The sequence below is a fragment of the Myxococcales bacterium genome (genome assembly GCA_012517325.1).
Classification (GTDB): domain Bacteria; phylum Lernaellota; class Lernaellaia; order Lernaellales; family Lernaellaceae; genus JAAYVF01.
In genome coordinates this window covers 1-53412 of sequence record JAAYVF010000076.1, presented here as the reverse complement: position 1 = coordinate 53412, position 53412 = coordinate 1, and the positions used below count along the sequence as shown (strand labels likewise).

Genomic DNA, 53412 nt, shown 5'->3' with positions numbered 1-53412 from the left:
TCCTTGGACATCGATACCCCCGGGTGGTGCGGCCGTCGCGGTTGCGGCTCCCGTCGGCCTCCGGCCTCCGTCCGTCGCAACCGCAACACGACCCAACATCACTCTATCAGGTGTCTCGCCTTCAAAGGGGGTCAGTATGGGTGGACTCCTCATCCTCTCCGATGATGGACATATCTTTACTTCCCGTGCAATTACCATCCACACAGGTCGTGCAATAATTGCAATTCACTGGATTGTAAAAACAATAGGGATCGTCAATGCACGCCTGGGCACTTTTATTATGGCAATCCAAAATGGTAGCTTTTATCCCGGTAGCGACCCAACAACCAAAGGTATAAGGACAGACTTGTTCAGATTCACAACTGGAATATGAATTGTCCTCATCCTCGGAACCACATTCGTTGGCCACGGAGGCCATACCAAATCGAATTGTCAAACCAACAATCCCGATAACCAACAGCCAAAAAAGGCGCTTCTTCATCCACTTGTCTCCCGGCTCCTAGTCGGAGCTAAAATATTTCCAACTCGCCCTCAACAGCCACAACCTTTATTGTTATTATCATTATCAGACAACGAATCATCATTCGTGGACGAATCATCATCGAGGTTATCATCATCGCCCTGATCGTCGTCCGAAGGGGATTCGTCATTGTCGTCGTTATCGTTATCATTGTTGTCGTCGTTGTCATCGTCATCGTTGGGATCGCGACATTCGTCGGCGCTTTCCTCGCAAATTTGATCGGCTTCGCAGGGATTGCCGGTGCTGCCGCATGCGTCGGCATCCTCGTCACAGGACTCATCGCCGTCGCAAAACAATCCGTCATCCGGGCAGGGATTTGTGCCGGAAAGGCATTCCCGATTGGCCTCGTCGCAGGTTTCGGCCCCGTTGCAGAAGAGATTGTCATCGGGGCATGGGGCGTTATCGTGTTGACAGGAATCGGACGACTCGTCGCAAGTTTCTTCGCCGTTGCACCATAGGCCGTCATCGGGGCAAGGCACCGTTCCGGACTGGCAATCGTCATTTCCCTCATCGCAGGTTTCCAAGCCGTTGCACCACAACCCATCATCGCAGGGGTCGCCGGCATGGCTGCATTCGTCAGTATTTTCTAGGCAGATTTCGGTTCCATTGCAGTAGACTCCGTCATCGGTACAGGGCGCAGTTCCGCTTTGACAGGAATCGCTTTCCTCAAGACATGTTTCGATTCCATTACACCACAAACCATCGTCGCAAGGGTCGCCTGCGTGTCCGCAGGAGTCATTTTCTTCCAAGCAGATTTCCGCGCCGTTGCAATAAAAACCGTCATCCAAACAAGGCGATCCGGAATGAACCGAGCAGGTGCCATTCGAGCAATGGTCGTCGCCGTTGCACCAAGACCCATCATCGCAAAAGGTTCCATTATCCTCGATGGACCATTCCGTAACGGATTGTTCCGGATCACAATATTGGCAGGAATCTACCGGATTAATGGACCCTTCTGAATAACAGACTCCATTAATATAACAACCAATGCATTCGACAATTTTATCAAGAACTAAAATTGGATCGGCGGCAGCGTGATATAAATTGTTGCTAGAGTCGAAGTTTAATAACAAGTCAAGCGGATTGTTACCAATGGCAATACTATAGTTTTCATCGACAATCCATTCTTCATTGCCGTTTTCATCGAGTTTCATCACAAAGTTTTGGGCGCCACCGTCGCCGCCACTAAAATAAATGTTATGATCTGTGTCGGTGATGAGCGAATAGGGTATTAGTCCAGAATCTTTTAGTTCTTCATAAGTTCGGACCCACTGTTCTTCACCCTGGGCACTCAACTTAATCAGCAAAATTGAAGGAATATCACTTATGTCGTACACATTTCCAGCTAAAATCATACTGCCGTCATCATCAATGCGAAACGCGCTTGCTTTTTCCACCACTCCCGGATCGCCATAGTGATAATTCCACTGAAGCGTGCCGCTTGGATCGTACTTCAGAAGACCGATGTCATAATAGACGTTTTCTACTGTTGAATCCGCATCGCAATAATAGTAATAGAAAAAAAGATTGCCCGATACATCCGCTTGTAAATCTACCGGATATTCAGAAGTATGCAATGCATTATCATAACTTCTTTCCCAAATGTGTTCGCCATTGGTCGCATCGTATTTGATGAGAATCAGATCCCAAGCATTGATAAACGATTGACTTGTATCGGCACGACCGCCAGCCGCATAAACATGCCCCAAGTCGTCTGCCAGACCATTCGTGAATTTGCAATTATCAAGACAATAAGGCTCGTTATAATTCAACGTTTCATCCCAAAGGACTTGGCCTGTATCGTCAATAGTGAAAATAGTTGCTCGCCACATACTAGTTGGTGCATAGGCGATGCCTAACGCGGTAAAGGAAGCGTTTCCCGTTTTTAAAAAATCATACGCGTAGCAATAAACATTTGCGCAATCATAAAGATAACTCCATTGAAAGCCGATTTCCGTTTCATATGATGTGATTCCAATATTTCTGTTTCCTGAACTAATATTTTCACCTTCTCCTAAAAGTATGTATCCGGAAGCGTCTTGGACTAGGTGAAAAAATTGGGATTTATCGCTATCCGGGAAAGAATTTGTTTCGGAATAGAGATTTATCCCGTTATCATTATAGATATTAAGCCAACCAACAAAAGCTCCCTTGCTCTCTTCAAAGGTTCTGCCGGCGATGGCGATATGGTGATTGGTACTATCTAAAACCGCATCAAAGACATAATTCCAACCGATGGTATCTTTAACCTGCCATGCCAGAATTGGATAATTAATCTCGCAACCAATGGTCAAGGGAAAGGTCGGAGCGCCAGGGGTGTCGCCGCTAAGGCTCAGCACCGGAGTGCCGTCAAGGTTGATTGACCAATATGCAGAAAGTTCCTGGCCCGACGCGTCGGTCGCCTGATAGATCTGGAGGGCTAATAAGGCTTTACCGTCTCGTCGAAATTCGACCCGGTCGATCGTCGGATTGAGTGCCGCTTGCAGATTTTCGCCTTGCCAGGGCCAGGTCAAGGATAAAGCCTTGATATTTGGTTGCTCAGCGATTTCGAGGTTCAGCCGTACGCCGCCGGCATCGCCGGAAAGTTCCAGCCGATAATCTGTCGTTTGCAAATGCAGGCAATCTTTGGAGGGCGGATCATCGCAAGCGAATTGTTTCAGTTCGGTTTTGCGGCCTGCCTCGGCAACCAAGCGCGGCAGACCGATGGAAAGGGATTCCCGACGGCCATCGGTCGACAAGTGGATCCGGCCGTTGCGGTATGCCGCGTGCAGCGGCCAGGCTCCGTGGTGAAAAACAAAAGGCGTGGTGGCAGAGTTCGCCAAGTTCGCGAACGCCACCGACGAATCGGATCGACCTTGATCATCGCTGGAAGATGCACAAGAGGTGAGAAGTAGTAAGAAAAACACCAAACTATATTTTCTAAAATGACACATCGAATATCCACCCATATCCAAATTACAAGGTGTCGCAATTCATAATGAATGCGACGATAGCGCCTAACTTAACCGTTACAAGATCCTAATTTTATGGGATAATTTTCTGTGTAGTTTTTTCAGTGGGAAAATATGTACACTAATTTATATCAAAAGATCGTTCGGTATGTCAATTATATTTTATCGGTGGCTCCCTTAATGCGTTAAATATATGATTAATATAAAGAAAACATTTGAACTTGATAATTTATTCAGTTTGTTGGGGGAAGAAATCAACATTGCTTCTTTTCAATTCGGTTGCCTTCCCTGATGGGCGGTTGTAGCATGCGCGGGCGAACGGTCGGGAAGGAGAGCGTCGTGAAGCTGCGGAACGGGTGGCTCGGGCTGGCGTTGTTCGCCATCATTTTGATCAGCGGCGCGTGCGACGACATCAGCGCGAATCCGGCGGCGCGGCAAGCCTCCTTCCAGGCTCTGACCATGGCGGACCGGCCCAATGTGGCCGTCCAAGGGGAAACGTCGGCGTCCGGCGAGGATGCCTGTCCGATCGACCTGGCCGCGATCCGCCTGGCCATCCGCCAAAAGGGCGCGCGCTGGTCGGTGAAAAACAACGCGCTGCTCGGCCGGTCTTGCGCGGAGCTGTCGCAACTGGCCGCCGCTCCCGTGCCGAGCGCCGGCGCCAGCGACACGTATTATTCACCCGCCAAAACCCCCGCGCGGCTGCCCGATTCGTTCGACTGGCGCAATCACGAGGGCAATTTCATCACCGGCATCCGCAATCAGGGCGGCTGCGGCAGTTGCTGGGCGTTCGCGGCGGTGGCCGCGGCGGAAGCGAACCTGGCGATCGTGTTTAACCGCACCAATCCCACCTTCGACTTCGCCGAACAACACGTGCTGTCGTGCTCGGGGGCCGGCACCTGCGCCGGGGGCCCGATCAACCTGACGCTCGACTACCTGCGCGATTACGGCGTGCCGCTCGAAAGCTGTTACCCGTATTTGGGCTTCGACGCGCCCTGCGACAACACGTGCGAGGAATGGGAAAAGGAAGCGGTGCGCGTGGCCTCCTGGGATTGGGTGACGACCACCAACAACCAGGACATCGAGCTGATGAAAACCGCCCTGCTGGAAGGGCCGATTACCAGTTGGTTCGAGGTCTACCAGGATTTCTACGCCTACGAGATCGGCGTGTACGAGCACGTCTGGGGCGATTACGTTGGCGGGCATTTCGTGCTGGTCGTCGGCTGGGACGACAAGGACGGCGCGTGGATCGCCAAGAACAGTTGGGGCGACTGGGGCGACGAGGGCTACTTCGAGATCAAGTGGGGCGAGGTTTCGTTCGGTTCGTGGACCACGAAGGTCGACATGGATCACTGCAAGGGCTTGGACTGCGACGACGGCAATCCCTGCACGATCGATTCCTGCGACCCGCTGACCGGCTGCCTGAACGACGTCGCGCCCGCCACCACCGTCTGCCGGGAAGCGGCCGATCCGTGCGACCAGCCCGAATACTGCCCGGGCACCACGCCGACCTGTCCGCCCGACCAACGCGCGGCGGACGGCGACGCCTGCGACGACGGCTTCTTCTGCAACGGCGGCGACACCTGCCAGGCCGACGAGTGCGCCGTCCATGCCGGCTCGCCCTGCGAGGGCGACCAGACCTGCGACGAGGACGCCGACCAGTGCCTCGGCGGCGATGACGACGATGACGACGACGACGACAACGATAACGACGATAACGACGACAACGACACCGACGACGACGCCGCCGACGACACGGGCGACGATTCGGGCGCCGCGGACGACGACGCCTCGCCGGCCGGCGGCGCGGCGGACGATGACGATGCGGAGTCGGGTCACGGCTGCGGATGAGCCGGCCGTTCCTTTTCCCTTTTCTACTGCTTGCTTTTTGCGCGCTCCCGGTCCATTTATAGCGGCTGATTTGGCCGCGGCCGCCATGAGTCGAAATCCGGTCTTCTTGCCGGGCCGCCGGGAAGAAGCGACAAAACGAGCGTTCGTTTGCACGCTTTTCAAGGGGAAATCGCCGCGCTGCTGACCGCCGCCTGTTGGACGGTGTCAGCGCTGTCGTTCGAGGCGGCGGGGAAGCGGATCGGCTCGCTGGCGGTCAACATCATCCGCCTGGGCATCGCCTTCGCTTTTCTGTCGCTTTACGGCTGGCTGACGCGCGGCCATTTTTTGCCGGTCGACGCCGACGGGCACAACTGGTACTGGCTTTCGCTTTCAGGCCTGGTCGGTTTCACCTTGGGCGACATGGCCTGGTTCCGCTCGCTGGTGCTGCTCGGCGCGCGCCGCACCACGTTGATGATGGCGTTGGCGCCGCCGTTTACCGCAGTGCTCGGCTGGCTGGCGCTGGGCGAGGCGCTGACCCTGCTCGACGGGCTGGGCATGGGCCTGACGCTGCTGGGCGTCATGCTGGTCGTGGGGGAACGACGCTCCGACGAAAACGGCCAGGCGCGCCATCTGCCGGTGATGGGCTGGTTTCTGGGCGTGGTGGCGGCGCTGGGCCAGGCGGGCGGCCTGGTGCTGTCGAAGTTCGGGATGGGCGATTACAGCCCGTTCGCCGCGACGCAGATTCGCGTGATCGCCGGTTTCGCCGGCTTTGCCGTGTTCTTCACCTTGATCCGCTGGTGGCCCAAGGTGTTGGCCGGATTGCGCGATGCGCCGGCGTTGCGCCGGACCACGCTGGGCGCGTTTTTCGGCCCGTTCGTCGGCGTTTCCTTTTCGCTGATGGCGGTGCAACTCACGCAAGCGGGCATCGCCGCCACCATCATGTCGATCACGCCGATCCTGATCATCCCCCCGACCATTCTGCTCTACAAGGAACGGGTCTCGCCGCGGGCCATTTTCGGCGCCTGCCTGGCCATCGCGGGCGTGGCTGTGCTGTTTTTGTTCTAGCGGAAACCGCGAATACAGCCTTCAATTTCAGGGGAGATCGGTTTGATTTCCCCTCATCCCCGACCCTTCTCCCACCTAGGGGAGAAGGGAGGACCAGATATTATTTCCCTCTCCCTTGAATGGGAGAGGGACCAAGGGTGAGGGCTCCAATAAATAGAGATCTGAATATTCGCGCTATCCGCACCGATGAACGCGAGTGCAAAAAGTCAGGGAACAGGATCGGCTTTCGCGTCTATTCGCGGTCCGGCCGTTCGCAGAGCGTCCAAAAGGCTTCGCCGCCCATCCGGCCGCTTTGTCGCGCACGATATTCGCGGTTGACGGTTTGCAGCATGGCGGCCAGTCGCGGCAGGCAGTCGTCGCACGGCGGCCAGTCGCGGCGGTTCAGGACGAACCGAAGCTCGGCCGCGGTGCCGCAATCGGCCGCCGGATCGACGCCGGGCATTTCGCGGAAGAGCAGAAACCGCGCCATGTCCGGGCGCGACAGGTCAGCCAGGCGGACGGAAGTGACCGGCAGGCGTTCGGTCTTCGCTTCGCGCCGGAAGACGTTTTCCAGGCGGTATTGCCACATGCCCGAGCCCAGGCTGAGGGTCGGCAGCGGCGTCGCCGGATCGTTTTGGGCCCGGATCAGCGAACTCACCTCGCCGACGGACCGCGCTTCCCAGGCGACGTGAACGAACCGCCATTGCAGCCAGCCGGCAAGCACGAGCAGGGGCGGAACGAGGCTCAACGCGACGGCCGCCCGGATCGCCGGCGACAGAGCCGATTCGTCGCCGAGGCTCCAAACGAAAAGCAACGCCAGGGGGAACGCGGCGGGCATGATGTATTCGGGAAACTTCGAGGAATACAGGCTGAGCGCGACCGTGGCCAGCAGCACGGTGACCAGCAGCGCGCCGGCGGCGGCATCCGGTCTTTTCCGGCGCCAACCCAACAGCGCCAGGACCAGGAAACCGAGCTGCGGCGCCGCGTAGCGCGGATAAAAAAGCAGGCGCGCGACGGCGCCCTTGTCGATGGTGTGATACAGGCTACCGCGCGCGATCCGGGGGCCTAGGACGAGAAAGACGTCGCCGCGGTGATAAAAAACGGCGCCGGCCACGGCGGCGGCGACGAGGCCGACGACCGCCAGCCGGGTCGCCGCGCGCGCCAAGCCCAGGCTCGGCCGCCACTTTTCCCAGCTGTAAAACAATACCGCGCCGGCCAGGTAGAGCGGCGTGGTCTGTTTGGCCAGCAAGGCCAGCCCGCCCGCCAATCCCAACCACACCGGCGTCCAGGGGCTTTGGTCGCGGCGTAGCAGCAGGTAAAGGAAAAGCCCGACCGTCACGGCCAGCGTCATTTCGGTGGTAATGGAAAACGACCAATAGAAGGTCGTCAAGCCCACCAGGAAACCGGCCAGCCAGGCGCGCCCGGCCGGCAATCTTTGTAGGGTGAGGTGAAACGCCATCGCCAGAAGGGCGAGGAAGCACAAGAGGTTCGGCAGAGCCAGGCCCAAGCGCCCGTCGTCGCCGGTGCCCTTCGCCGCGGCGAAGGCCAGCAGGTAATACAGCGGCGGATAGTCCGGGTTGGCGAATATAATATCGGCAAGCCCCGTCTTCGGCTGGTGCAGCAGCCGCAGCAAAATATTCGCGTGCCAGGGTTCGTCCTTGAAAATGACCGAATCGGCGGGAAAACGCAGCACGAAAGCCAGCCAGGGAACCAGGAAGGTCGCGACCAGCAGGATAAATAAAATGGGTGCGCCCCATCGCTTCATGTGTCCGGCCGCTTTCGTGGTGGAAAATTCGAAAAAAGCTTAACCGATCGATCGCGGGGCGTCAAAGAATCGGGCCGGCCGCCGAAATGCGGGCGCCTCGTCCGCCGCGCTTGCTTGACAATTTTCGGGTCGCGCCGTACGGTTTTTCGCAATCCGACAACCAGCGACGGGCGGGTGACATGACCACGGAAAAAGCCGATCCGAAGCGGCCGCGCGACGCGGGCGAGCCCAAATTCAACGACCTGGTCAACGAATTCCTGACCAATCCGAAATTCGCCGAAACCCTGGGCAGCGCCATCCAGCGGGCCGCCGGCGCCAAACGCAAGGCCGACCAGGGGCTGCGCCTGGCGATGAACCTGGTCAACGTGCCGACCAAGGCCGATTACGACGACCTGGTGCGCAAGGTGGCCAAGCTCGGCGATTCGGTGGCGAAACTGGAAACGCGCCTGGAAACGATTCAAGGCAAACTCGAACGGCTCGCCGCGAAAATGAAAAAGTAGCGGCGCCGCGCCGGGGAGGTCGACGGTGACCCGGAAAATCGCGTTCGTCAACGAAAAGGGCGGCTCCTGCAAAACCACGCTGGCGGTGAACACCGCCGCCTACCTGGCCCGGCAAGGCAAGCACGTGTGCCTGATCGACATGGACCCGCAAGGGCAGGTCGGCAAGGCGCTCGGGCTCGACGTGGCGGCGATCCGGCCGTCGATGTTCGAGCTGCTGACCGATCCGAACGTCGCGGCCCGCGACGCGGTGACGGCGTCGGGGCTCCCGAACCTCGATTTGATCGTCGCCAATAAGTCGCTGGTCGATTTCACGGTGATCGCGGCCGCCGACCCCGACCGGGTGATGCGCCTGCGCAACAAGCTCGAAACCCTCAAGGGCTACGATTTCTTCATCGTCGACAGCCCGCCGTCGCTGGGCCTGCTGACGCTGAACATCATGCTGGCCGTCAAGGAAATCGTGATTCCGGTCAGCCTGACCTACCTGGCGCTCGACGGCTGCAGCGAGATCGTCGAAACCGTCGAAAACGTGCGCCGCACCTACAAAAAGCGCGACCTGGAAGTGACGCTGGTCGTGCCGACCCTCTATCGCCGCACCAATCTGGCCGACGCCATCCTGGCCAAGTTGCGCGACTTTTTCGGCGACCGGGTGTCGCGCGCGCCGATCGGCTACAACGTGGCCATCGACGAGGCGCAGAGCATGGGCCGCACCATCTGGGACTACGCGCCCGCCAGCCGCGGCGCCGAAATGCTCGGTGCGCTGGCCGAGGAAATCGCCGCGCTGAAGTAATGCCGGCCGAGTCGCCTCAATTCCGGCGGATGAATTCCAGCGGTTCTTCTTTTTCGGCGGCCGAGCGGTCGGCGTTCGGCGGCTGGGAGGATTTGATCGGCTCGCCGAAGCGGACCAGGTCGAGGATCCAGAGGCCGTAGAGCATCTGATAGAAGCGCGAGATTTCCATGCCGGCGCGGGTGCGCACCGTGGCCGGGGTGGCGTGGCCGTCGGCGGCGGCGAGCAGCCGGCGGGCCGGCACGGGCACCTCGTCAATGTAGGGCGTGGTGGGGATGACGGGGCGCCAGAGGCGGTCGCGCTTCATGAAAATCATTTCCAGGCGGTCGCGGTCGTAGTACTTCGTGATGCCGGTGAAAATGATGCGCCGGATGGGAATTTCCGTCCGGACGTGCATGGCCGCCGCGCAGTCGCCGGCCTCGTATTGCCAGGCGGAATCGTACCAGCGCCAGGAAAAGAGCGCGGTCAGCTTTTCCATCACCTGTTTTTCGAGATGTTCGTTCAGCTCGTCCCGCCCCAGCCACTCGTGCTCGATCAGCCATTCGCCGAAACGCTTGCCGCCGGCCATCGCCGCCTGGGCGTCGGCCAGAATCTGATGATTGATGCGGCCGCTTTGCAGCAGCAGCCGGCCGAGCGACGAATCGCTGATGTACGAACTCGCCAACCCGGTGAGGCGGTCGCCGGCCAGGCCGATTTGCAACCACTGTTCGCGTTGCCGGATGGCGAGGCAACCGACGCCGCGCCGGCCCGCCAGCACGAGCACCCGGGCGAAAGGCAGTTCGCGGAAGGTGCCTTGTTCGGTCAGCAGGCGGCCCGGGTCGGGATCGTGATGCTCGGGGACGAACGCTTCCTTGACCTCCACGCCGACCCACTGCATCACCGCGTTCCCGAGCCGCTCCTCGTCGATCGGCTTGTACAGCCAGTCCTGCGGCCCCGGGCCGTTGTGGTGCGTCCGGTAGTGCTCGGCTTGGAAATTGGTGGCCAGCATCAGGACCGGAATCCGGGAGGCGAAACGGGTCAGACGCAACTGGCGGATGAACTCCAGGCCGGAACCGTCGGCCAGGATGAAATCGACGATGACCAGCGAGGGCGTGCGGCGATTGATCATTTGCAGGGCTTGCGAGGTGCTGTGCGCCGCCTCGCCGCGCAGGCGCAATTTGCGCAGAAGCTGGATCAGCTCCTCGGACAATTGCGCGTCGCCGGAGACGCACAGGACCTCGACCGATGTGGGCGGAAAATTACGCAAAGATCAATGTACCCCCTGAGCGATCATTATAGCCCCGCGATTCGGTTTTTTCCAAGCTTTTTACCGTCGCCGGCGACGCCGCAAACGGCTATTTCCCGGGCCCGAGTTGGTTCAATAGCTTAGCCATTTCGTTGACATCGGCGTTTTCCAATTGCCGGATCAGCACGATCGAGTCGGTCGCGCCGTCCAATTTGCCCGCCAGCCGCACGGCGGCTTTGACGTCGCGTTCGTCGCCGCGCAGCACCACCGAGCCGGTGCCGGACTCGGGCAGCACGACCAGTCCGCCGGCCGTGTCGCGCGGCTGGTAACGGCCGCCCTCGTAGGTCAGCGTCGAGAAGACGCGGTTCAGGATTTCGGCGAGCCGCGTCGCGTCGGCGTGCTTGACGCGGATGACCTCCAGCGTGTCGCGCTTTTCCGCGCGATCGAGGGTTTCGAGCAGCGTTTTGATTTTTTCCACGTTGGCCGCGGTCGCGACGACGATGAGGCGGCCCTGCGCGGGGAGCGGCACGATTTTGCCCTCGGGACCGACGTCCGGCGCGAGCTTCATGGCGGCTTCGGTGGGGTCGACGTGGTTGAGAGCGAAAGTGGCGGTGATCAATTCCTCGGCCTCCATGCCGGGTTTCGGCTCGTCGGCCAGGATGACCGGGCTGTCCTGCGTCGACAGATCCTGCCGCGGCACGATGCGCACGACCTTGCCGTGCACCACGACGCCCCAGTTGTTCTGCGCCAGCGCCGAGAGGAACATCGCCCACAGTTCGTCGGCGGTCACCTGTTTTTTCGGCACTTCGAGAAAGGCCTGGCCGTTGAATTCCGGGCCGTAGAGAATCGTCCGGCCGGTCGCGTTCGCCACCACGCGGGCGAAGTCGCGCAGGTTGATTTCGGAGGATTGGATGACGTATTGCTTCGCCGCCCAGGCGTTGCCGGCCAGGCAGAGCAGCAGAAACGCGATCCAAAGACGGACTTTCATGAGGAATCTCCCTTGCGACGCCGGCCCGCGGCGTAACCCTGGCCGGCGCATTCAAACTAATGGACACCTCGTCCCGCCGCAAGGTTTTTTTCCAGCCTATTGTCTTTTCCTCGAAAAAGGGACTAGAAAAAAACATGCCTTCGCGCCGCGCTTCATGGTCCGCCTGGCTGCCCCTGGTCGCCGTCGTTCTGGCGGTCTATTTCACCTTGCCCTGGGTTCGCTCGTGGTTTGAATTCGCGTCGCGGGCCGGCTTGGGAAGGGCAATTCAAGGCGGATTGCTCTTGGGCGCGTTGTCGGGCGGCGGCGGGATTCTCGCCTGGTTGTGGCTGCGGCGCCGGGTTCGCGCCGTTCGCGTCTACCTCAGCCTGGCGATCGCGGCGGGATTGCTGGCGGCGATCGCCGTCCTGCTCTCACCGATGCCCATCGAGCGGATCCACCTGGCCGAGTACCTGGTGATCGGGATGTTGTCCTGGCGGGCGTTGCGCGGGCATTGGACCGACCGGGACCGCCTTTTGACGGCAGCACTTTTAGTATTTAATATCGGACTGGGCGACGAACTGCTGCAGGGCCTGTTGGCGGGTCGCTTTTACGATACGCGCGATGTGCTGGTGAATGCGGCGGCCGGCGGTCTGGGCGCTTGGTCGGCGGCGGTGATCGTCCGAGCGATAACCATGCAAACCAACCCAAAATCAGCGGCATGAAAAACGGGCTTCGGTTTTGGCTCGTGGCGGCGGCGACGGCCTGTTTGGTGACCATTTTTCTGGCCCCCTTGCAGATGATGCCGTTCGGTCGCGATCAGGCCGGCTTCGCCGTCGGCGCGCATCTACAGGAAAAGCAGGGTTTTTCCCTCGATCATTTCTGGAACGTTCGGCCGCCCGGCATGGTTTTCTGGATGTTGGCGGCGCGCGAATTGATCGGGCCGTTGGAGGAAAACGCCCGCCGGCTGGAATGGATCTGGATGATCCTGACCTGCATGATCGCCGCGATCGTCGCCTACGAATGGACGGAACGCAGCCGCCTGGCGGCGGTGCTCGCCGCCCTGTTGTTGGCTTCCCGGTATTTGGCCGGCGGTTTTACGCAAACGATGCAACCGGCCGGCTTGGCGTTGTTGCCTTTGCTGTTGTCGCTGCTGTGCTGGGGGCCGGGCGGCAAACCGCGAAGCCGGCGGCGGCTGCTGGCCGGTGGTTTCCTGCTGAGCCTGGCGACGCTGTTCGCCGCCAAAGCCGTTTGGACGGCGCCGGCCTTGATCGGTTTCGAGTGGTTTTATCGGCGACGCGAATCGCCGGCGGATAACCGGATCGGCGATCTATCGTTTTTCATCGCCGGCCTGGTCGGTTTGCCGATCCTGCTGTTGTTCTGGTGGCTGGGCGGCATCGATTGGTCTTCGATCTGGCAAATCTTCCAGGGCCGTCTCAACGAATACGCCACCACCCCCAATTTTTTCCCGTTGGACGTGCTGACGGTTCTCGCCCTGGGATTTTTATTCATCCGCGCCGCGCCGCCGCGTCCGGCGTGCGGCCAATTGGCCGTGCTGTTGTTGGTGCTGGGCGCGGCGACCGCCTTGTCCTCGGCGGGGACCGATCGCCTTTTGGCCTTCGGCCCGCTGGCCGTCGGCGCGGCTGTGACGGTGGCGGAAGGCGCGGCGTTGATCAACCGCCGGTGGCCGACGCGAATCCTGCCGTGGCTGGTCGGCGCCTTGCTTTCGCTGATTTTTTTGTTCGGCGGGCCGTGGCTGAACGCCAGCCGCCAGTGGCATTATTTTCTGCGTTACCTGGGCGGCGACAGCGTTTTTTACCTGGCCGATTTTTTCAACGATCCGGAAACTTCGTTTTCCTATGCCGTGACCCGCGAGGCCGCCGGTGAGATTTCGCGGTTGACCCGGCCGGATTGGCGACTGTTCGTGTGGGGTTCCGAACCCGGCTTGTACCATTACAGCGGGCTGACGCCGGCGGGCAATTGCCTGGCCCTGGCCCCGGTGCTCGACGGCGGCACGGCGCGGCGGCGCACCCTCGAGTTGTTTCAAGACCACCCGCCGGAAGTGGTGGCGGTGCGGGAAAACGATCCGCTGACTCCGCATCTGCACGGCTTCCGCAACAGCCGCGACACGCTGGTTTCGTTTCCGGCGATCCATCGTGCGCTGATCGAACAGTACCGGATCGCCGGCCGCGTTTTCGATTTCACGCTTTATCTGCGGCGCGACCTCGAACCGCCGGCCCGCTAGTCGCTTCCGGCGCGATTCGAGCGGCGTTATTTACTGTTGGACAAAGAAAAATCCGACCGATCTCGACTCCCTTTCAATTAGACGTTAAGATAGAAGCAGTCGGGTGGGGATTGGACAGTAGTTTGGCCGAGCAGGTATTACCGAAAGTCAGTTGTCGGGTCACGGCCGCGATCCTGCGTTTCGCCGAAACGCAGGGGTTGATCGCAGCCGGGCTTTGCGAAAATCTGCCGTTGACCGCCGCCCAACTGACGGACAACCGCGGGTGGGTGGACCACAATATCGCCCAGGCGCTCTGGGTGCGCCTGGCGGCCGCTACCGGCAATCCGGAAATCGCAGCCGAAGTCGGTTTGTTCGCCGTGCGCGAAAACACGCTGGGCGCCGTCGGCACCATTCTCCGGCTCTTCGGCACGACCAGCCGCGTGTTGCAACGCACCGAGCACCTGACCGATTACTTCGCCGATTTCATGAAACTCACGCCGTTGCGCATCGGCACATCCTCGGCCCTGCTGGAATTGCGCACGTCCCTCAACGTTCATCCCACCTATCACAACCTGAATTTCGTCAAAGGCATCCTGGTCGGCATCCCGCTGTTGTGGGATTTGCCCATGGCCAAGGTGGAAATCACCCGCTTCGAAGCCAATATCGCCGAGTGTTCGCCGATCGGCAACCGCCAGTACGCGATGGCGCCCGACGGCGAGGTCTTCAGCCATCCGGTCGACGATCCGGCCGCGCGCCGCGCGGAAGGCCGGTTGACGGAGGAAGGCTCTTTCGTTTTGGGCGAGATCACCTACGGCGCCTCGCATACCTTGTATCACATCACCTGGGAGCAGATTCCGACCCATTGGTGGCAGCAGCCGGTGTTTACCCGCAAGGACATGCTGGCCGACACGGTGGCCGCGCTGGAAAAAGACCTGCGGGAAATGGAAAGCATGTACGCGCAGATGCAAGAGCTGCACGTGCCGTTGCAGGAAAAGGTCGACTTGCGGACCGCCGAGCTGGAAAAGGCCAACCAGGAATTGGGCGAACTGGCCGCCAAGCTCGAACGGCAAAGCCGGCTGAAGAGCGAATTCATCGCCGATCTGTCGCACGAACTGCGGACCATCAGTTCGTCGGTCGCCGGCTTCGCCGATCTGCTGTCGTCGGAAATCTACGGGGCGCTCAACGAGCGGCAGAAAAACGCGGCCGAACGGATTTCCTCGAACACCCGCGTGTTGCTGCACATCATCGACGACCTGCTCGACCTGTCGAAATTGCAGGCGGGCAAGTTGAAGGTTTTCTACGAACCCGTGACGGTTCGCGACGCCGTGACCGAAACCCTGGAGACCATCCGCCAGCTCGCCGAAAGCAAAGGCCTCAAGCTGCACACGCAACTCGATCCGGAAACGCCGGCCCGCTTCATCTGCGACAAGACCAAGCTCAAGAACATCTTGATCAACCTGCTGACCAACGCGGTGAAATTCACCTCGCGCGGCCACGTCGTCGTGCGGGTGTCGTCGCCCAATCCCTCGGTCATCGCTTTCTCCATCGAGGATACCGGTCCGGGCATCGACCCGATGGAATTGCCGATGCTCTTCCAGGAATTCGGCCAGATCGGCCGAACCAATACCACCGCCGGCTACCCGGGCCTGGGTCTGCGGGTCGTGAAAAAGCTGGTCGACCTGCTCCGCGGCACGATCGAGGTGGGCAGCCAGCCGAAAATCGGGTCGGTTTTCACCGTGACCCTTCCCGTGAAGCCGGCCGGCGTGGTCGAAGAGCCGGAAGCGGAGCCGGAAAGCCTGGACGCGCAACGGAACAAGAAAACGGTCGTGGTCGCCGATTCCAATCCGGAGGAAGCGCGCTTTTTACAATTGTCGTTGGAATCCGAGGGGTTGCACGCTATCGCCTGCAGCGACGGGCGCGAGGTACTCAAGGAAATCACCGACAACCAGGCCGACCTGTTGCTGCTCGACCCGCTATTGCCGCATTTGGACGGCTGGAAAGTTCTGCACGATCTGCGGGCCAATCCGGCGACGGAAAAATTGCCGGTGATTCTGGTATCCGAAAATATTCAGGAAGAATTGACCGCCCTTTATCACGTATCCAGCCGATTTGCCAAACCCTACGAAAAGAAACGTTTAATTGAGGAGGTACTTCAGATATTGGCGATTTCGACCGATGTTAAGAAGGCATGATTAACGCGGTCCTCTATAACGTATTTCTTTGCTGGATGGTTTCGGTGGCGGGCTGGATGGTCGCCCGAACCCTGTTCCGGCAACCACAGCGAAATCTGGCGTGGCAAAGTCTGGCCGGCTGCTGGAATTTCGCGGCAATGCTCTGGTTTTTCGCCGGGTTACGCAACTTCTTTTATTTTCTGTATCTGCTGACCAAACAGGTTTTTCTGCTGGGCCTCGATCGCCTGATGTTCTTCGCCGATGAAATTTGCCTCGCCTGCCAGTTGCTCGCCGGGATCATTTTCGTCACCGAGGTCATTTGGCAGAATCGGCGCCGCACCTGGGTTCTGGCCGGTTTTTCCTTTGTTTCGCTGGCCGCGTTTTTGTTGTTGCTGTTCACCGAAGGAATCGTGGAAACCGTGGCGACGACCTGGGGAACGGAGCACGAGCTGCCGCGCAACGCGTTTTTCGCCTTCCTGCCGGGTTATGTTCTATCGCTTCTTTTGTTCGGATATGGGATACTTTTAATGATCTGGCGGCGGTGGCATCAGCCGGATAAATTCGATCGCGCGGCCCTGGTGGCGATCGTTGCCATGCTGCTTTACGCGCTGGCCGGCATCGTCGATGTCCGCGGCACCTGGAGCGGCTGGCAGTTGTTGCTCATCCGGCTGGTTTATCCGATCAGCGCCTTGCTGACGCTCCTGGTGGCCCTGCCGCAGGAGACTTCGATTCGCATCGTGGCGCACGGGAGAAAAGCGTGATTTCCCGACTGAGCATTTTCGCCAAGATTTTCATCGCTTTCAGCGGCCTGGCCCTGATTCCGCTCGTGATCGTCATGGCGTTGCTCACCTCGAATTACGAACAGATGACGCAGCAATTGATCGGCCAGGCCGGCGCGAACGTCTCGCCGGAAATGGCGGTGCACATCTCCCAGCGGGTTGCCCAGGTCACCCATGACGCCTACCTGATGTTGGCGTTCGTCTTTTTGATTTCCGCGATTCTGGTGCTGTTCACCGCGGTGTTCCTGTCGCAATCGTTTTCCAAACCGGTGCGCCTGCTCTCCGCCGCGACCCGCCACCTGGCGCGCGGCGATTTCAGCATGCGGCTGGAAACGGACCGGCAGGACGAGTTCGGCGCGCTGGTCGAATCGTTCAACCGCATGGCCGACCAACTCGAGGACGCGCACCGGCGGCTGGAAACGACCAATGCCGATCTGGAAGGGCGCGTGCTGTTGCGGACCGCCGAGCTGGAAATGGCCAACCTGCAACTCCGCGCCGCCGCCGACAAAATGGAGGAGACGGTCCGCCTCAAGGGCGATTTCCTGGCCAACCTGAGCCACGAACTGCTGACGCCATTGCAAGCGGTGCTGGGGTACGCGGAATTGCTTTACGACCGCATTTACGGGCCGCTGGACGGCCGCCAGCACGAAGCCGTCGGTCGGATCCGCCACAACGCGCAAATGCTGCAGCGGCTGATCAGCGACATCATCGACCTGGCCAAGGTCGAGACCGGCCGGATGACCCTGACCATCGAGCAATTCAGTCCTGGCGAATTGGTCGAAAGCATCGTCCAGACCCTGCGGCCGCTGTTTCTGACCAAGCGGCTCGAGTTGAAATGCGAATGCGCGGCCGATTTGCCGGCCACGCTGTCGAGCGACCGCGGCAAGGTTCAGCACGTGCTGTACAACCTGCTTTCGAATTCGCTCAAATTCACCAACGCCGGCGAGGTCTCGCTGCGTGTGGCGGGCCGCGACGACGGCCGGCGGGTGACGATCGAGGTGCGCGACACCGGCATCGGCATCGCTCCCGACAAGCTGGCGACGATTTTCGAAAGCTTTCGCCAGGTCGACAGCTCCTCGACGCGGCCGGCGGGCGGCGCGGGCATCGGCCTGGCGCTGACCAAACAACTGGTCGATCTGCTGGGCGGCGACATCGAGGTGGAAAGCGAATTGGCGAAGGGCAGCCTCTTTCGCGTCGTCATTCCCGCCAAGCTTTCGTTGAGCCGCGACCCGGAAGCGCGGACCACGGCCATCGGCGCCAAGACGATCGTCTCGATCGACGACGACGAAACGATGCTCGACCTGCTGACCGAGACGCTCGAACCGGCCGGCTTCCGCGTCATCCGCTGCACCGACGGCGACGCCGGCGTCGCCCTGGCGAAGCAGATCCACCCGTACGCGGTGACGCTGGACATTCGGCTGCCGGAGCGCGACGGCTGGTCGATTCTGCAAGAGCTGAAAAACAACCCCGAAACGCGCGGCATCCCGGTCATCATTCTTTCGGTGATCGAGGACCGCGCGCAGGGCGACCAATTCGGCGTGGACGGTTACCTGACCAAGCCGTTCAGCCGCGACGAACTGATCGAACACCTGAGAGCCGTGCGGCGAGAGAGCGTGAAATACCATTGACAGCGTCGAGGGGAGGGCAGGTGGATGGGCGTGAAGAAGATCCTGGTGATCGATGATGTCGAGGAAAACACCGATATCATCAAGACCAAGCTGAGTTTTGCCGGCTATGAGGTGTCGGTTGCGACCGACGGCGAAACCGGCATCGAACAGGCTCGCCGGATCGTTCCCGACCTGATTCTGTGCGATATCATGCTGCCGCGCATGGACGGCTGGGACGTGCTTTCGACCCTGCACCTGGACGAACGAACCGCCCGGATCCCCATTATTTTCATGACCGCCTACACGACGATCCAATTCGCCGGCGAGAAACGCCGCGCCCTCGAAAAAGGCGCGGTCGATTTTCTCAAAAAACCGTTCGACCTGTCCGAAATGCTCGAGAAAGTCCGGCGCCAGATCGGCGACGCGTCGGCGTGACGGTCCGGCTGGTTTGACACGCCGCCCGTTCGGGCGGTATTTCGCATAAATAACAGTTCGGTCGGCGGATGGGAGAACCATGAAACGGTTGTTGATCACCGGTGGCTGCGGGTTTATCGGCACGAATTTCGTCCGCTGGGCGTTGGCCAATCAGCCCGATTGGGAAATCGTCAACCTCGACGCGCTGACCTACGCCGGCAACCTGGCCAACCTGGCCGACCTGGAGGGCCGGTCGCGCTACCGTTTCATCAAGGGCGACATCACCCGGGCCGCCGACGTCGACCGGGCCATGGCGGGCTGCCAGGTCGTGGTGCACATGGCGGCCGAAAGCCACGTCGACCGTTCCATCACGGGCCCGGCCGTGTTCGTCCAGACCAACGTCGTCGGGACGCAGGTGCTGCTGGACGCCGCGCGCCGGCAGGGGGTCGAGCGGTTCGTACAGGTCAGCACCGACGAGGTCTACGGCGACCTGGGCCCGACCGGCCGCTTCACCGAAACCAGCCCGCTCAAGCCGTCCAGCCCTTATTCGGCGAGCAAGACGGCGGCCGACCTGCTGGCCCTGGCCTACCACCGCACCTACGGGATGCCGGTGCTCGTCACCCGCTGCTCGAACAACTACGGCCCCTACCAGTTTCCCGAAAAGCTGATTCCGCTCTTCGTGACCAACGCCATGGCCGACAAGCCGCTGCCGCTCTACGGCGACGGCTTGAACGTGCGCGACTGGATCCACGTCGAGGACCACGTGCGCGCCGTGTGGGTAGTGGCGACCAACGGCCGGCCCGGCGAGGTTTACAACATCGGCGGCAACCACGAGCTGGCCAACGTGACCATCACCCAGCTGGTGCTGGAACTGCTGGGCAAGCCCGAATCGCTGATCACCCACGTTACCGACCGTCCGGGACACGACCGCCGCTACGCGATCGACCCGGCGAAAATCGGCCGCGAGCTGGGTTGGCGGCCCACGATCGAATTCCGCGACGGCCTCGCCGAAACCATCCGCTGGTACCGCGACCACGAATCCTGGTGGCAGGAGATCAAAAGCGGCGCCTACCGCGACTACTACCAAAAGATGTACGGCGCGCGGCTGGACGAAGCGGGCAAATAATGCGGCGTGTTTGACAAACCGGCTCGCGCGCGACAACCTGGAATCAACGCTCAAAATAAAGCGACGGGGTGATCCAATGCGCTTATCCATCGGCCTGGCGATTCTCGGGTCGTTGCTGCTGCTGGCCACGGCCGCGGCGGTCGCCGCCGAGCCGACCGTCGAGGAAATCATCGCCAAAAGCGACGACCTGATGCGCGGCGACACCAGTTTTTCCGAATTGACGATGAAGATCGTTACGCCGCACTTCGAGCGCGAGGTGCGGATGAAGGCCTGGACGCAAGGGCGCGACAAGGCGTTCATCCAGGTGTTGGCCCCGGCGAAGGACGCCGGCGTCACCTTTCTGAAACTGGGCCGCGAGATGTGGAACTACCTGCCCAACGTCGAGCGCACGGTGAAGATTCCGCCCTCGATGATGTCGCAAAGCTGGATGGGCTCGGATTTCAGCAACAACGACCTGGCGCGCTCGGATACGATGATCGTCGATTACACCCATCGCATCGCCGGCGAGGAAAACGTCGGCGGCGACCTTTGCTGGAAGATCGAATCGACCGCCAAACCCGACGCTCCGGTGGTGCACGACCGCATCGTGAGCTGGGTGGCGAAGGGCACCTACGTGGTGCGCCGGGCGCAGTATTTCGACGAGGACAACCGGGTGGCCCGCGAAATGACCGTCGACCAGATCGTCGCTGTCGGCGGGCGGAAAATCGGCAGCCACATGGTCATGACCAACGCCAAGAAGCCCGGCAATAAGACCGAAATGTGGTTTGCCAAGATGCAGTTCGACCTGAAAATTCCGCCCGACACCTTCACCCAGCGCAACCTGACCCGCGGGGTGCGCTGACGTGCGCCTGCTGCTGGCCATGGCCTGGCGCAACCTGGGCCGCAACCGGCGGCGCACCGCCATCAATCTGTGTGCGATCGCCTTCGCCACGATGACGATGATCTTCATGACCGGCATGCAGGCCGGTTCCTACGACCAGATGATCGACAGCTCCGTCCGCATGCAGACCGGGCACCTGCAGGTGCAGGCCGCCGGCTACCTCGAGAACGAGGACATCAACCTGACCGTTGACGCCCCCGAGCGCGTTTACGCGGCGCTCGACGCCCAGCCGGGCGTGGTCGGCGCGGTGGCCCGGATCACCACGGGCATGCTGGTGGCCAAGGGCGATTCGTCCTTCGTGGCGGTTGTCATCGGCACCGACGCCGCGCGCGAACGGCAGGTCTCGACCTGGCCCCGGCTGGTGCGGCAGGGCGAGTTCATCACGGACGCCGACCGCGACGGCGTGCTGATCGGCGAAAAGCTGGCGACGAACCTGGCGGCCGGCCTCGGCGACGAGCTGGTCCTGCTCGGTCAGGCGATCGACGGCTCCATCGCCGCCGCGAAGGTGCGGGTGCGCGGCGTCATCCGCACCGGCCTGCCGGAACTGGACCGCATGGCGGTGATCATGAATCTGGCGCCGCTGCAAAGCATGATGGCGATGGAGGGGCGGGTCAGCGTCGTGGCGGTGCTGCTCGACAGCCACCGGCGGGTGGAGCCGCTCAAAGCGGCCCTCGCACCGCGAATCGCCGCGCTTTCGCCGGACCTGCGGGTGCTGGATTGGAAACAGGTGGCGCCGGGGCTGGATCAGGGCATCCAACTCGACAGCGTATCCGGCAAGGTCATGGTGTTTCTGCTGCTTTTGGTCGTGGCGTTCGGCATTCTCAACACCTTTTTGATGAGCGCCTTCGAACGCTTCCGCGAATTCGGCGTGATGATGGCCATCGGGGTGAAGCCGCGCGCCTGCGGCCTGCTGCTGCTGCTCGAAAGCCAGTTGCTGACGGCGGCGGGGTTTCTGATCGGCCTGCTGATCGGCGGGGCGCTGACGCTCTACTTCGCCCGGGCCGGCATCCCGATCAAGGGCGCCGAGGAGTACATGGCGCAGTACGGCCTGTCCAGTTCGATGTACCCGGTGCTGACGGCCGGGATCGTGGGATTCGTCTTGTTGCAGGTCTGGCTGGTGACCACCGCGGTCGCCGGTTATCCGGCGTGGAAAATCACGCGCTTCCGGCCGCTGGAAGCGCTGCGGCACTTGTAGAAAGGCGACGATGCTCTGGCGGACGGCCTGGCGCAATCTGTGGCGGAACAAACGGCGGACGCTCATCCTCGTGGCCGCGATCGTCGTCGGCCTGCTGGGCGTGCTGTTCTACATTTCGTTCGTCAACGCCTGGTGGACGCAGACGGTCGACAACGCGGTTTCGATCACCACCGGCTACGTGCAGATCCAGGCGCCGGGCTACTATCAGAATCCGCAGGTGAAGACGAACCTGCCGCAGGACGATCGGCTGGAACGCGAATTGTGGCGGCTGCCGGGCGTTGCCGCCGTCGCCGCCCGCCTGAAATCCTACGTGCTGGTCGCCAACGCCGAGAAATCCGAAATGGCGATGCTGATCGGCACCGAGCCGGACGGCGAAAAGGACGTGTCGATGATTCCGCGCTCCGTCCGCGAGGGCCAATGGCTGCGCGCGGGCGAGTCGGGCAAGATCGTCATCGGCGCCGAACTGGCCCGCCGCTTCAAGACCAAGCTCGGCCGGCGGCTGGTGGTGCGCGGCACCGCGCCGTCGGGCGAGGTGGTCGACGCGGTGTTTCGCGTGGCCGGCATTTTCGACACCGGCCTGGCGGATTTCGACCGCGCCACGTGCTACGTCACGCTGGCCGACGCGCAGCGCTATTTCAACCTCGAGGGGCGGGTCACCGAATACGTGCTCGCCGCCGTGGACCCCGACGGCAGCGTGAAGGTGAAAACCGCCGCGCAAGCGGTGACGCCGGCGGCCGGGTACGTGGTGACCACCTGGATGGATCAGCAGCCGCTGGTCGTCGCCCTGATCGAGATGTCCCGCTCGCTGATGTGGATTTTCAACCTCTTCTTTTTCACGGCGATGGCTTTCGGGGTGGCCAACACCATGCTCATGTCGGTGTTCGAGCGCACCCGCGAAATCGGCATGATGCTGGCGCTCGGCGTCCGGCGCCGGACCGTCGTGGGCGTGATCGTGCTCGAGGCGCTGTTCCTGGCGCTGCTCGGCTGCGGGCTGGGCAACGGCATCGGCCTGTTGGTGGTCGGCTATTACGAACAGCACGGCATCGACCTGACGTCCTTCGTCGAAGGCATGAGTTACATGGGCATGCGCGGGGTGCTCAATCCGTCGCTCACCGCGAGCGATCTGTTCATCGCCAGCCTGGCCACGTTGTCGGTCGCGGTGCTGGTGGCGCTTTACCCGGCCTGGAAAGCCAGCCGTTTGCGGCCGACCCAGGCGCTGCGGCAAGTTTAGCGAGGTGTGACGATGGCGATTGTCGAATGCCGGGAACTGACCAAAACCTACCTGGTCGGCAAGGTCCAGGTGCCCGCCCTGCGCGGCGTGGATCTGCTCATCGAGGCCGGCGATTTCGCCGCCATCGCCGGGCCGTCGGGCTCGGGCAAGACCACGCTGCTCAACGTCGTCGGCGCGCTCGACGTGCCAACCTCCGGCCGGGTGACGGTCATCGGGAAGGATTTGGCGGGGCTGAACGCCGGGGCGCTGTCGGAACTGCGCCGGCGGCACATCGGGTTCATCTTCCAATCCTACAATCTGATTCCGGTGTTGTCGGCGGTGGAGAACGTCGAGTTCATCCTGATGGTGCAAGGCGTCGCCAGGCGGGAACGCCGCCGCCGCGCGTTGGAAATTCTGGCCAAGGTGGGCTTGGGCGAACTGGCGGACCGGCGCCCCAACGAATTGTCCGGCGGCCAGCAGCAGCGCGTCGCGGTCGCGCGGGCGATCGTCAGCCGGCCCGAGTTGATCCTGGCCGACGAACCGACCGCCAACCTCGACAGCAAAACGGCCGACGAACTGATCGACCTGATGTGGCGCCTCAACCGAGACGAGGGCATGACCTTCGTGTTTTCCAGCCACGATCGCCAGGTACTCGAACGCAGCCGGCGCCTGTTGATTCTGCACGACGGCCGGATCGTCGAGGACAAGCGGCAAAATGATTAAACGCGGACTGGGCCTGTTTCTGCTGGCGGTGCTCTGGCCCGTGGCGGCGACGGCCTTTTCCGACCTGCCGGCGGGACCGCTGACCTGGCGGCTGGGCGGCTATTTCAAATCGTTCGCCGCCATGACCCAGGGCGCCGGCGCCTACGAGGCCGCCGGCCTGACCGAACGCGAGACTTTCTGGAACGACGCCTCGCGTTTTCGCGCGCGGTCGTCGCTCTTTTTGGGCGAGACGCTGGAACTGGGCGTGAATTACGAACTCTTCGGCCTGGTCGGCGACGATCAGCGGTTGCGCCGCCGGGGCGAGGAAAAATACGGCGGCAATCCGTTCGGCGAACAAATACTCGCGCAATTGTTTCCGGTGGTGACGACGCCCGAACTGCTGGGGCTCGAACACTCGATCGACGAAACCGACGACTACCGGCTGAGCCATCGCCTCGATCGGCTTTACCTGAAATTGCACGCCGGGCCGTGGGATTTCACCCTGGGCCGCGCCGCGCTGACCTGGGGCCCCGGCCGGATTTGGAATCCGACCGACTACCTGGCCTCGTTCTCGCCGACCGAAATCGACAAGGAAGAAAAAATCGGGGTCGACCTGGCGCACGCGCGCGTCGCGGTGACCGACGCCGTGACGGTCGAGGCTTTCGCGGCGCCGGTGCGGCAAGGCGACGATCGCGTCGACGGCGAACACAGCGCGGCGGCCGGGCGGGTCGCCTGGCGGCTGCTCGCAGCCGAGTGGGCGTTTTCGGGCGGCTGGCTGTACGACCGCGCCAAGGCGGGCTTCGAGGTCGATGGCCAGCTTTTCGATGCCGGCTGGCGCGGCGCGATCACCCGCACGACGGTGGCAGGCGTTCCCGGCAAGGTCTATTACCAGGCGATCGCCAATGCCGATTACGCTTGGGGTGTGGCCTGGAATCCGTATCTCGCGGGCGAATACTTTTACAACGGATTCGGGCGCGACGATCCCGACGAATACGCCGATTTGGCGACAGAGCCGGCCTTTCAACGCGCCGCCGCGCGCGGCGAACTGTACAACGTCGGCCGGCATTACCTCGGGGTGATTTTCACCGTGCAGCCGCACGCCCTGGTGACCGTGGGCAATACCGCCATCGTCAACCTGACCGACGGCAGCGGGTACGAAGGGCCGGTCGTCACCTGGTCGGTTCTGCGCGACCTCGATTGGCTGTTCGGCGCGCAATTGACCTTCGGCCGCGTTCCGAGCGAATACGGCGGCCAAATAAATCCCTTCGGCGGCGAGGAGCTGACCGTGCCCGAGTCGTACTACAGCTACCTGAAGTACTATTTCTAAACCAAGAGACTCATCCGCAGATTACGCAGATTGAAAGACAAGAAGAAGGAAATCGGGATTTTTTGGTTTCTCTCCATCCTTTTTCCGGATGAACTAATTTATTCTTCTTATTCGCGTTCATTCGCGTTTATTCGTGGTTCCAATCCTGTTCTTTCTTTATCAAACGGCGTTGGGGTGCCACGGTCTTCGATCCTTCAGGATCGATGGCCGTGCTCTTCGCGAATCCGGGTTCAAGACCGTGGCACCCAGGCGGATTGAAAGACAAGAAGAAGAAGAGAACCGGAATTTACTGGATTCTATCTGTGCAATCTGTGTCGTCGGTGGATCATTCCCCTGAAATGATTCCCGATACGATATGACGGGTCCGGTGAGGAAATGGTAGCGAGTGAAGCCTAGTGCACGACGCCCTTGTCCTCGTCTTCTTCCTTGGTGCAGCGGCGGTCGACGAGGTAATTGGACCCTTCCATCTGCTTGACCTTCTTTTTGACTTCGTTGGCGGCCGTGGAGTACTGGCCGTAGTGGGTGAAGTTATGGTTGGTCGACAGGACGGCGGCGATGCTGATGCTGATGAGCGGGAAGCGGCGCGGCGTGCCCTGGCGGTCCACCGATTCGATGTAGCCGCGCGCCCGGTCCTCGTCGTCGTAGAACATCGAGGCCAGCATGTCGAAATTGGTGATGATTTGCTGGCAGACCGCGTCGAGGTGGGTCGGGTTGACGATCAGCACGAAGTCGTCGCCACCGATGTGGCCGACGAAACTTTGCGCCTCGGGGAAGATGCGCACCGTGTTGACCAGCACGCGCGCCGACATGCGGATGACCTCGTCGCCCCGCGTGAAACCGTAGCGGTCGTTGAAGGGCTTAAAGCTGTCGATGTCCAGGTGCGCGAAGGCGAACGGTTTGTTGTCCTCGATGTGCCGCTGCACCGCCTGGACGATGGAAAAATTGCCCGGCAGTCGCGACAGCGGGTTGGCGTCGAGGTAGCGGCCGGCCTTGTCGATCGCCAGGTGGAGGCGCAGTTGCAGTTCGCTCAGGTCCACCGGCAGAAAGGTGAAATCGTCGAGCGGCAGGGACTCGAACGAGGTTTCCGGCCCGATTTGGGAGGGATCGCAAAGCCCGAGGACGTGGATGTGCGCGAAGACGGTGTCGTTCTTCAACATGCGCAGGAAGGGTTTCCAGCGCTCGCTTTCGATCGCCATGATGATCAGATCGGGGGTGTCGTTGTAGATTTGCGAGAGGGCGCGATTGGTGTCGAGCATCAGGTAGCCGAGGTGGTCCTCGGCGTTGATCATGTTGACGATCTGCTGCCCGCGCTCCTCGTCGGTGTCCAGCACCATGATTCGTTTGCGCATTCTTGTCGACACCACGGATCCTTTTCGGTCAAACGCCCAGCGCGACCAGCTCCGCTTCCAAAACGTCGGTCACTTCCGCGAGAAATTGATGCGTGACGGCCAGATTTTTCGTGACGGCCTCGGGCATCGGCTCGACCAAGGCGAGGGGTTCGGTGCCGTAACCGAGCGCCTTGACCAGGTTGTCGGCCAGGAACAGCACCGCCGTCGGCACGGGCGCGTTCGGCGCCTGATCAGGGTTGTGGTGAAACGCCATCGGAGTGCTGAGTCGTTGCGGCAAATGCCATTTTTCGCAGAGCCACGAGGCGACGTCGGCGTGGTTGAACCCGAGCATGGTCTGCTCGGCCATCACGATGGGCCGGTTGCGTTTTTCGGCGGCGTGCTTCACCTGGCCGTAGATGTCCGGTTCCATCAGCAGGAAGACGACCTTGCCGATATCGTGCAACAGGCCGGCCATGGAGATTTCCTCGGCGTTTTCGATTTTCAGCCGGTTGCAGATGAGGCCGCAGGCCTTGGAGACGCCGAGCGAGTGGCGCCACAGGGGCTGCCACTTGTCGAACATGATGTCGAAAACGCTGGCGGAAAGGATCAAGCCTTTGACGACGTCGTAACCCAGCAACACCAGCGCGTGGGTAATCGTTGAAATCCGGCCCGGAAAACCGTAGAAGGCGCTGTTGACCAGCTTGAGGATTTTCACCGAAAGCAATTGGTCCTTGCTGATCAGATCACCGATCTGGTTCATCGAGATTTTCGGATCCTTCACCAGTTCGTTGAACTTATCGAGAATCCCGGGAAACGCCGGCAGATTTTGCAGCGCATTGACTTTGGCGCGAAATACTTTTTCGTCGATCATCATTTTTATTTGACTCGCTGATCCACACGTTGTTGCAAGATGGTTTTCAGGTCGGCCCAAAGCTCCGACGGTCCTGCAACCGCAAATCGCTTTTCGATGGTTTCTTTCATCTTGGCCGCTTGTTGCTTGTCCACGCTGTCGTCTGTTTCAACCCACAGGAAGGTGATCCCCATGTTTTCGAATCGCAACAAGAGCCGTTCGTTGACTTCCGAACCGGGCCCGGCCAGGTTCATGCCTTTTTCGTTGACTACCGCCTGCGCCAGAACCATTCCCGGTTCGGCTTCTTTCAAACTGATCTTACGCAAGCCCCAACTCCTTGTCCCACATCCACGCCACAATGGCAGGTCAGACTCGACGGCAGAGTCGATTATTCGCCCGGATTTCTTTTTTCACCGTTCATATTGGTGAAAAAGCAATCGTTTGGCAATGCCGAATACCGTCGACCCTGCTACTTTTGCCACAAATGGCCGAGAAAAGCCACTCGTATTTTTCCCGCGGTCCTGCCCTGGCGAAAACCGGCATCTTTTCATGGTAATAACCATTTTTTTGACCGCGAGCCGCGAATAATCGGCGGCGCGGCGGAACGCGGCGCTTGCAGGCGACCGGCCGTTCTGGTAGACAGAAGCGAAAATTTCCGTGTTTTCGACGGCTGTTGAACCGAGTCGGACCGCGACGGGTCGAACTACCGGTCGCGATACAAGGATAAATACCGAGATGGCGCATCGTGTATTGGGCATCGATATCGGCCAAACGGAAATCAAGGCCGTATTGGTAGAGGCTTCGTGGCGCACCTACGCCGTGCTCGGCGCCTACCTGGAGCCCGTGCCGTCCGCCGAGGAAGTGGCCCATCGCCTGCCGCCCGCCGCGCCCGAACCAGCACCCGCGACCGAGAAGGCAACGGAACCGCCGGCCGAAACGGCGCCGGAAAACGAGCCCGTCGCGCCGGCCGGGGAGGAAACGCCGCCACCCTGGGTATTTGCCCTGGCCGATCTGCTGAAAAAACACCAACTGGAATTCAACGAAGTCACTTGTTCGCTGCCCGGAACGCGGGCGACGACGCGTATTTTGACCCTGCCCTTCGAGAATCGCCGCCGGATCGAGCAGATTCTACCTTTCGAACTGGAAAACCAGGTGCCCTTCGACCTGGATGAAATGCATTTGTCGTTCGAAGTGCTCGGCAAGGATCCGGACGGCGGTTTTCGCGTCCTCGTGGCGCTGACTCCCAAGCCGGAAGTCGCAATGTTTTTGCGGCATGTCTCCCAGGCCGGCGTCGATCCGCGGCTCCTCGACCTGTCGCCTTACGGGCTGTTTGCCGCGGCGCGCCAGGCGTTGCCGCAGGAAATGGGCGCCTATGCGGTGCTCGATCTGGGGTCGAATCACGCCGACGTGGTCATCATGAACGAGGGACAACTCGCCGACCTGCGCTCGATCCCGGTGGGCGGCGAGGTGTTCGACCGGGCGGTCGCCGAAACCTTACGCCTCGATCCGGTGCGCGCCGAAGCGGTCAAGCGCGAAAAAGCCAGCCTGAACGCCAACGATGTCCTGGGCCAGGCCTTGCGCGGCGCCGCCGTTCCGTTTTTCATCCGCCTGCGGCAGACCCTGCAGGGCATTCGCTCCGAAAAGGGAATCGTCGTGACGCGCCTGTATCTGACGGGGCGCGGCGGTTTTCTCGACGGTCTGGCCGCGGCGCTGGCCGAGGAACTCGCCGTCGAGGTCGATTGGTTGGCGCCGTTTCCGGCCGAAACGCCGGCCTTCGCCGGTCCGCCCGATCGGCTGCAACAAGCCCGCTTCGGCCGGGCGCTCGCCCTGGCCTCACGCGGTTACGATCCCTTGCGGAAAGTGGCGCTCAACCTGCGCCACGGGCCGTTCATTTACCGCCGCCAGCAGTTGGCCATCAAATCGTCGCTGCGCTCCATCGCGATCATCGGCGGCATCATCGTCTTGCTGCTCGCCTACAACATCATCGCCGGCCACATGCAGAAGCGGCGCCAGCTCCAACAGGTGCAGGATCAAATCGTCCAGCTTTACATGAAGGCGTTTCCCGGCGGCGCGCCGCCGTTGCAGCCGCTCGATCAGTTCCGCAGCCAGATCGGCAAGACGATGGCCAAGTACCACGCGGTCGGCTTTTTCGGCGACGACAACCTGCGGGCGATCGAAATTCTGAAGGGGCTGAGCGAATTGATTCCGCCGAACATCGTGGTGGACATCAAGAAATTCGACCTGACCACCGAAAGCCTCAAGCTCGAGGGCGAAGTGGGTTCGTTCCCCGACGTGGACGCGCTGGAAGAAGCGTTGAAAAAGTTGCCGGCCTTCAAACAGGTGAAAAAGGAATCGAGCACGACCGTTTCGGAAAAAGTGAAATTCCGGTTCCTGATCACCTTGCAGGAGAAAAAACCCAAAACCACCGGCGGCGCCCCGGCGCCGCAGGGAACCCCCAAGCCCCCGGCGGCCCCGGCGGGTGAAGCGAAGCCGTCATGAACCTGAATCTCGACGATCGGCAAAAACGCATTCTGATGATTTCCGGCGCCGGCGTAGCCGTCCTGCTGCTGTTGTGGACGATCGTCCTGCCGAAACTCGGCATCGGGGGGCTGGATTCCAAAATCGCCGCCAAGCAGCGTGACCTGCGCGAAATGATGCGCCTCTATCAAGATTTTGAAAAAGTGAAAAAAGACGTCAACGCGATCGAGGGCGGCATCAACCGCAACAAAAACCTGTCGCTGCTTTCCGAACTATCGACCATCGCCGAAAAAATCAACATCAAGCAGGGCATCGAATCGATGGTCTCCAAGGCCAAGCCGAAGAGCGAGTTCTACAAGGAAGAATCGGTCGAGATGCGCCTGCAGAAGATCAAGCTCGACGAACTGGCCAACCTGCTTTACGACATCGAGTATTCGAGCAAGGTTTTGCGGGTCCGCAAACTGCACATCGAGGCCCGCTTCGACGACCCGACCCTGTTGAACGCGGTGCTGGAAGTTTCGACCTTCAAAAACCTCGACGAATAACGCGCCTCACCTTCGGTTGCCAGACGGCGAATTTTTCATAGAATCAGCAAGACGTTTGTTTCACCGGGTCTTTAAACCTCGGATCACTTTCACCGCCAACTGCGAGCGAACAAATGAAAAGACCTTTTTCCCGTTTGGTTTTCGGATCGATCTGGCTGTTGACCATGCTTTTTCTCGCCGGCTGCGCCGGCGACGACGACGACGATGATTCCGGCGCCGGCGAAACCGACGACGACGCTTCTCCCGTCGATGACGACGATGACGATAACGATGACGACAACGATGACGACAACGACGACGACAACGACAATGACAATGACGACGACAACGACGACGACACCACACCCAATCCATACGAAGGCATGGCACCGTCAGGCATCGCGATCGACGAAATGCTGGCGATCGCCAGCCACATGAGTTACGACGTGGAGGACGATTACGCGCGCAACTTCGAAATCGCGCGGGACGTCGAGGCCGGGGTGAGCTACTCGCGGCGCGGCTTCTACTGGAACCATATCGAACCGAGCGACAACGTCTGGGATTTCGCCGGCTACGACGTCATGGTCGGTCTGCTGACCGAGGCCGGCATCGAACCGACGGCGTTCCTGACTCATTCCGTCGGCTGGGCGGCGCCCGGCGGCAGCCCGAACGAGATCGATCCGGCGGTCTGGGCCGATTTCGCCGCGACCACGGCGGCCCGTTACGCGGATCAAATCGAGCGTTGGGAAATCTGGAACGAGGCCAATACCTCGATGTTCTGGGATCCGCCCAGCCCCGAGCACTACGGCGATTTGTTGAAAGCCTCCTACACGGCGATTCACGCCAACGACGAATCGGCGACCGTCATCTTCACTGGCCTCTCGGGTTTCGATCCGAATCTGCTCGATCCGCGCGGCATCTGGAACTTCATCGCCCGGGTGGCCGAGGCGCATCCGGACATCTGCGATTACATGGACGCCCTGGCGATCCATCCTTATACGTTCCTGCAACAACCGGGCCCCGAACTGACGGTCGATCTCACCATCTACCATTATCCGAATCTGCGCGACAGCATCGCCGAGGCCCGCGGCCTGCTGGAGGACATCGGCTGCGGCGATTTGCCGATTCATCTGACCGAGGTCGGCTGGCCGGACTTTTTCATCGGCGAGGACCGGCAGGCCGCCTACCTGGCGCGCGGCGTGATGCTGGCCCGGTCGGCCGGCGCCGCAAGCTATTACTGGTATACCTTCTTCAATGAAAACGATGCCGCGGACATCGATCTTCCCACCGAGGATTGGTTCGGCCTGTATACCAACCCCGAATTGGGCGAACCGCAGGTCAAACCCTCGTTCGAAGCGCTGATGGGGGTTCATCTGATGCTCGGCGGCTCACGCTACGCCGGCGACCTGGGCGCGGCCTTGGCCTGGGGCGACGACAACTATGCCCTGGCGTTTGCCGACGATGGCGGCAACTGGACGCTCGGCATCTGGCATGCCGCTCCGAAACTCGACGAAGAAGCGACGGTCACCGTGCCGTTGCCGCCCGGCGCGACCGGCACCTGGATCTTGTACGACCAGAACGGCGAAACGGTTACGCAGGGCGATGCGGCCGACGGCGCGGTTGAAGCGACGCTGAACGGCCGGGTGCAATACCTGCGCGTCGCCGTATCGCCGGGCCGGTAACGGATCGCCCTCGGGATAAAAAATTTGATCTGATAGTTTCTTCGACGCCTGGATTTCTCCCGGGCGCGGTAGTATAGTTAATCCATCATGCAGGAAAATGAGTACCGCGACAATTTCGTGGATGCGGTGCGCCTGTCGCGCCTCCCCGGGGTGGGCGCTCATCATTTTGCGGAGTTGATTCGATTGCACGGCAGCCCGCGCGCGGCCTTGCACGCCTGGAGCCAGGTCACGCCGCACGACAGCCTCAAAGCCCCGCTGGCCGGCGCGGTCGGCGGGTTGGAACGGTACTTCGCCGAAGGCGGCCGGGGCGTCTATCTGGGGGCCGAGGACTATCCCGCCTTGCTCGACCGGATCTCCGAGCCGCCGCCCTATCTGTTTCGCCGCGGTCCATTATGGCCACTCGATAGTTTCAGCGTGGCGATCATCGGCGCGCGCGAGGCCGGCGAAGCGGCCTTGTCCTTCGCGCACGACCTGGCCAACGCCCTGGCCAGCATCGGGGTGACGATCGTCAGCGGCGGCGCGCTGGGCGTGGATGCCGCGGCGCACGAGGGTTCGCTGTCGGCCGGCAGCCGGACGGTGCTGGTTTCGGCGACCGGGATCGACCGAGTTTACCCGGCGAGCAACCAGGATTTGTTCGACCGCGTGGCCGAGCGCGGCTGCATCCTGACCGAACTGTTGCCCGGCACGCCGCCACGCAAGGATTTTTTCCCGACCCGCAACCGGATCGTCGTCGGCCTGGCGCGCTTGTTGGTCGTGGTGGAAGGCCGGCTGCAAAGCGGCAGCGCCAGTTCGTACCACCACATGCGCCGTCTCGGCCGGCTGGTCTTCGCCTGGACGGGCGCGAGCGGCGCGGGCGCCGAATTGCCGGCCTTGATCCTGTCGCAAGGCGGTTTGCCGTTATCCGCGCCGGATCCCCTGCCGATTCTGCACTACCTGCTACGGCCGGTGGATTCGCCGGCCTAGGTTGCGTCAATCGCGGCAAATCGCTACCTTTCCGGTTAGAGGACCGCATGAACAAGCCGTTGCGCTGGATTTGCATCTTTGTCTGGTTGGGTTTGCTGGCTCTTTTCGCCTATCGCCAGATCACCGCGCAATCCCTGCCGCCCGGGCTGGCCGTCGCCGCCGCCGCCGCTTCCGAAGACGAAGACCGGCAGGAGTGGTATGGCATCTACATCAATCAACCCAACGGCGAACGATACAAAATCGGCTACGCCATGACCCGGCGCAGCGAGATCGCCACCGGCTTCCGCACCGACGCCGACACCTACATGCGCCTGGCCATTCAGGGCACCGAACAGGTGATGCGCACCGAGAGCAAAATCCTGACCGACGCCGAATACCGCCTGCAGTACGTCGATTTCGTCATGCGGTCCGACAAAATGAAGTTCAAGGTGACCGGCCAGGTGCGCGGCAACGAGATCCAACTCGAAATCGAGGCCGCCGGCGCGACCCAGAAGCAAACCATGGCGCTGCCCGAGGTGCCGGTGATGCCCGACGACATCGTTTCCCTGCTGTCGAAGCAGGGCGGGCTCAAGGTCGGCAACACCGTGGAACTGCCGTTCTTCGATCCGATGACCCGCCGCTACGACAAGGCCCGGGTGCGCGTCACCCAGCGCCTGGAGCCCGCGGCCGCCGACGGCCGGAAGATCGTCGCCTACCGCGTCGAAACGGAAATGGCGGGCACCACCGCCGTGGCCATCGTCGACGAAGCCGGCAACACCCTCGAACAGACCATGGCCAACATCACCATGCTGCGTGAAACCCGGCAGGCGGCGCTGACCGAAAACTGGCGCGACAAACCGGCCGACCTGCCCGAGATCGCCCGCGTGCCCGTCGACCGGCCGATCCCCAAGCCGCGCGAGGCGCGGCGGCTGACGGTGCGGTTGGCGGGCGCTTCCCTGGACGATCTGCCGCTCGGCGACAGCCGGCAGACCTTTGCCGACGGGGTGCTGACCGTCCACGTGCCCGAGCCGCCGGCCAAGGGAACGTTTAAACCGCCCCTGCATACCGACGATCCGGAAATGCGGGCGCTGCTGGAGCCCGAGCCGCTAATCGAAAGCGACGATCCGGCGATCGTCGCGCAGGCCCGCCAGATCGTGCCGGTTGCGATCGACGCGCTCACGACGGCGCGGGTGCTGGCTTCCTGGGTTCACGACAACCTGGAAAAGAAGCCGCTGATTTCCATCACCAGCGCCAAGGAAGTGCTGCAGATCCGGCGCGGCGACTGCAACGAGCACGCCTCGCTGTACACGGCGTTGGCGCGGTCGCTCGGCCTGCCGGCGCGGATCGACATCGGCCTGGTTTACGTGAACGGCGCTTTTTACTACCACGCCTGGAACAGCGTTTACGTCGGCGAATGGGTGAGCGTGGACGCGACCTTCGGCCAATTCCCCGCCGACGCGACGCACCTGCGCATCGTTTCGGGCGGGCTCGACAAGCAGGTCGATATTCTGCGCGTGATGGGCAACCTGAAGATCGAGGTGCTGGAGACGCCATGATCCGGACCGAGGGTTTGACGAAAAATTACGGCAAGCTGGTGGCGGTGGACCGCCTGGACCTGGACGTGCGGCCGGGGGAGGTTTTCGGCTTTCTGGGGCCGAACGGGGCCGGCAAGACCACAACGATCAAAATGCTGGTCGGGATGTTGCAGCCGACGGGCGGCAAGATTTTCATCGACGGCATCGACGCGCTGACCGATCCGATCGCGGCCAAGGCGGTCACCGGTTATATTCCGGATCGGCCGTATTTGTACGAAAAGCTGACCGCGCGGGAGTTTCTGCGCTTCGTCGGCGGGCTTTACGCCGTACCCACGGCGGAAATCGACCGCTTCGGCGGCGAGTTGCTGCGAATGTTCGAGCTCGAAAAGTGGGCCGACGAACTGATCGAGAATTTTTCGCACGGTATGAAGCAGCGGCTGATCATGTCGGCGGCGCTGCTGCACCGGCCGAAGGTGCTGATCGTCGACGAGCCGATGGTCGGCCTCGATCCGAAGGGCGCCCGCCTGGTCAAGCGCATTTTCCGCCAACTGGCCGCCGACGGCCACACGCTGTTCATGTCCACCCACACCCTCGAGGTGGCCGAGGAGGTGTGCGACCGCATCGCGATCATCAACCAGGGTCGGATCATCGCCCTGGGCACCATGGCCGAGCTGCGCGCCACCAACCGGAACGAAGGCGGCCGGCTGGAGTCGATTTTCCTCGAATTGACCGGCGGCGAGGACCTCGCCGACCTGGTCGGCGTCTTGCGCGAGTGATTTATTCTTGATATGTATAAGTAAAATATATTGAGGAAATGAATGGCTGAGACACGAAGTTTACGCGATCCAATCCACGGTTTTATAAAATTAACAGAAAATGATGCAAAAATCATTGATACTCCATTATTCCAACGGCTACGAAGAATCAAACAGCTAGCATTAGCCTATTTAGTTTATCCAGGCGCACTACATTCAAGATTTGAACATTCTTTAGGGGTATTTGAAGTTGCAGGTCGAATGGCGTTAAAATTGGGCTTATCGCAAGATGAAATACGCCTGGTAAAGGAAGCAGCATTACTACATGATTTAGGCCATGGCCCCTTTTCCCATGTTTCGGAAACAATTCTTGAACTGTATGGAGAAGGTAATGAAGGAAATGTCGAAAAAATAGAAAAAGAGAAAATCCATGAAAAACTGACACACCAAATTATCCAGACTCATCCTGACTTGGACCGTCCCCTTTCCAGAGATCAACGAATGGATATTGTAAAAATATTAAGCGAAAATGATCGCTCTCCTATTCTTAAATCGATAATTACAGGTCCATTGGATGCTGATAAACAGGATTATCTTTTGCGAGACAGTTATTATTGTGGCGTAAAGTATGGCATTTTCGACCTTGATCAATTGCAGCGAGAGATGTGCTCAATTCCGGATGTTGCTGGCGAGCATTATTTAATGGTAGATAATGATGGCGTAAACTCATTGGAACAATATATTTTAGCAAAGTATTATTTAACTAATCAGGTCTATCGCCATCGAGTAAGATTGATCACGGATGAAATGATTGTTCGTGCGGTTGTCCTTGGAATAGAAGAAGATAATTTAGACTGGTTATACAATATTTATCATTATGAAAGTACAGATAAATATATGGGTGAGTATCTAAAATGGGACGATAATGAAATTTTCAGTCGCGCCTTGGAGGAAAAAAATAGGTCAACCTTAGTCTATAATATTATGTTAAGAATTCAAAATAGGCACCTTTTTAAAAGGGTTTACCACAAAGTATTAGGAGATGCTTTTAATGCTAAAGAAAAACAGATACTCCAGACAATAATGAGACCAGAAAAAAAAGAAACGCGATCGTTGTTGGAGAGTCAATTATGTCAGAATATTGAGAAGGAATGTCAAAATCTAGGAATCGCTTTTGATGTGACGGATATAAGGTCAGCTGTTAAAAATAGATATGTAATATTAAATGTATTCCAAGTTAAGTCTGTAAAATCCCAATCGACAGAAGATGAATCAGAAATCATGATCCATTTAGCCAACAATAAATATCGCCGTTTTGAGATCGAATCTTCTCTATTTCGTTCTATAAATGAAAAAATGAATGAGTATCATGTTTAAATTTATGCGCCGGTAAATTACTCTACACCCGAAAAGAGAGAACGCTTAATTCAGGCGCTTGAAATGCCGATAAAAGAGACTGTGAACAGCTTTGCAACCAGGGAGAGCGAAAATGAACATTGAAATCACACATTTTCTTCTTCTTGTTTATAAAGCATTTGGCAATAGCATCAATGGTAAAACTGTTTTACAGAAAAGGGTTTACTTCCTTGGTCATAAATTGGGAATAAACCTCGGCTATAAACCGCATTACTATGGGCCTTACTCGCCAATTATTGAAAATACAAATTCGACATTAAAAGCTTTAGGATATATTGAAGAAAAGATATCAGGGGCCGGTTTGGATCCTTCTGGTTTTGAAATGGCGAGACACGATTTTTCTTTAACTACTATGGGGCAAAGTGTTTCCGAGATGCTAGCTAGTCAACGCACTGAAGAATGGACGAGAATTCAGACAGCTGCAAAAGATATTGAAACAAAAAGTAGCGGCTTAAACTATCTAGACCTTTCTATTGCTGCCAAGGCGTATTTTTTATGCTTAAATAAAGGGGAAAGTATTACTTTTGATGAAATTAAAAAAGTTGGAAAGGACTATGGTTGGACAATAAAACAACAGGATCTTGAAAAGGCAGCCAGTTTTTTAAGGAACCTTAATTTAGTTCAGTAGATTAAATTGTTTTTCACTTCCCACTATTCTGATTCAAGTATTCCCATTAAAATGTCGAATATGTATCTACCAAATGAAGCAAAGAAGGTCTCATAATGCCCCCTTGTAAAATCGTCTTTGCCTACGGTCGCGAGGAAAAACCGGTTTTATTCACTTTTGTACCTTTGGCCTCGATGCGCCTGGCGGCCCTTTGCGACCGGCACGGCATGTCGGGGCTGATTCTCGACGCCAAACGGCATCCCGACGACTGGGAAGCGACGCTGCAAAAGGAACTGTCCGACGCCTTCGCCCTGGTCATCATGGGCAAGATCGGCCGCCAACTCGAAGACCTAATCACCGCGACGCAGATCGCCAAGCGGCTGCACCCGGAAATGCCCGTTATTTTCGCCGGTTGGCAGGCCGCCATGGCCGCCGAGGCCAACCTGGGCGAGCCGACGCTCGATTACTGCACCGTCGGCACGGCCGAAACGACCTTGCCGGAATTGCTGACGACCCTCGCGGCCGGCGGCGACGCGGCGAACGTGCCCGGCATCGCCTACAAGCGCGACGGCGAGATCAAACGGACCGCGCCGCGCGAATTCGACCGCAATCTCGACGAGTTCGCCGCCGGCTGGGACAAGGTGGACCTCAACTGGTACATCGAGCGCGACGGCGGCCGCTGCCAGCAAATGATCGCCGGCATCGATCGCGCCATCAACTACACGTCCTCGCGCGGCTGCCACGGCAAGTGCCGCTTCTGCCACATCACGGCGATGTTCGAGCGCGGCTGGTTCGGCTACAGCGCCGAGCGCGTGCTCGAGGACCTGACCTACCTCAAGGAGCGCTACGGCGTCGCCGGCGTCGATTTTCACGATTCGAACTTTTTCACCAACAAGGTGCGGGCGCGGCGGATCGTCGAGGGGATGATCGAACGCCGATTGAATATCGCCTGGAAATGCAGCGTGCGCGTCGACCAGTTGCTGACCTACGAAGACGACCTGATGGCGATGATCCGCGACAGCGGTTGCCGGGAACTGGCGATCGGCGGCGAATCGGGCAGCCAGCGGATCATGGACCTGATCGAGAAGGAGATCGGTCCCGAGGCGGTGCGGGCCTGCTCGGAGCGGGTCATCAAGTACGGCATGAACCCGGTGTACTCGTTCATGGTCGGCTTCCCCGACGAAAAGAACTGGGTCGATACCAAGATGACGCTGCGCTACATGGCCGAACTCAAGGAACTGGCGCCCGACGCCGACAGCTCGTATTTCTATTACACGCCGTTTCCCGACACGCCCCTCTACGATTGGGCGCACAAATTCGGCCTGCCGTACGCCAAGAAACTGAGCGATTTTCTCATTTACAGCCCCTACGATCCGAACATGCCGTGGGTCGACGCGCGGCTTTCCGAACTGCTGAAAATGGCCACCCGCTTTTACTTCAAGTTCGCCATCCCCGACGCGACGATGCGCGAGCGGCTGCGGACCCACAAGCTGCGCCTGCCGCTGCGCCTGCTGTCGAAAATCAGCCATTGGCGCGTCCATCGGCTGCGTTACGAGTTCCCGATCGAATACCGGCTGGCCCGGTTCATGAAGGACACGGTGATCGGCAAGTGGGGCTGGTTCAAAAAGCTGCGCGAGGTGCTGTGATGGGTCTGACGATTCGCGCGGTCACCGACCTGGCCGGCCTGGAAGCCTTGCGGCCCGCGTGGGAAAGCCTGACCGGCCAGGGCGCGGGCGATTCGCTTTTCGGCTCGCACCTCTGGAACCGGATCTGGTGGAAGCATTACCAGTCGCTGGGCGAACTTCGCGTACTGACCGCGCTGGACGGCGAGGCGGTCATCGGCATCTGGCCGCTGTTTTTGACCGAACGCACCTTCGGCGAGGTCGAGGTGGAGATGATCGGCCCGCGCAAGATGCCGCTGCCGGCGAAGGGCACGCGGGTGCGGGTGCTGGCGTACCTGGGCAGCGGGGAAATCTGCTCCGATTTTCTGCAGCCGATCGTCGCGCCCGAGCGGGCGCCGGAGGTGCTGGCGGCGATGACCGCGCACCTGAAGGCCGCGCGCGACTGGGACGTGCTGGACCTGGCGGACATGGCGATCGACAGCCCGGTGCTGCCGGCGCTGGGCGCGGCGCTGGAAAAGCAGTGCGGCCGGGTGCGCCGCCGCCATCGCTATTTCGCGCCGTACGCACCGCTCGCCGCGACCTTCGACGAGTATCTCGAAACCCTCAGCAAAAAGAGCCGTTACAACGCCCGCAAGAAACTGCGCCAGTTGCAGCTCAACCACAAGGTCGAGCACGTGTTTCACGAGGATCCGGCCACCGTGCACGAGGCGATGGAAACGCTGATCCGGCTGCACCTCGCGCGCTGGAACGCCGACGGCCTGCCGGGCGTGTTCGTCAACGAGCGGTTCGTCGGCTTTCATCACGACATGGCCGCGGCGGGGCTGGAACGCGGCTGGCTGCGGCTGGGCATTCTGCGGGTCAACGAGCAGCCGGTGTTCGCCACCTACGGCTACCAGATCGGCGACCGGTTGTACCTGTACCAGCAGGGCAGCGATCCCGATCCGCATTGGGACACGTACAACCTGGGCTACGTCGCGCTCAACTTCGCCGTCGCCGACGCGGTGGAGCGCGGGGCGCGGGTCTACGATTTTCTGCGCGGCGAGGCCGCCTACAAATTGCATTGGGCCCGGGAAAAACGCGAACTCGTAGAGTGGCAGGCCGCGCGCGGCGGATGGCGCGGCCGCTTGTTCATGTGGCATAGCGCCATCAATACCGATGACCAGCTTCGCGCCAAGGTGAAGCGCTTGATTGGCAGGTAACGAAATGCGAATGCGCCGTTTGTTGGGTTTGACGCTGGTGGCGTGCGCCATGCTCGCGACCGAAATCGTGCTGACGCGGGTGTACTCGGTGGTGATGTGGTACCACTTCGCCTTCCTCGCGATCAGCGTCAGTCTATTCGGCATGGGTTTGGGCGCGCTGCTCGCCCACTGGTTCGGATCCCGGCTGGCCGGCCGGGAAGAAGCGGCGCTGTCTTTCGCCGGCGCGGCGTCGGGCGCGGCGGGCGGTTTGCTCATCGCCCTGTTGCTGACGATGAAGCTCGGCGATTTCGAATTCACCAGCGCCAGCCTGCTCAAACTGGCCCTGGTCTACACCGTTTCGGCGCTGCCGTTCGTCGCCGGCGGCCTATTCATTTCGCTGCTGTTGCAGCTCGAGGCCAAGCGGGCCGGCGTGGTGTATTTCTTCGACCTGATCGGCGCGGGCCTCGGCTGCCTGCTGACCGTGCCGCTCCTGAAACTGTTCGGCGGTCCGGCGGCGGTGCTCGTCGCGGGGGCGCTGGCGGCGCTCGGCGGCGTGACGGCCGGCGGGGCCGACAAAAAGTCGCGGTGGACGGTGGGGCTGGCGGTCGCCGGCGGCCTGCTGGCGGTGGCGATCTTTCACCTGACCACCGGGTCGACGCTGCTGGAGCCGCGCTACGTCAAGGGCAACCGCGAGCCCGCCCGCCTGACGGTCGACTGGAACAGCTTCTCGCGCGTCATCGCCTTCGCCCGGCCGGACATCGGCGACATCATGATCGAGATCGACGGCATCGCCCACACGCCGATCACGCCGTTCGACGGCGACACCGCCAAGACCCAGGACGCCGCGGCCTATTTGCAGCGCCTGCCGTACATCATCCGGCCCGGCTCGACGACGCTGATCTTCGGGTCCGGCGGCGGCGAGCACGTGCTGACGGCGCTGGACGCCGGGGCCAAGCGCGTCGTCGCGCTCGAATACAACCCGCTGGTCGTCGATCTGGTGCGCAACCGTTTCGCGAACGTCTCCGGCGGCCTCTACAACCGCCCCGACGTCGACGTGGTGATCGACGAGGGCCGCAGCTACATCCGGCGCACGAACGAAAAATTCGACGTCATCCAGTTCACGCTGATCGACACCTGGGCGGCCACCGCGGCCGGCGCGTTCGCGCTTTCCGAAAACAACGTCTTCACCGTCGAGGCGATGCACGAGTATTTCGACCACCTCGCGCCGGGCGGCATGATCAGCATCAAGCGCTGGAACGACACGCAGGAAATCGTGCTGCGCCTGATGGCGTTGGCGAAAACCGTGTTGCTGCAGCAGGGCGTGAAGTATCCGGAGCGGCACTTCTTCATCGCCCGCGACGAGGCCTTCGCCAACCTGATGATCAAGAAGGACGAGTTCACGCTGCAGGAAATGGGCGACCTGGTCGAGCACTGCGCCAAGCTGAACCTGCCGATCGTCTACAGCCCCTATCATTCGGGCGACGACCCGCGCTTCAAGGAACTGGCGGAGCGGGGCGATTTCGCCGCCTGGTTCGCCGAGCAGAAGCAGGATCTCTCGCCGACCACCGACAACCGGCCGTTCCTGTTCTATACCCTGCGGCTGCGGAACCTGCCGGAGGTCTTCAAGGAGGCTTACAGCGCCAAGATCCACAACCTCGGCCCGCTGGTGCTTTACGCGCTCGGGGCGCTGGTGCTGGGGCTGGTGGCGCTGTTCATCCTGCTGCCGGCCTGGCTGACCCGCGAAAGCAAGGCCAAGCCGCCGTTCCGCTTTGCGCTGTACTTCGCCGCGCTGGGCCTGGCCTACCTGCTGGTCGAGGTGGCGATCATGCAGAAGTTCATTCTCTACCTCGGTCATCCGACCTACGCGCTGACCGTCGTGCTCTTCACAATTCTGCTGGCCTCGGGATTGGGCGCGGGGCTGTCCGAGCGCATCTATCCCGACCGGACCGTGCCGCGCCTGCGGGTGATCGTCGGCGCGCTGGCGCTGTACGTCGCGGTGCTGCTCATCGTCAGCCCGCGGCTGTTCCACGAGACCCTGGCCCTGGCGTTGCCGCTGCGCATCGGCCTGACCGTCCTGTTCCTGCTGCCGCTCGGCCTGCTGATGGGCATGCCGTTCCCGCTGGGCATCCGGCTGGTGGGTTACGATTACCCGCGCGGCGTGACCTGGATGTTCGCGGTCAATTCCGCGGCCAGCGTGCTGGGTTCGGTGGCGGCGATGCTGCTGGCCGTGAACTTCGGTTTCTCCAGCGCCATCATTCTGGGCCTGGCGCTGTATCTGGTCGCGGGCTTCCTGCTGTAACCGGCCGCGACCGGCGAAAGAAAGAGAGCCATGAGCACCTTCGCCCGCATTGCGAAAAACACCGCATCGCTGGCGGCGGGCAATCTGATCACCAAGTTCCTCAGCCTGGCGTTTTTCGTTTACGTGGCCCGTCGTCTGGGCGATCTGGGTTTCGGCCGGTTTTCGACCGCGACGGCGCTGGTCGGCCTGGCGGCGGTGCTGCCCAACTACATCGCGCGGCCGTATCTGATCCGGGAAACCGCCCGGGCGCCCCAGAAGGCCGGGCTCATCCTGGCGCAGGTGTCGCTGACCAATTTCGTGTTTTCGCTGCTGCTCTTCGCGACGTTGCGGGTGATCGCCCCGCACCTGGGCTACCACCCGGACACCGTGGCGGCGATTCTCATTCTGGGTTTCGCGCTGGTGTTCGACACGGCGACCAACAGCTATCACGCCGCGCTGGCCGGCTTCGAGCGCCTCGACCTGTCGGCGCTGCTCAACATCGGCAACACGCTGATCACGGTGACGGTCGGCGGCGCCGTGCTGTGGCTCGGCTACGGCCTGACGCCGCTGGTGCTCAGCTACGCCACGGCCAAGTTTCTGACCTTCGGGCTGGCGCTGGGGATGCTGCGCCGGGTGGGGGCGGCGCCCGCGCCGCGTTTCGACCCCGCGCTGATGCTGACGCTGCTCAAGGGCTCCTGGCCGTTTTTCGTCACCACGCTGTTTGTCATGCTCTACGCGCGCCTCGACATCGTCATGCTTTCGTTCTTCCGGCCGGAAAGCGAAGTCGGCTATTACAACGCCGCCTACAAGGTCATGGAAGGCCTCGGCCTGTTATCGGCGAGCTTCGTCACCGCCATCTACCCGGTGCTTTCGCGGCTGTTTGTCGATCGCCCCGACCGCCTGCGCGAGGTCTATCACCAATCGCTACGCTACCTCGTGGCGTTCGTCCTGCCCGCCGCCACCGGACTGGCGCTGATCGCCGACGACCTGATGCCCCTCCTGTTCGGCGCTTCCTTCGCGCCCGCGGCGACGGCCCTGGCGATCCTGGTCTGGGGGCAGGCGCTCGACGGCATCAATCCCTTGCTGTCGCAGACGCTACGGGCCACCGACCGCGAACGTAGCGTGGCGGTGATCACCGGCATCGGCGCGGCGATCAACCTGGTGGCGAACCTGATCCTGATTCCGCCGTACGGCCTGTACGGCGCGGCGATCGCCACGGTGCTGAGCTTCGGCATCCTGCTGGTCATCAACCTGTGGGCGATTCACGCGGTGGTCGGCGCGGTGCCGTTGCGCGGCCCGCTGCTGCGCACGCTGGCGGCGACGCTGCTGATGGCCGGCAGCCTCTACTACCTGTCGCGGTGGGTGCTGGCCGGATGGCCGGCGGGCGGACGGCTGGCGCTGACGCTGGTCGCCGGCTTCGTGCTGTACCCCGCGTTCGCCTGGATCTGCGGCGTGCTCGACGCGGCGGACCGCCGGTTGTTGCTGACGCCGCTACGGCGCCGGTTCGCGCCGAAAACGCCGGCGGGGCGATAGATGCGCTGGCCGATTCGCGAGGTGTTGCTGGTGCCGGCGGTGGATTGGCGGCACGTCGCCTGGCGGCGGCTCGGCCGGGGGGCGAAATTGCCCGCGCCGGTGCCGCGCCTGGCCTCTTCCCTGAACTACCTGCTCGAACAAATCGTCGCGGCGGCCGATTCGGCGACGGTCGGCTTTTTCGGCGAGACGATCCGCGGCGAACCGGAGTTGATTCGGCAGGTCGTTGCGGCCGGCTGCGAAATCGCCGTCCTGACCGACAATGAAATCGATCCGTGGTCGCTGACGCCCGCGGCCCTGCGACACCAGGTGCTCAACGCCGTCGACGCCCTGAACGTCCTGGGCTTGACCGGGCCGTTTCGTTTCCTGCCGCCGTTTCCCGATAATCGCCGCCTGGATCCCGCCCGGGTGACGGCGCTGCGCGAGGCGGGCATCCGCCAGACGCTCGGCTGCGGAGGCGAAGGCCTGCCCGCGCTGTGGCTCGCCGAATGGCACGGCCGGCCGCTGGCCGACGAGGTGGTGCGGTTCGTTCCGGTGCGGTTGCTGCAACGGGCGCTGGCCGCGCGGCCGGGCACCGCGCTGGCGCTCTCGCCGATCGACGCCGATCCCGGCGCGCCCCTGGGCGGCCGCGGCCGTTCCTGGATGCTGCAAAAGCTGCCGAAGTTGCTGCGCGCGGGTTTCGTTTCCGCCGAGTTGCTGCGTTAGGGCTGTCCGGCCAACGGCTGGTAGCGGCAGAGCACGAGGTTCTCGATCACCAGTTCCGCCTGGTAATTGTTCAGAATGAAGTCGCGCAGTTCCGGGAACTCGGCCTTGAGCATCGCCGTCGAGTCGCGGCCCTGGCCGGTGATCCACGGCATTTCGTCGCGGGTGACCAGCACCACGTAGGCGGGCGGGCGGGCGGCGAGCGCCGCGACCAGTTCCTCGTACCATTCCCGCTTGTGCCACTTGGCGACGATCGGATAGTTCGAGCAGAAGCGCGTCGGCGGCCGGCGGTCGGCCAGAAAATAAATCAGCGTCTCGAAACCCCAGATGTAAACGCCGTCGCCGGGCGCGGTGTGCAAGCGCAGGTAGTCGGCGGCGCGGTAGTTCGCGGTCGCGGAAAAATCCCCGCCGGTCGATAGGGTGTCGAAGCGCTGCCGGTAGGCGTCGGCGGTCAGCGCGCCGGTCGACAGTTGCCAGGCGTCGGCGAGGCGGCGCGGCGCCAGCGCGCCGAAGCGGACCGCGAACGCGCCGAGGCCGAAAACGGCGAGCGCCGTGGCGAGCAGCGCGGCCGGCAGCAAGCGGCGGCGCCACGCTCCGGCCAGCCGTTGCCCGTACCAGCCCGCCGCCAGCGCCAGCGGCGCGAACAGCGGCAGCCAGTGGTAGGCATAGAACTTCGCCATCACGGCGATACCCGCCAGCGTGCCGAAGATCCACAAGACGGCGGCCACGGAAAAAGGATGGCGCTCGTAGCGCGCGGCCCAGGCGAGCATCGCGCCGGCGGGGAAAACGAGGACGGCGTACTTCCAGGCGAAGCCGCCGACGACCTGCCGGAAAAAGGACAGGAAGGCGGCGGCGCTGCCGTGGTGGGTCAGCACCGCGTAGCGCGGCGCGAAAACGAACAGTGTGTAGTAGAAATCGCTCCAGGCGCCGGTGACGACCAGATGCAGCGCGTAGGCGCCGACCGCCAGCCCGAAGCCGAGGCCGGCGGCGACGAGGCGGCCGAAAACCGGCCGCACGCGCGCGCCGAACGGACCGGCCGTTCCGGCGAAGAACAACGCGATCACCGGCAGAAAGAGCAGACCGTGCGTGAAGCGCAGCAGAAAGACCGCGCCGATCAGCAGGCCCGCGCCGAGATCCCACGCCCAGCGCGGCCCGCGCGCACGCGGCAGCACCGCCAGCAAGGCGAGGGTCGCGGGCAAAGCGACGAAGGCGTCGGTGTTGCCGAGGTTCCAAAAATCGTTGCCCAGAAAATAAACGACCGCGTAGAGCGCGCCGGCGATCAGGCCCGCCCATCGGCCGAAGAGGCGATGCCCCAACAGGCCCAGCGCGAGCGCGGTCGCGCCCTGCCATAGCAAGTCGAGCAGGCGCAGCGACCAGCCGTGTTTGCCGAACAACTCCAGACCGGCGGCGTAAACGTAGAAGATGCCCGGCGGGCGGATTTCCCAGGCATCTTTGTAGGGCGCGCCGCCGTGCCGCAGCACGTCGGCGATGTACAGGCCGATGCCTTGATCGCGGCCCAGCGGCAGCCAGAGGGTCGGCCCGCCGGCCAGCAGCACGGCGAGCAGAATCCAGCCGGCGGCGCGGCGGAACGGGGCGGCGTCGCCGGCCGCGCTCATCAAGCCTCGCCGTTCTCGGGCGCGGGTTCGTCGTCGGGCGCGGATTCGTCGTCGGGCGCGGGTTCGTCGTCGGGCGCGTGACCGTTGTCGGGCGCGTCGCCGTTGTCGTCGCCGTTGAGCGCCTGGCCGACGAAGCGGTCGGCCGCGGCGACCCGCTGGCTTTCCTCGATGTCGATCAGTCGCACGCCCTGGGTGTTGCGCCCGATCACGTTGATGTCGCCGACCCGCAGGCGGATGAGCTTGCCGGCGTCGGTGATGATCAGCAGTTCGTCCTCTTCGGTGACCTGCAGCATGCCGACGACCTGGCCGTTGCGCTCGGTCGTCTTGATGGTGATCACGCCCTGGCCGCCGCGATGCTTGACCGGGTATTCTTCCTCGAGGGTGCGCTTGCCGTAGCCGTGCTCGCAAACCGTCAGGAGCGACGCGCCGGGCCGCACGATTTCCATCGAGACGACCTCGTCGTTCGGCGCCAGGGTGATGCCGCGCACGCCGCGGGCGCTGCGGCCCATCTTGCGCACGTCGGTTTCGCGGAAGCGGATCGCCTTGCCCAGCTTGGTGGCCAAGAGCACGTCCTGCTTGCCGTCGGTCAGCTTGACGCCGATCACCTGGTCGCCCTCGTCGAGCAGCAGGGCGATGATGCCCGAAGCGCGGGGGTTGGCGTAAGACATCAGGTCGGTGCGTTTGACCACGCCCCGGCGGGTGGCGAAGACGATATTCTGCCCTTCAAGGAAGGCCTTGACCGGCAGCACGGCGGCGATCGTCTCGCCGGTCTGCTGCAGGTTGAGCAGGTTGATGATCGCCTTGCCGCGGCTGGCGCGGCCGGCCGGCGGAATCTGGTAGACCTTCAGCCAGTAGACCCGGCCGGCGGTGGTGAAGACCAGCACGTGGTCGTGGGTGTCGGCGACGAAGACCTGGTCGACGATGTCCTCTTCCTTGGTTTCCATGCCGATCTTGCCCTTGCCGCCGCGGTGTTGGGCGCGGTATTCGCCGACCGCGTTGCGCTTGACGTAACCGGCGCGCGACACCGTGACGACGACCTGCTCGTCGGCGATCAGATCCTCGAGGCTCAATTCGCCGGCGTCGTCGAGAATGACGGTGCGGCGGGGATCGCCGAACTTGTCGCGCAGTTCGACCAACTCGTCCTTGATCAGTTGCATCAGCAGCGCGTCGTTGGCGAGGATTTCCTTCAAGCGGGCGATCAGCGCCAGCAGTTCGTTGTATTCCTCGATGATCTTGTCGCGTTCGAGGCCGGTGAGTTTTTGCAGCCGCAGATCGAGGATCGCCTGCGCCTGGCGCTCGGACAGGCCGAACCGGCTCATCAATCCCTGGCGCGCCACGTCCACGGTAGCGCTGGCGCGGATCAGCGCGATGACCGCGTCGAGGTTGTCCAGGGCGATTTTCAGGCCTTCCAGGATGTGGGCGCGTTCCTCGGCCTTGCGCAGTTCGAACTTGGTGCGCCGGGTGACGACCTCGCGCCGGAAGGCCACGAACTCCTGCAAAATTTCAAGCAGGTTCAGGATGCGCGGCTGGCCGTCGACGATGGTCAGCAGGATGATGCCGAAGGTCGTCTGGCAGTTGGTCGACATGTAAAGCTGGTTGATCAGCACCGCGCTGTTGGCGTCTCTTTTCAGGTCGAGCACGACGCGCACGCCGTCCTTGTCGGATTCGTCGCGCAGGTCGGCGATGCCCTCGAGGCGCTTTTCGCGCACGCCGTCGGCGATCTCCTCGACCAGCCGGGCCTTGTTGACCTGATAGGGCAGTTCGCCGATGACGATCTGCTCGCGGCCGTTTTTCTCCTCGGTGTCGATCTTGGCCCGCACGATGATCTTGCCGCGCCCGGTGGCGTAGGCGTCGATGATGCCCTGGCGGCCGTAGATGAAGCCGCCGGTCGGAAAGTCGGGGCCGGGAATGTAATCGAGCAGCTCGATGGTCTGCAAATGGGGGTTGTCGATCAGCGCGATCAGCGCGTTGACGACCTCGCGCAGGTTGTGCGGCGGAATCTTGGTGGCCATGCCGACCGCGATGCCTTCCGAGCCGTTCACCAGCAGGTTGGGCACCTTCGAGGGCAGCACCACCGGTTCCTGTTTCGACTCGTCGTAATTCGGCTGCCAGTCGACGGTGTCCTTGTCGATATCGGCCAGCAGTTGCTCGGCGAAGCGGTGCATCCGCACTTCGGTGTACCGGTAGGCGGCCGCCGGGTCGCCGTCGAGGCTGCCGAAGTTGCCCTGCCCGTCCACCAACGGATAGCGTAGCGAAAACGTCTGCACCATCCGCACGATGGTGTCGTAAATCGCCGCGTCGCCGTGCGGGTGGTATTGGCCCATGACGTCGCCGACGATGCGGGCGGCTTTGCGGTAAGCCTTGCCGGGCAGATTGCCCGTTTCGTTCATGGTGTGCAGGATGCGCCGGTGCACGGGTTTGAGCCCGTCGCGCACGTCGGGAAGGGCGCGGCCCACGATCACGCTCATCGCGTAATCGAGGTACGATTGCCTCATTTCGTCTTCGATGTTGACCGGTAGTCTTTGCTCTGGCGCCATTCGTTCAAATATCCTTTTGATGGCGTGTTCAAATCCGCCGTGGTGCAATCGCGTATTAATACGATATTTTGGTTTCGGGGTCAAGGCCGGGAGCCGGACGCGATATAAAAAAAGATCAATATTAATGGCTACTTATAAAGAGTCGGCCGAAGGACCGTACCGGACGATTCCCCCTGGACAACCCCCGGTCGATCGGAATATGGTTCTTTTAACCCGGGAGGGAGGTTATCCGATGCGCAAGGGATCGATTTGCCTTTTCTGGTTCGCGATCGGCTGCCTGATCGTCACGGCATGGCCGGCGGGTTTTTCCGGCTGCGGCAAGACCCGCGAACGTTGCGTTTCCTGCCCCGACCCCGAGGCGAGGTCCTGCGAGGCGATGACCCGCGCCTACGACGCTTGCAACCTGGCGCCGGCCGGATTGTCGCGCCCCAGCGCCCTGACGGCCTGCGAGGGCGATGAAGCCGAATCGTTCTGGGACTGCGCCCAGGCCTGCTACGATCTCTACGATGATTGCGATCATTGGCGCGATTGCCTCGCCTATTGCGACAACCCGGAGGACGACGACGACACCTGGCCGGACGACGACACCTGGTGGGACGACGATTCTTGGGACGCCGACGACGACGACACCGCGCCGCTGCCGTGGGATTGCGAAAGCGCGTTCGTCTTTATGTATGAAACCTGCGGCTTTGTGCTGGTCGACGAGGACGGCAACGAAATTTCCGAAGCCGATGCGATCTCGGCCTGCGAGGCGGGCGACGACCTCTACCAGGACATCGAGAACTGCATCGTCGACCTGGCGCCGAATTGCGACAATATCGCGGATTGCATCAACGCCCTGTTCGAGGGAGGCCGGTCATGAGCGGGCGCAACGGATGGTGGCTCGGCGGTTCGCTGCTGGCGCTGTTGGCCGGACTGTTGGCGTTTTCCTGCGCCGATGAAACGACCTGCGTCGTCTGCGACGGCGAGGCGGAAGAGAGCGCGGCCGCGGCCGCCTGCGGCGACCTGGTCAAGGCGATGTCCGCCTGCGGGATCGAGTTGAGCGGGTTGACCGCCGAGCAGGCCGCGACGAGTTGCGAGCAACACTACGGCCAGCGGCTCGCGGAATGCTATTTCGATTGCTACCGCACGTATTCCCGTTGTTCGTTCTGGACCGAGTGCGTCGGCGGCTGCGAAAACGATTACGGCCAATGGGACGACCCCGACGCCGCCACGGATGCCGTCGCCGATTGCACGAAAGCCTATCTGTGGATGTACGACCAATGCGACATGGCGTTCACCGACGAGGACGGCCACGCGATCGACCGCGAAAAGGCCGTCGCCTGGTGCATCGCCGGCAAGAAGCATTACGGCGACGATTACCTGCAATGCATCCTGGATTTCTACGGCGTGTGCGATGACGTTATTCACTGCCTGTTGACGCTCTGACAGCGGGTGGCTGAAACGCCGCGAATGAAGGCGGCTTTTTCCTTTCCCGGTTTTCTATAGTACAATCCAAAAAAACCGTAGAACGGCGAAACGGCCGGCCGGCGGCGAAGGATTGCACCGCGTGGATACCCTGTTTGTTGTCGATGACGAAATTCTGATCACCGAGGTGCTGGACCGGTTGCTCGCCGACGCCGGTTACGCGGTGCACGTCTACCATCAGGCCGAGCCGGCGTTGGCCGAAATCAAGGAAAAGAATCCATTTCTGGTGCTGCTCGATCTGCAATTGCCGGGCATGAACGGCCTCGAAGCCCTGCAGTTGATCCGCCGCCGGAACCGCGGCACCGAGGTGATGATGATTTCCGGCTACGGCACCATCGAAATGGCGGTCGAGGCGATGAAGCTGGGCGCCTGCGACTTCCTTTCCAAGCCGCTGCAATTGCCGGAAGTCCTCTCGCGGGTCGGGCGCATCCACGAAACCTTTCTGTTGCGCAACAAGGTCGACGAGCTGCGGTCGCGCCAGAAAGAGGAATTTTTCGCGACCCTCTACCAGAGCCGTCACCCGTCCTTCGCGGCGATCGACCGGACGGTGCGCCAGATCACGCAGTTTCCCAACATCGTGGCGCTGATCACCGGCGATTCGGGAACCGGCAAGGAAATGCTGGCCCGCCAGATCCACTACCAAAGCCCGCACGCCGAAGGGGCGTTCGTGCCGGTGAACTGCGCGGCGATTCCGGAAAATCTGCTCGAATCCGAACTGTTCGGCTACGAACCGGGCTCCTTCACCGGCGCGCTGGCCAAGGGCAAGGCGGGCCTGATCGAACGGGCCGACGGCGGCACGCTGTTTCTCGATGAAATCGGCGATCTGCCCGCCGCCGCCCAGGTCAAGCTGCTCCGCTTTCTGCAGGATCGTATCGTGACGCGCATCGGCGGCAGCGAGGGCCGTAAGATGGATTGTTCCATCATCGCCGCCACCCATCGCGATCCCGAAAAAATGATGAAGGAGGGGACGTTCCGCGAGGACTTGTACTACCGGATCAACGTCATTCGGCTGCATCTGCCGCCGCTGCGCGACCGCCCGGACGACATTCTGGCTTACGCCGATTCTTTTCTGACGCAGTACAACCAGCACATGGGCCGGCGCTTTCAAGGCTTCGACCAATACGCCCGCCAGAAGCTGCTGACCTATGCCTGGCCCGGAAATCTGCGCGAATTGCGCAATGCCATCGAGCGGGCCTGCCTGCTGGCCACGGGCTCCTGGATCACGGCGATCGACCTGGTGACCAATGCGCAAGAGACGATCGGCCGTCCGGAGGCCGGTTTGGAAAAACCCATGCCCCTGGACTTGGCGACCAACATCTATGTGCGCCGGGTTTTGGAATCGGTGAGCGGCAACAAGTCCGAAGCCGCAAAATTGCTGGATATCAGCCGTAACCGATTGAAAAGACTGCTTAGTTCCAATTAGCTGGTCCATTTTGAACCGCTTGAGGCACTTTTTTCCCCTAAACGAATAATGGTCCGAAACGAATCAAATCGAAAGTCAAAAAAATGGCGTTGATCCGTTATGGACCACACGTTTTCAGGCTTCTTTTTCCGATGGCTCCAGTTTTGTCGCCGTAAGTATCCAGAAAGATGCATCAAAATGAAATATTCTGGCATTCGGTGCCATTTTCACAAAGTGGCACGGGCATTGCTATTAGGTAGAGCGTCAAGAGAAAGCGCGACAGAAAAAAACGGGGAAACGGTTCCATTTGACGAAAAGGGGTGATCCGATGGGGGCCAGCAAACTGAACACGAAACAAATCAGCACGATCAGCGCCGCCGACGTCAACATCAACGACTTCGAACTGTTCAATGACATGGTTTGCTCGTACGTCGTCAATCAACCGTTGGATCAGGGCGAAATGATTCTCATCAAGGCTTCGTTCAAGAACGCCTGCGAATCCGACGCCGATGCCGACGACCAGGTCTTGTACCGCCGTCGTGTCGTGCCCTTCGTCACGCGGGTGACCGAGGCGAATCCGAACCGCGAACGCAAAGCGATCCGCGTTTCGGCCCGCATCGAAAGCATCACCGATGAAGACCGGCACTTCTTTTACAAGAAGTACTTCGAATCGACCGAAGAACGCGATCCTCTCTCCCTCGAAATCGAGGGCAAGCATATTCAGCTTTCGTTGATGTAGCCGGCCGATACCGCTTAATCCGGCTCCTTCAACTCCGTCTTCAGTACCGGCGCGAGCAGATTGCTCAGCAGCCGGTACCCCTCCATGTTCGGATGCAGGCCGTCACCCGTGAGGTCTTCCCGCAGCCAGCGGCGATGATCGGCGAGCGCGCCGTGCACATCCACGAAAAGAATGCCCAAGCGCCGGCAGAAACGCCGCAGTTCGACGTTGAGATCGCGGATCAGCTCGTTGGTGCCGTCGACGCTCAACCCGGGAACCGGGACGCGGGTCGGCAGCAGGGAAAGCACGACCGGTTTGATGCGGTGGCCCTGGAGCCGCAGCGCCAGGGATTCGATGTCGACGGCCGTCAGCAGCGACCGATCGTCGGGCGGAAGCCGGTCGAGCAGAAACAGGTCGTTGATGCCGATGAGCAGCACGGCCAGCCGCGGGCGGAGGGCGGCCACGTCGCGCAGGAGCCGTTCGTGCAGGCCGCGGGTCGTGTCGCAGGCGATGCCGCGGTTCACCACCTCGTAACGGCCGGCCAGGGGCAGCGGGGCGAAGCCTTCGATCAGCGAGTCGCCGGCGAAGACCAGGTCGACGAGCCGGTCGCGCCGGCGGTCGTCAGCGGCGAATTGCGCGCGTTTTTGCCGGGCCCAGTCGGCGCAGCGCGGCGGCAAGTCGGCCGGCAGCATCACCGGCAGGGCGTAGGTCGCCGCCGCGGGCGGCGGCTCGGCGGCCGGTTCCGCCGGCGGTTCGGCGGGCGTGTCCTGGGAAAGCGCCACGACGGCCGTTGCCGCCAGCATCAACAACAAGAGCGGCACGATGGTTCGCCACATGAGTGGTATTCTCCTTCGGCGGGAAAGCATCCGCCGCCAAGTTAACACGCGCTGCCTGTTTATACTTAGGCAATATGTCCCCTCAACTGTGCAGCAAAAATGTCCCCTTGGTTACGTAGAGTTCGGAGCCGAGGCCTGATAGACCCACGTCCAGTTGGTTGTTCCCTTTCGATTTTCCGTTTTGCATCGGGCTT

The 53412-nt window shown here is 61.3% G+C and carries 44 protein-coding genes; 33 read left to right on the top strand and 11 right to left on the bottom strand.

Going from position 1 to position 53412, the window contains the following annotated elements; all coding sequences use genetic code 11:
• Positions 1-121 precede the first annotated feature (121 nt).
• Complete coding sequence (locus GX444_13560; GenBank protein NLH49609.1) at positions 122-481, bottom strand: hypothetical protein; 360 nt, start codon at positions 479-481, stop codon at positions 122-124.
• Between the two features lie 50 nt (positions 482-531).
• The gene (locus GX444_13555; GenBank protein NLH49608.1) at positions 532-3357 is read right to left on the bottom strand and encodes a PQQ-like beta-propeller repeat protein; all 2826 of its coding nucleotides are present in this window, start codon (positions 3355-3357) and stop codon (positions 532-534) included.
• Positions 3358-3810: 453 nt separating this feature from the next.
• On the opposite strand from GX444_13555, the gene GX444_13550 reads away from it, so the two are divergent.
• Both GX444_13550 and GX444_13545 read left to right on the top strand, forming a co-directional pair.
• Positions 3811-5319, top strand: a complete 1509-nt coding sequence (locus GX444_13550) for a hypothetical protein (GenBank protein NLH49607.1) — start codon at positions 3811-3813, stop codon at positions 5317-5319.
• Between the two features lie 147 nt (positions 5320-5466).
• Positions 5467-6363 (top strand): DMT family transporter, encoded by an 897-nt coding sequence (locus GX444_13545; GenBank protein ID NLH49606.1) that lies wholly within the window; start codon positions 5467-5469, stop codon positions 6361-6363.
• A 232-nt stretch (positions 6364-6595) separates the two neighbouring features.
• On the opposite strand, the gene GX444_13540 is transcribed toward GX444_13545, so the two are convergent.
• Positions 6596-8107: a hypothetical protein gene (locus tag GX444_13540; protein ID NLH49605.1), complete on the bottom strand. Its 1512-nt coding sequence runs from the start codon at positions 8105-8107 to the stop codon at positions 6596-6598.
• A 179-nt stretch (positions 8108-8286) separates the two neighbouring features.
• On the opposite strand from GX444_13540, the gene GX444_13535 reads away from it, so the two are divergent.
• Both GX444_13535 and GX444_13530 read left to right on the top strand, forming a co-directional pair.
• Positions 8287-8607: a hypothetical protein gene (locus GX444_13535; GenBank protein NLH49604.1), complete on the top strand. Its 321-nt coding sequence runs from the start codon at positions 8287-8289 to the stop codon at positions 8605-8607.
• Positions 8608-8632: 25 nt separating this feature from the next.
• Positions 8633-9394, top strand: coding sequence for a ParA family protein (locus GX444_13530; GenBank protein NLH49603.1), 762 nt, complete (start codon positions 8633-8635; stop codon positions 9392-9394).
• Positions 9395-9410: 16 nt separating this feature from the next.
• On the opposite strand, the gene GX444_13525 is transcribed toward GX444_13530, so the two are convergent.
• Positions 9411-10637 carry a response regulator gene (locus tag GX444_13525; GenBank protein NLH49602.1) on the bottom strand — a complete coding sequence of 409 codons (1227 nt, stop codon included), beginning with the start codon at positions 10635-10637 and terminating at the stop codon, positions 9411-9413.
• 88 nt (positions 10638-10725) lie between these two features.
• Positions 10726-11604, bottom strand: coding sequence for a hypothetical protein (locus tag GX444_13520; GenBank protein NLH49601.1), 879 nt, complete (start codon positions 11602-11604; stop codon positions 10726-10728).
• Between the two features lie 134 nt (positions 11605-11738).
• On the opposite strand from GX444_13520, the gene GX444_13515 reads away from it, so the two are divergent.
• From GX444_13515 to GX444_13460, 12 genes are all read left to right on the top strand, one after another.
• Positions 11739-12305 carry a VanZ family protein gene (locus tag GX444_13515; GenBank protein ID NLH49600.1) on the top strand — a complete coding sequence of 189 codons (567 nt, stop codon included), beginning with the start codon at positions 11739-11741 and terminating at the stop codon, positions 12303-12305.
• Positions 12302-13825, top strand: coding sequence for a hypothetical protein (locus GX444_13510; GenBank protein ID NLH49599.1), 1524 nt, complete (start codon positions 12302-12304; stop codon positions 13823-13825). The genes GX444_13515 and GX444_13510 overlap by 4 nt, the downstream gene beginning before the upstream one ends.
• Positions 13826-13935: 110 nt before the next feature.
• Positions 13936-15996: a response regulator gene (locus GX444_13505; GenBank protein ID NLH49598.1), complete on the top strand. Its 2061-nt coding sequence runs from the start codon at positions 13936-13938 to the stop codon at positions 15994-15996.
• A 56-nt stretch (positions 15997-16052) separates the two neighbouring features.
• Positions 16053-16736 carry a hypothetical protein gene (locus GX444_13500; protein NLH49597.1) on the top strand — a complete coding sequence of 228 codons (684 nt, stop codon included), beginning with the start codon at positions 16053-16055 and terminating at the stop codon, positions 16734-16736.
• Entirely contained in the window at positions 16733-18382 is a 1650-nt protein-coding gene (locus GX444_13495; protein NLH49596.1) for a response regulator, read from the top strand. Before GX444_13500 ends, GX444_13495 begins: the two co-directional genes overlap by 4 nt.
• Positions 18383-18406: 24 nt before the next feature.
• On the top strand, positions 18407-18796 hold the full coding sequence (locus GX444_13490) for a response regulator (protein NLH49595.1): 390 nt from the start codon (positions 18407-18409) through the stop codon (positions 18794-18796).
• 79 nt (positions 18797-18875) lie between these two features.
• On the top strand, positions 18876-19901 hold the full coding sequence (gene rfbB, locus GX444_13485; GenBank protein ID NLH49594.1) for a dTDP-glucose 4,6-dehydratase: 1026 nt from the start codon (positions 18876-18878) through the stop codon (positions 19899-19901).
• Between the two features lie 76 nt (positions 19902-19977).
• On the top strand, positions 19978-20742 hold the full coding sequence (locus tag GX444_13480) for an outer membrane lipoprotein-sorting protein (protein ID NLH49593.1): 765 nt from the start codon (positions 19978-19980) through the stop codon (positions 20740-20742).
• 1 nt (position 20743) lies between these two features.
• Complete coding sequence (locus GX444_13475) at positions 20744-21976, top strand: ABC transporter permease (GenBank protein NLH49592.1); 1233 nt, start codon at positions 20744-20746, stop codon at positions 21974-21976.
• A gap of 10 nt (positions 21977-21986) precedes the next feature.
• Positions 21987-23207: an ABC transporter permease gene (locus GX444_13470; GenBank protein NLH49591.1), complete on the top strand. Its 1221-nt coding sequence runs from the start codon at positions 21987-21989 to the stop codon at positions 23205-23207.
• A gap of 12 nt (positions 23208-23219) precedes the next feature.
• Positions 23220-23909, top strand: coding sequence for an ABC transporter ATP-binding protein (locus tag GX444_13465; GenBank protein ID NLH49590.1), 690 nt, complete (start codon positions 23220-23222; stop codon positions 23907-23909).
• Complete coding sequence (locus tag GX444_13460) at positions 23902-25215, top strand: hypothetical protein (protein ID NLH49589.1); 1314 nt, start codon at positions 23902-23904, stop codon at positions 25213-25215. Before GX444_13465 ends, GX444_13460 begins: the two co-directional genes overlap by 8 nt.
• A gap of 392 nt (positions 25216-25607) precedes the next feature.
• On the opposite strand, the gene GX444_13455 is transcribed toward GX444_13460, so the two are convergent.
• The 3 genes from GX444_13455 to GX444_13445 are packed head-to-tail and all read right to left on the bottom strand — an operon-like array spanning position 25608 to position 27719.
• Positions 25608-26564 (bottom strand): diguanylate cyclase, encoded by a 957-nt coding sequence (locus GX444_13455; GenBank protein ID NLH49588.1) that lies wholly within the window; start codon positions 26562-26564, stop codon positions 25608-25610.
• 28 nt (positions 26565-26592) lie between these two features.
• A complete protein-coding gene (locus GX444_13450) occupies positions 26593-27417 on the bottom strand; it encodes an HDOD domain-containing protein (GenBank protein ID NLH49587.1) in 825 nt (274 codons plus the stop codon).
• 2 nt (positions 27418-27419) lie between these two features.
• Positions 27420-27719: a hypothetical protein gene (locus tag GX444_13445; protein ID NLH49586.1), complete on the bottom strand. Its 300-nt coding sequence runs from the start codon at positions 27717-27719 to the stop codon at positions 27420-27422.
• A gap of 409 nt (positions 27720-28128) precedes the next feature.
• Here GX444_13445 and GX444_13440 point away from each other — a divergent pair, with 409 nt between their 5' ends.
• The 13 genes from GX444_13440 to GX444_13380 all read left to right on the top strand — a co-directional run bounded on the left by GX444_13440 (position 28129) and on the right by GX444_13380 (position 44645).
• The gene (locus GX444_13440) at positions 28129-29892 is read left to right on the top strand and encodes a pilus assembly protein PilM (protein NLH49585.1); all 1764 of its coding nucleotides are present in this window, start codon (positions 28129-28131) and stop codon (positions 29890-29892) included.
• Positions 29889-30416, top strand: coding sequence for a type II secretion system protein M (locus tag GX444_13435; protein ID NLH49584.1), 528 nt, complete (start codon positions 29889-29891; stop codon positions 30414-30416). Before GX444_13440 ends, GX444_13435 begins: the two co-directional genes overlap by 4 nt.
• 113 nt (positions 30417-30529) lie before the next feature.
• Positions 30530-32077, top strand: coding sequence for a hypothetical protein (locus tag GX444_13430; protein NLH49583.1), 1548 nt, complete (start codon positions 30530-30532; stop codon positions 32075-32077).
• Between the two features lie 87 nt (positions 32078-32164).
• Positions 32165-33040 carry a DNA-processing protein DprA gene (locus GX444_13425; protein NLH49582.1) on the top strand — a complete coding sequence of 292 codons (876 nt, stop codon included), beginning with the start codon at positions 32165-32167 and terminating at the stop codon, positions 33038-33040.
• A gap of 47 nt (positions 33041-33087) precedes the next feature.
• On the top strand, positions 33088-34575 hold the full coding sequence (locus GX444_13420; GenBank protein ID NLH49581.1) for a transglutaminase domain-containing protein: 1488 nt from the start codon (positions 33088-33090) through the stop codon (positions 34573-34575).
• Positions 34572-35330 (top strand): ABC transporter ATP-binding protein, encoded by a 759-nt coding sequence (locus GX444_13415; GenBank protein NLH49580.1) that lies wholly within the window; start codon positions 34572-34574, stop codon positions 35328-35330. The genes GX444_13420 and GX444_13415 overlap by 4 nt, the downstream gene beginning before the upstream one ends.
• Positions 35331-35372: 42 nt before the next feature.
• Positions 35373-36686 (top strand): HD domain-containing protein, encoded by a 1314-nt coding sequence (locus GX444_13410; protein NLH49579.1) that lies wholly within the window; start codon positions 35373-35375, stop codon positions 36684-36686.
• A 112-nt stretch (positions 36687-36798) separates the two neighbouring features.
• Positions 36799-37353, top strand: coding sequence for a hypothetical protein (locus GX444_13405; protein NLH49578.1), 555 nt, complete (start codon positions 36799-36801; stop codon positions 37351-37353).
• Between the two features lie 95 nt (positions 37354-37448).
• Positions 37449-38978, top strand: a complete 1530-nt coding sequence (locus tag GX444_13400; protein NLH49577.1) for a B12-binding domain-containing radical SAM protein — start codon at positions 37449-37451, stop codon at positions 38976-38978.
• Positions 38978-40153 carry a GNAT family N-acetyltransferase gene (locus tag GX444_13395; protein NLH49576.1) on the top strand — a complete coding sequence of 392 codons (1176 nt, stop codon included), beginning with the start codon at positions 38978-38980 and terminating at the stop codon, positions 40151-40153. The genes GX444_13400 and GX444_13395 overlap by 1 nt, the downstream gene beginning before the upstream one ends.
• 10 nt (positions 40154-40163) lie before the next feature.
• Entirely contained in the window at positions 40164-42431 is a 2268-nt protein-coding gene (locus GX444_13390; GenBank protein ID NLH49575.1) for a hypothetical protein, read from the top strand.
• Between the two features lie 30 nt (positions 42432-42461).
• Complete coding sequence (locus GX444_13385; protein NLH49574.1) at positions 42462-43943, top strand: flippase; 1482 nt, start codon at positions 42462-42464, stop codon at positions 43941-43943.
• The gene (locus GX444_13380) at positions 43944-44645 is read left to right on the top strand and encodes a hypothetical protein (protein NLH49573.1); all 702 of its coding nucleotides are present in this window, start codon (positions 43944-43946) and stop codon (positions 44643-44645) included.
• On the opposite strand, the gene GX444_13375 is transcribed toward GX444_13380, so the two are convergent.
• Both GX444_13375 and gyrA read right to left on the bottom strand, forming a co-directional pair.
• Positions 44642-46258: a hypothetical protein gene (locus GX444_13375; GenBank protein ID NLH49572.1), complete on the bottom strand. Its 1617-nt coding sequence runs from the start codon at positions 46256-46258 to the stop codon at positions 44642-44644. The genes GX444_13380 and GX444_13375 overlap by 4 nt on opposite strands.
• On the bottom strand, positions 46258-48795 hold the full coding sequence (gene gyrA, locus GX444_13370) for a DNA gyrase subunit A (protein ID NLH49571.1): 2538 nt from the start codon (positions 48793-48795) through the stop codon (positions 46258-46260). Before gyrA ends, GX444_13375 begins: the two co-directional genes overlap by 1 nt.
• 232 nt (positions 48796-49027) lie before the next feature.
• Here gyrA and GX444_13365 point away from each other — a divergent pair, with 232 nt between their 5' ends.
• The 4 genes from GX444_13365 to GX444_13350 all read left to right on the top strand — a co-directional run bounded on the left by GX444_13365 (position 49028) and on the right by GX444_13350 (position 52403).
• Positions 49028-49657, top strand: a complete 630-nt coding sequence (locus GX444_13365) for a hypothetical protein (protein NLH49570.1) — start codon at positions 49028-49030, stop codon at positions 49655-49657.
• Positions 49654-50223, top strand: coding sequence for a hypothetical protein (locus GX444_13360; protein NLH49569.1), 570 nt, complete (start codon positions 49654-49656; stop codon positions 50221-50223). The genes GX444_13365 and GX444_13360 overlap by 4 nt, the downstream gene beginning before the upstream one ends.
• A 121-nt stretch (positions 50224-50344) precedes the next feature.
• Complete coding sequence (locus GX444_13355) at positions 50345-51685, top strand: sigma-54-dependent Fis family transcriptional regulator (GenBank protein NLH49568.1); 1341 nt, start codon at positions 50345-50347, stop codon at positions 51683-51685.
• 307 nt (positions 51686-51992) lie between these two features.
• Positions 51993-52403 (top strand): hypothetical protein, encoded by a 411-nt coding sequence (locus tag GX444_13350; protein ID NLH49567.1) that lies wholly within the window; start codon positions 51993-51995, stop codon positions 52401-52403.
• 14 nt (positions 52404-52417) lie between these two features.
• On the opposite strand, the gene GX444_13345 is transcribed toward GX444_13350, so the two are convergent.
• Entirely contained in the window at positions 52418-53218 is an 801-nt protein-coding gene (locus tag GX444_13345; protein ID NLH49566.1) for a hypothetical protein, read from the bottom strand.
• Positions 53219-53412 lie beyond the last annotated feature (194 nt).

Excerpts from the sequence above, each read along its gene's own strand:
- GX444_13375 (NLH49572.1), bottom strand. The coding sequence starts at position 46,258 with ATGAGCGCGGCCGGCGACGCCGCCCCGTTCCGCCGCGCCGCCGGCTGG.
- GX444_13345 (NLH49566.1), bottom strand. The coding sequence starts at position 53,218 with ATGTGGCGAACCATCGTGCCGCTCTTGTTGTTGATGCTGGCGGCAACG.
- GX444_13430 (NLH49583.1), top strand. The coding sequence starts at position 30,530 with ATGAAAAGACCTTTTTCCCGTTTGGTTTTCGGATCGATCTGGCTGTTG.
- GX444_13540 (NLH49605.1), bottom strand. The coding sequence starts at position 8,107 with ATGAAGCGATGGGGCGCACCCATTTTATTTATCCTGCTGGTCGCGACC.
- GX444_13420 (NLH49581.1), top strand. The coding sequence starts at position 33,088 with ATGAACAAGCCGTTGCGCTGGATTTGCATCTTTGTCTGGTTGGGTTTG.
- GX444_13410 (NLH49579.1), top strand. The coding sequence starts at position 35,373 with ATGGCTGAGACACGAAGTTTACGCGATCCAATCCACGGTTTTATAAAA.
- GX444_13425 (NLH49582.1), top strand. The coding sequence starts at position 32,165 with ATGCAGGAAAATGAGTACCGCGACAATTTCGTGGATGCGGTGCGCCTG.
- GX444_13350 (NLH49567.1), top strand. The coding sequence starts at position 51,993 with ATGGGGGCCAGCAAACTGAACACGAAACAAATCAGCACGATCAGCGCC.
- GX444_13435 (NLH49584.1), top strand. The coding sequence starts at position 29,889 with ATGAACCTGAATCTCGACGATCGGCAAAAACGCATTCTGATGATTTCC.
- GX444_13365 (NLH49570.1), top strand. The coding sequence starts at position 49,028 with ATGCGCAAGGGATCGATTTGCCTTTTCTGGTTCGCGATCGGCTGCCTG.
- GX444_13465 (NLH49590.1), top strand. The coding sequence starts at position 23,220 with ATGGCGATTGTCGAATGCCGGGAACTGACCAAAACCTACCTGGTCGGC.
- GX444_13395 (NLH49576.1), top strand. The coding sequence starts at position 38,978 with ATGGGTCTGACGATTCGCGCGGTCACCGACCTGGCCGGCCTGGAAGCC.
- GX444_13490 (NLH49595.1), top strand. The coding sequence starts at position 18,407 with ATGGGCGTGAAGAAGATCCTGGTGATCGATGATGTCGAGGAAAACACC.
- GX444_13520 (NLH49601.1), bottom strand. The coding sequence starts at position 11,604 with ATGAAAGTCCGTCTTTGGATCGCGTTTCTGCTGCTCTGCCTGGCCGGC.
- GX444_13380 (NLH49573.1), top strand. The coding sequence starts at position 43,944 with ATGCGCTGGCCGATTCGCGAGGTGTTGCTGGTGCCGGCGGTGGATTGG.
- GX444_13415 (NLH49580.1), top strand. The coding sequence starts at position 34,572 with ATGATCCGGACCGAGGGTTTGACGAAAAATTACGGCAAGCTGGTGGCG.
- GX444_13385 (NLH49574.1), top strand. The coding sequence starts at position 42,462 with ATGAGCACCTTCGCCCGCATTGCGAAAAACACCGCATCGCTGGCGGCG.
- GX444_13470 (NLH49591.1), top strand. The coding sequence starts at position 21,987 with ATGCTCTGGCGGACGGCCTGGCGCAATCTGTGGCGGAACAAACGGCGG.
- GX444_13450 (NLH49587.1), bottom strand. The coding sequence starts at position 27,417 with ATGATGATCGACGAAAAAGTATTTCGCGCCAAAGTCAATGCGCTGCAA.
- GX444_13405 (NLH49578.1), top strand. The coding sequence starts at position 36,799 with ATGAACATTGAAATCACACATTTTCTTCTTCTTGTTTATAAAGCATTT.
- GX444_13515 (NLH49600.1), top strand. The coding sequence starts at position 11,739 with ATGCCTTCGCGCCGCGCTTCATGGTCCGCCTGGCTGCCCCTGGTCGCC.
- GX444_13390 (NLH49575.1), top strand. The coding sequence starts at position 40,164 with ATGCGCCGTTTGTTGGGTTTGACGCTGGTGGCGTGCGCCATGCTCGCG.
- GX444_13360 (NLH49569.1), top strand. The coding sequence starts at position 49,654 with ATGAGCGGGCGCAACGGATGGTGGCTCGGCGGTTCGCTGCTGGCGCTG.
- GX444_13440 (NLH49585.1), top strand. The coding sequence starts at position 28,129 with ATGGCGCATCGTGTATTGGGCATCGATATCGGCCAAACGGAAATCAAG.
- GX444_13535 (NLH49604.1), top strand. The coding sequence starts at position 8,287 with ATGACCACGGAAAAAGCCGATCCGAAGCGGCCGCGCGACGCGGGCGAG.
- GX444_13510 (NLH49599.1), top strand. The coding sequence starts at position 12,302 with ATGAAAAACGGGCTTCGGTTTTGGCTCGTGGCGGCGGCGACGGCCTGT.
- GX444_13460 (NLH49589.1), top strand. The coding sequence starts at position 23,902 with ATGATTAAACGCGGACTGGGCCTGTTTCTGCTGGCGGTGCTCTGGCCC.
- GX444_13500 (NLH49597.1), top strand. The coding sequence starts at position 16,053 with ATGGTCGCCCGAACCCTGTTCCGGCAACCACAGCGAAATCTGGCGTGG.
- GX444_13480 (NLH49593.1), top strand. The coding sequence starts at position 19,978 with ATGCGCTTATCCATCGGCCTGGCGATTCTCGGGTCGTTGCTGCTGCTG.
- GX444_13400 (NLH49577.1), top strand. The coding sequence starts at position 37,449 with ATGCCCCCTTGTAAAATCGTCTTTGCCTACGGTCGCGAGGAAAAACCG.
- GX444_13560 (NLH49609.1), bottom strand. The coding sequence starts at position 481 with ATGAAGAAGCGCCTTTTTTGGCTGTTGGTTATCGGGATTGTTGGTTTG.
- GX444_13455 (NLH49588.1), bottom strand. The coding sequence starts at position 26,564 with ATGCGCAAACGAATCATGGTGCTGGACACCGACGAGGAGCGCGGGCAG.
- gyrA (NLH49571.1), bottom strand. The coding sequence starts at position 48,795 with ATGGCGCCAGAGCAAAGACTACCGGTCAACATCGAAGACGAAATGAGG.
- rfbB (NLH49594.1), top strand. The coding sequence starts at position 18,876 with ATGAAACGGTTGTTGATCACCGGTGGCTGCGGGTTTATCGGCACGAAT.